General features: G+C 68.2%; 57 protein-coding genes, 1 tRNA gene and 1 pseudogene (2 of these 59 only partly in view). 25 read left to right on the top strand and 34 right to left on the bottom strand.

Going from position 1 to position 55,734, the window contains the following annotated elements:
* Window positions 1–1,987 carry the 3' portion of a HelD family protein gene (locus OG589_RS42095; protein WP_405144417.1) on the top strand. Its footprint begins 341 nt before the window's first position, so only the last 1,987 of its 2,328 coding nucleotides appear in the window; its start codon lies beyond the left edge, outside the window; it ends in the stop codon at window positions 1,985–1,987.
* 150 nt (window positions 1,988–2,137) lie between these two features.
* Window positions 2,138–3,037, top strand: a complete 900-nt coding sequence (locus tag OG589_RS42090; protein ID WP_405144415.1) for a MerR family transcriptional regulator — start codon at window positions 2,138–2,140, stop codon at window positions 3,035–3,037.
* A gap of 68 nt (window positions 3,038–3,105) precedes the next feature.
* On the opposite strand, the gene OG589_RS42085 is transcribed toward OG589_RS42090, so the two are convergent.
* The gene (locus tag OG589_RS42085) at window positions 3,106–3,798 is read right to left on the bottom strand and encodes an RraA family protein (RefSeq protein ID WP_405144413.1); all 693 of its coding nucleotides are present in this window, start codon (window positions 3,796–3,798) and stop codon (window positions 3,106–3,108) included.
* A 274-nt stretch (window positions 3,799–4,072) separates the two neighbouring features.
* Between OG589_RS42085 and OG589_RS42080 the strand changes: the two genes are divergently transcribed.
* From OG589_RS42080 to OG589_RS42065, 4 genes are all read left to right on the top strand, one after another.
* Window positions 4,073–4,774 carry a helix-turn-helix domain-containing protein gene (locus OG589_RS42080; RefSeq protein ID WP_405144411.1) on the top strand — a complete coding sequence of 234 codons (702 nt, stop codon included), beginning with the start codon at window positions 4,073–4,075 and terminating at the stop codon, window positions 4,772–4,774.
* A gap of 102 nt (window positions 4,775–4,876) precedes the next feature.
* Window positions 4,877–5,038: a hypothetical protein gene (locus tag OG589_RS42075; RefSeq protein WP_405144409.1), complete on the top strand. Its 162-nt coding sequence runs from the start codon at window positions 4,877–4,879 to the stop codon at window positions 5,036–5,038.
* Entirely contained in the window at window positions 5,035–5,598 is a 564-nt protein-coding gene (locus OG589_RS42070; protein WP_405144408.1) for a dihydrofolate reductase family protein, read from the top strand. The genes OG589_RS42075 and OG589_RS42070 overlap by 4 nt, the downstream gene beginning before the upstream one ends.
* Window positions 5,599–5,630: 32 nt before the next feature.
* Window positions 5,631–6,443, top strand: a complete 813-nt coding sequence (locus OG589_RS42065) for an alpha/beta fold hydrolase (protein ID WP_405144407.1) — start codon at window positions 5,631–5,633, stop codon at window positions 6,441–6,443.
* A 329-nt stretch (window positions 6,444–6,772) separates the two neighbouring features.
* On the opposite strand, the gene OG589_RS42060 is transcribed toward OG589_RS42065, so the two are convergent.
* The 9 genes from OG589_RS42060 to cysS form a co-directional block, all read right to left on the bottom strand.
* On the bottom strand, window positions 6,773–7,909 hold the full coding sequence (locus tag OG589_RS42060; protein ID WP_405144406.1) for an FAD-dependent oxidoreductase: 1,137 nt from the start codon (window positions 7,907–7,909) through the stop codon (window positions 6,773–6,775).
* A gap of 256 nt (window positions 7,910–8,165) precedes the next feature.
* Complete coding sequence (locus tag OG589_RS42055; protein WP_405152228.1) at window positions 8,166–8,810, bottom strand: DNA alkylation repair protein; 645 nt, start codon at window positions 8,808–8,810, stop codon at window positions 8,166–8,168.
* Between the two features lie 171 nt (window positions 8,811–8,981).
* Entirely contained in the window at window positions 8,982–9,245 is a 264-nt protein-coding gene (locus tag OG589_RS42050; RefSeq protein WP_405152262.1) for a hypothetical protein, read from the bottom strand.
* Window positions 9,134–9,484: a DUF998 domain-containing protein gene (locus tag OG589_RS42045; RefSeq protein WP_405144405.1), complete on the bottom strand. Its 351-nt coding sequence runs from the start codon at window positions 9,482–9,484 to the stop codon at window positions 9,134–9,136. The genes OG589_RS42050 and OG589_RS42045 overlap by 112 nt, the downstream gene beginning before the upstream one ends.
* Window positions 9,484–10,137: an SRPBCC family protein gene (locus OG589_RS42040; protein WP_405144404.1), complete on the bottom strand. Its 654-nt coding sequence runs from the start codon at window positions 10,135–10,137 to the stop codon at window positions 9,484–9,486. The genes OG589_RS42045 and OG589_RS42040 overlap by 1 nt, the downstream gene beginning before the upstream one ends.
* Window positions 10,134–10,541, bottom strand: a complete 408-nt coding sequence (locus tag OG589_RS42035) for an ArsR/SmtB family transcription factor (protein WP_405144403.1) — start codon at window positions 10,539–10,541, stop codon at window positions 10,134–10,136. Before OG589_RS42035 ends, OG589_RS42040 begins: the two co-directional genes overlap by 4 nt.
* A 481-nt stretch (window positions 10,542–11,022) precedes the next feature.
* A tRNA-Thr gene (locus OG589_RS42030) sits at window positions 11,023–11,095 on the bottom strand.
* Between the two features lie 82 nt (window positions 11,096–11,177).
* Window positions 11,178–12,152, bottom strand: a complete 975-nt coding sequence (gene rlmB / locus OG589_RS42025; protein WP_405144402.1) for a 23S rRNA (guanosine(2251)-2'-O)-methyltransferase RlmB — start codon at window positions 12,150–12,152, stop codon at window positions 11,178–11,180.
* A gap of 21 nt (window positions 12,153–12,173) precedes the next feature.
* The gene (gene cysS / locus OG589_RS42020; protein ID WP_405144400.1) at window positions 12,174–13,571 is read right to left on the bottom strand and encodes a cysteine--tRNA ligase; all 1,398 of its coding nucleotides are present in this window, start codon (window positions 13,569–13,571) and stop codon (window positions 12,174–12,176) included.
* Window positions 13,572–14,030: 459 nt separating this feature from the next.
* Here cysS and OG589_RS42015 point away from each other — a divergent pair, with 459 nt between their 5' ends.
* Window positions 14,031–15,677 (top strand): DUF2637 domain-containing protein, encoded by a 1,647-nt coding sequence (locus OG589_RS42015; RefSeq protein WP_405144399.1) that lies wholly within the window; start codon window positions 14,031–14,033, stop codon window positions 15,675–15,677.
* Between the two features lie 238 nt (window positions 15,678–15,915).
* Here the strand turns inward: OG589_RS42015 and OG589_RS42010 are convergent, their stop codons facing one another.
* The 3 genes from OG589_RS42010 to OG589_RS42000 all read right to left on the bottom strand — a co-directional run bounded on the left by OG589_RS42010 (window position 15,916) and on the right by OG589_RS42000 (window position 17,392).
* Window positions 15,916–16,185 carry a GlsB/YeaQ/YmgE family stress response membrane protein gene (locus OG589_RS42010; protein WP_405144398.1) on the bottom strand — a complete coding sequence of 90 codons (270 nt, stop codon included), beginning with the start codon at window positions 16,183–16,185 and terminating at the stop codon, window positions 15,916–15,918.
* A gap of 254 nt (window positions 16,186–16,439) precedes the next feature.
* Window positions 16,440–16,892 carry a 2-C-methyl-D-erythritol 2,4-cyclodiphosphate synthase gene (gene ispF, locus OG589_RS42005; protein ID WP_405144397.1) on the bottom strand — a complete coding sequence of 151 codons (453 nt, stop codon included), beginning with the start codon at window positions 16,890–16,892 and terminating at the stop codon, window positions 16,440–16,442.
* Window positions 16,893–16,909: 17 nt separating this feature from the next.
* The gene (locus OG589_RS42000; RefSeq protein ID WP_114028347.1) at window positions 16,910–17,392 is read right to left on the bottom strand and encodes a CarD family transcriptional regulator; all 483 of its coding nucleotides are present in this window, start codon (window positions 17,390–17,392) and stop codon (window positions 16,910–16,912) included.
* A 263-nt stretch (window positions 17,393–17,655) separates the two neighbouring features.
* Here OG589_RS42000 and OG589_RS41995 point away from each other — a divergent pair, with 263 nt between their 5' ends.
* On the top strand, window positions 17,656–18,282 hold the full coding sequence (locus OG589_RS41995) for a copper chaperone PCu(A)C (protein ID WP_405144396.1): 627 nt from the start codon (window positions 17,656–17,658) through the stop codon (window positions 18,280–18,282).
* Between the two features lie 147 nt (window positions 18,283–18,429).
* On the opposite strand, the gene OG589_RS41990 is transcribed toward OG589_RS41995, so the two are convergent.
* Together OG589_RS41990 and OG589_RS41985 are read right to left on the bottom strand one after the other, a co-directional pair.
* Window positions 18,430–19,119, bottom strand: a complete 690-nt coding sequence (locus tag OG589_RS41990; RefSeq protein WP_405144395.1) for a response regulator — start codon at window positions 19,117–19,119, stop codon at window positions 18,430–18,432.
* On the bottom strand, window positions 19,116–20,228 hold the full coding sequence (locus OG589_RS41985) for a sensor histidine kinase (RefSeq protein WP_405152227.1): 1,113 nt from the start codon (window positions 20,226–20,228) through the stop codon (window positions 19,116–19,118). Before OG589_RS41985 ends, OG589_RS41990 begins: the two co-directional genes overlap by 4 nt.
* A gap of 175 nt (window positions 20,229–20,403) precedes the next feature.
* On the opposite strand from OG589_RS41985, the gene phoU reads away from it, so the two are divergent.
* Window positions 20,404–21,060: a phosphate signaling complex protein PhoU gene (gene phoU, locus OG589_RS41980; protein WP_405144394.1), complete on the top strand. Its 657-nt coding sequence runs from the start codon at window positions 20,404–20,406 to the stop codon at window positions 21,058–21,060.
* Between the two features lie 78 nt (window positions 21,061–21,138).
* Here phoU and OG589_RS41975 read toward each other — a convergent pair whose 3' ends face one another.
* The 3 genes from OG589_RS41975 to mshA are packed head-to-tail and all read right to left on the bottom strand — an operon-like array spanning window position 21,139 to window position 23,751.
* Window positions 21,139–21,882 carry a phosphoglyceromutase gene (locus OG589_RS41975; RefSeq protein ID WP_405144393.1) on the bottom strand — a complete coding sequence of 248 codons (744 nt, stop codon included), beginning with the start codon at window positions 21,880–21,882 and terminating at the stop codon, window positions 21,139–21,141.
* A 31-nt stretch (window positions 21,883–21,913) separates the two neighbouring features.
* Entirely contained in the window at window positions 21,914–22,411 is a 498-nt protein-coding gene (locus tag OG589_RS41970; protein ID WP_405144392.1) for a YbjN domain-containing protein, read from the bottom strand.
* A gap of 59 nt (window positions 22,412–22,470) precedes the next feature.
* A complete protein-coding gene (gene mshA / locus OG589_RS41965; protein WP_405144390.1) occupies window positions 22,471–23,751 on the bottom strand; it encodes a D-inositol-3-phosphate glycosyltransferase in 1,281 nt (426 codons plus the stop codon).
* A gap of 198 nt (window positions 23,752–23,949) precedes the next feature.
* Between mshA and OG589_RS41960 the strand changes: the two genes are divergently transcribed.
* Both OG589_RS41960 and OG589_RS41955 read left to right on the top strand, forming a co-directional pair.
* Window positions 23,950–24,690 carry an SDR family NAD(P)-dependent oxidoreductase gene (locus tag OG589_RS41960; RefSeq protein ID WP_405144389.1) on the top strand — a complete coding sequence of 247 codons (741 nt, stop codon included), beginning with the start codon at window positions 23,950–23,952 and terminating at the stop codon, window positions 24,688–24,690.
* A 16-nt stretch (window positions 24,691–24,706) separates the two neighbouring features.
* On the top strand, window positions 24,707–25,525 hold the full coding sequence (locus OG589_RS41955; protein ID WP_405144388.1) for a class I SAM-dependent methyltransferase: 819 nt from the start codon (window positions 24,707–24,709) through the stop codon (window positions 25,523–25,525).
* A 54-nt stretch (window positions 25,526–25,579) separates the two neighbouring features.
* On the opposite strand, the gene OG589_RS41950 is transcribed toward OG589_RS41955, so the two are convergent.
* On the bottom strand, window positions 25,580–26,101 hold the full coding sequence (locus tag OG589_RS41950; RefSeq protein WP_405144387.1) for an O-acetyl-ADP-ribose deacetylase: 522 nt from the start codon (window positions 26,099–26,101) through the stop codon (window positions 25,580–25,582).
* A 163-nt stretch (window positions 26,102–26,264) separates the two neighbouring features.
* Here OG589_RS41950 and OG589_RS41945 point away from each other — a divergent pair, with 163 nt between their 5' ends.
* Entirely contained in the window at window positions 26,265–27,074 is an 810-nt protein-coding gene (locus OG589_RS41945) for a PIN domain-containing protein (protein WP_405144386.1), read from the top strand.
* Between the two features lie 216 nt (window positions 27,075–27,290).
* Here the strand turns inward: OG589_RS41945 and OG589_RS41940 are convergent, their stop codons facing one another.
* The 7 genes and pseudogenes from OG589_RS41940 to OG589_RS41910 all read right to left on the bottom strand — a co-directional run bounded on the left by OG589_RS41940 (window position 27,291) and on the right by OG589_RS41910 (window position 36,942).
* Window positions 27,291–28,628 (bottom strand): hypothetical protein, encoded by a 1,338-nt coding sequence (locus OG589_RS41940; RefSeq protein ID WP_405152261.1) that lies wholly within the window; start codon window positions 28,626–28,628, stop codon window positions 27,291–27,293.
* A 135-nt stretch (window positions 28,629–28,763) separates the two neighbouring features.
* Window positions 28,764–29,189: pseudogene (locus OG589_RS41935) on the bottom strand (TniQ family protein); the annotation flags it as partial.
* Entirely contained in the window at window positions 29,077–31,065 is a 1,989-nt protein-coding gene (locus tag OG589_RS41930) for a TniQ family protein (RefSeq protein ID WP_405144385.1), read from the bottom strand. The pseudogene OG589_RS41935 and the gene OG589_RS41930, both read right to left, overlap by 113 nt.
* Before the next feature lie 11 nt (window positions 31,066–31,076).
* Window positions 31,077–32,342, bottom strand: a complete 1,266-nt coding sequence (locus OG589_RS41925) for a TniB family NTP-binding protein (protein ID WP_405144383.1) — start codon at window positions 32,340–32,342, stop codon at window positions 31,077–31,079.
* On the bottom strand, window positions 32,339–34,489 hold the full coding sequence (locus tag OG589_RS41920) for a transposase (protein ID WP_405144381.1): 2,151 nt from the start codon (window positions 34,487–34,489) through the stop codon (window positions 32,339–32,341). Before OG589_RS41920 ends, OG589_RS41925 begins: the two co-directional genes overlap by 4 nt.
* 104 nt (window positions 34,490–34,593) lie before the next feature.
* Window positions 34,594–35,421 carry a TnsA-like heteromeric transposase endonuclease subunit gene (locus tag OG589_RS41915; protein WP_405144379.1) on the bottom strand — a complete coding sequence of 276 codons (828 nt, stop codon included), beginning with the start codon at window positions 35,419–35,421 and terminating at the stop codon, window positions 34,594–34,596.
* 456 nt (window positions 35,422–35,877) lie between these two features.
* Window positions 35,878–36,942, bottom strand: a complete 1,065-nt coding sequence (locus OG589_RS41910) for a flavin-containing monooxygenase (protein ID WP_405144377.1) — start codon at window positions 36,940–36,942, stop codon at window positions 35,878–35,880.
* A 59-nt stretch (window positions 36,943–37,001) separates the two neighbouring features.
* Between OG589_RS41910 and OG589_RS41905 the strand changes: the two genes are divergently transcribed.
* Window positions 37,002–37,343, top strand: coding sequence for an ArsR/SmtB family transcription factor (locus OG589_RS41905; RefSeq protein WP_405144375.1), 342 nt, complete (start codon window positions 37,002–37,004; stop codon window positions 37,341–37,343).
* A gap of 101 nt (window positions 37,344–37,444) precedes the next feature.
* On the opposite strand, the gene OG589_RS41900 is transcribed toward OG589_RS41905, so the two are convergent.
* Window positions 37,445–38,668, bottom strand: coding sequence for a GNAT family N-acetyltransferase (locus tag OG589_RS41900; RefSeq protein ID WP_405144374.1), 1,224 nt, complete (start codon window positions 38,666–38,668; stop codon window positions 37,445–37,447).
* Between the two features lie 10 nt (window positions 38,669–38,678).
* Window positions 38,679–39,014: an ArsR/SmtB family transcription factor gene (locus OG589_RS41895; protein ID WP_405144372.1), complete on the bottom strand. Its 336-nt coding sequence runs from the start codon at window positions 39,012–39,014 to the stop codon at window positions 38,679–38,681.
* Between the two features lie 188 nt (window positions 39,015–39,202).
* Between OG589_RS41895 and OG589_RS41890 the strand changes: the two genes are divergently transcribed.
* Genes OG589_RS41890 through OG589_RS41865 form a run of 6 tightly spaced genes read left to right on the top strand, consistent with a single transcriptional unit; the run spans window position 39,203 to window position 43,832 of the window.
* Window positions 39,203–39,343, top strand: a complete 141-nt coding sequence (locus OG589_RS41890) for a hypothetical protein (RefSeq protein ID WP_405144371.1) — start codon at window positions 39,203–39,205, stop codon at window positions 39,341–39,343.
* A 39-nt stretch (window positions 39,344–39,382) separates the two neighbouring features.
* A complete protein-coding gene (locus OG589_RS41885; RefSeq protein ID WP_405144370.1) occupies window positions 39,383–40,786 on the top strand; it encodes an FAD-dependent oxidoreductase in 1,404 nt (467 codons plus the stop codon).
* Between the two features lie 40 nt (window positions 40,787–40,826).
* Window positions 40,827–41,099, top strand: coding sequence for a hypothetical protein (locus tag OG589_RS41880; protein ID WP_405144369.1), 273 nt, complete (start codon window positions 40,827–40,829; stop codon window positions 41,097–41,099).
* A gap of 2 nt (window positions 41,100–41,101) precedes the next feature.
* Window positions 41,102–42,394 carry an MFS transporter gene (locus tag OG589_RS41875; RefSeq protein ID WP_405144368.1) on the top strand — a complete coding sequence of 431 codons (1,293 nt, stop codon included), beginning with the start codon at window positions 41,102–41,104 and terminating at the stop codon, window positions 42,392–42,394.
* Complete coding sequence (locus OG589_RS41870) at window positions 42,391–42,738, top strand: metalloregulator ArsR/SmtB family transcription factor (RefSeq protein WP_405144367.1); 348 nt, start codon at window positions 42,391–42,393, stop codon at window positions 42,736–42,738. The genes OG589_RS41875 and OG589_RS41870 overlap by 4 nt, the downstream gene beginning before the upstream one ends.
* Window positions 42,735–43,832 (top strand): ArsO family NAD(P)H-dependent flavin-containing monooxygenase, encoded by a 1,098-nt coding sequence (locus OG589_RS41865; protein WP_405144366.1) that lies wholly within the window; start codon window positions 42,735–42,737, stop codon window positions 43,830–43,832. The genes OG589_RS41870 and OG589_RS41865 overlap by 4 nt, the downstream gene beginning before the upstream one ends.
* Window positions 43,833–43,834: 2 nt before the next feature.
* Here the strand turns inward: OG589_RS41865 and OG589_RS41860 are convergent, their stop codons facing one another.
* Window positions 43,835–45,247, bottom strand: a complete 1,413-nt coding sequence (locus OG589_RS41860) for a helix-turn-helix domain-containing protein (protein WP_405144365.1) — start codon at window positions 45,245–45,247, stop codon at window positions 43,835–43,837.
* 259 nt (window positions 45,248–45,506) lie between these two features.
* On the opposite strand from OG589_RS41860, the gene OG589_RS41855 reads away from it, so the two are divergent.
* From OG589_RS41855 to OG589_RS41845, 3 genes are all read left to right on the top strand, one after another.
* Window positions 45,507–46,754: an MFS transporter gene (locus tag OG589_RS41855; protein ID WP_405144364.1), complete on the top strand. Its 1,248-nt coding sequence runs from the start codon at window positions 45,507–45,509 to the stop codon at window positions 46,752–46,754.
* Window positions 46,755–47,027: 273 nt separating this feature from the next.
* Window positions 47,028–47,375, top strand: coding sequence for an MFS transporter (locus OG589_RS41850; RefSeq protein ID WP_405144363.1), 348 nt, complete (start codon window positions 47,028–47,030; stop codon window positions 47,373–47,375).
* Between the two features lie 2 nt (window positions 47,376–47,377).
* Window positions 47,378–47,641 carry a hypothetical protein gene (locus OG589_RS41845; RefSeq protein ID WP_405144362.1) on the top strand — a complete coding sequence of 88 codons (264 nt, stop codon included), beginning with the start codon at window positions 47,378–47,380 and terminating at the stop codon, window positions 47,639–47,641.
* A gap of 96 nt (window positions 47,642–47,737) precedes the next feature.
* On the opposite strand, the gene OG589_RS41840 is transcribed toward OG589_RS41845, so the two are convergent.
* The 4 genes from OG589_RS41840 to OG589_RS41825 all read right to left on the bottom strand — a co-directional run bounded on the left by OG589_RS41840 (window position 47,738) and on the right by OG589_RS41825 (window position 51,618).
* Entirely contained in the window at window positions 47,738–48,772 is a 1,035-nt protein-coding gene (locus OG589_RS41840) for a hypothetical protein (protein ID WP_405144360.1), read from the bottom strand.
* A gap of 1,283 nt (window positions 48,773–50,055) precedes the next feature.
* Window positions 50,056–50,241, bottom strand: coding sequence for a hypothetical protein (locus OG589_RS41835; protein ID WP_405144358.1), 186 nt, complete (start codon window positions 50,239–50,241; stop codon window positions 50,056–50,058).
* Window positions 50,242–50,427: 186 nt separating this feature from the next.
* A complete protein-coding gene (locus OG589_RS41830) occupies window positions 50,428–51,108 on the bottom strand; it encodes a helix-turn-helix domain-containing protein (protein WP_405144356.1) in 681 nt (226 codons plus the stop codon).
* A gap of 81 nt (window positions 51,109–51,189) precedes the next feature.
* The gene (locus OG589_RS41825; RefSeq protein WP_405144355.1) at window positions 51,190–51,618 is read right to left on the bottom strand and encodes an arsenate reductase ArsC; all 429 of its coding nucleotides are present in this window, start codon (window positions 51,616–51,618) and stop codon (window positions 51,190–51,192) included.
* A gap of 312 nt (window positions 51,619–51,930) precedes the next feature.
* Here OG589_RS41825 and OG589_RS41820 point away from each other — a divergent pair, with 312 nt between their 5' ends.
* From OG589_RS41820 to OG589_RS41810, 3 genes are all read left to right on the top strand, one after another.
* The gene (locus tag OG589_RS41820) at window positions 51,931–52,218 is read left to right on the top strand and encodes an ArsR/SmtB family transcription factor (RefSeq protein WP_405152226.1); all 288 of its coding nucleotides are present in this window, start codon (window positions 51,931–51,933) and stop codon (window positions 52,216–52,218) included.
* A complete protein-coding gene (arsB, locus tag OG589_RS41815; protein ID WP_405144353.1) occupies window positions 52,215–53,303 on the top strand; it encodes an ACR3 family arsenite efflux transporter in 1,089 nt (362 codons plus the stop codon). The genes OG589_RS41820 and arsB overlap by 4 nt, the downstream gene beginning before the upstream one ends.
* Window positions 53,304–53,957: 654 nt before the next feature.
* Entirely contained in the window at window positions 53,958–55,169 is a 1,212-nt protein-coding gene (locus OG589_RS41810) for a M28 family peptidase (RefSeq protein WP_405144351.1), read from the top strand.
* 151 nt (window positions 55,170–55,320) lie between these two features.
* Here the strand turns inward: OG589_RS41810 and OG589_RS41805 are convergent, their stop codons facing one another.
* A protein-coding gene (locus OG589_RS41805; protein ID WP_405152225.1) for an arsenate reductase ArsC crosses the window boundary here: on the bottom strand, window positions 55,321–55,734 show its 3' portion. The gene runs 18 nt beyond the window's last position; 414 of the gene's 432 nt are visible here — the last part of the coding sequence; the start codon falls outside the window, past its right edge; the stop codon is at window positions 55,321–55,323.

Below are 55,734 nucleotides of genomic sequence, written 5' to 3'. Positions count from 1 at the left end.
CGCCGCCCGCGCGTTCTACACCGCCACGCCCAGCGACCCCGAGTCGCTGGTGCGCCGCCGCCACCTGCACACCCGCGGCCGTACGGTCGTGGACCTCGACGACGAGGTGTTCGACCTCGGGCGGATGAGCGAGCCCGACCGCCGCACGCTGGTCGGCGAGGCCGCGCTCATGTCATCGCTGCGGCGCGGCCGTACGGGCCGGATGGGCGACGTGGTGGCCACCATCCAGACCGAGCAGGACCAGGTGATCCGTTCAGGCCTGCCGGGGGCGCTCGTCGTCCAGGGAGGACCGGGCACCGGCAAGACCGTCGCCGCGCTGCACCGGGCCGCGTACCTGCTGTACGCGCACCGCGACACGCTCCAGCGGCGGGGCGTGCTGGTCGTCGGCCCGAACACCATGTTCCTGCGCTACATCGGCCACGTGCTGCCCTCCCTCGGCGAGACCGACGTGGTGCTGACCACCGTCGGCGAGCTGTTCCCCGGCGTACGCGCCACCGCGGACGACCCGCCCGAGACGGCGACGGTGAAGGGCGACCCGCGGATGGTCGAGGTGATCAAGGGCGCCGTGCGCGACCGCCAGCGGGTGCCCGACGGCGACCTGGAGGTCATGATCGACATCAGGACCTCGCGCAGGAACGGCGTCGAGGTCGTGGTCGAGCAGATGGCGCTGCGCATGGACCACGCCACCTGCGTACGGGCCCGCGACCGGGCGCGGGCGGTGCGCAACCCGCACAACGTGGCGCGCAAGCTGTTCGTCGACACGGCGCTGACCGCGCTCGCGCTCGACGAGGCGCGGCGGCTCGACCGCGAACTCGACGAGGACGACCTGCGGTACGCGCGGGCGGGGCTGTGGCGGATGCCCTCCGTGCGCAAGGCCCTGGACGACCTGTGGCCGCTGCTCACGCCGGAACGGCTGGTGTCGGAGCTGCTCGCCGACCCCGAGGCCCTTCGATCGGCCGCTTCCCCCGAGGAGGGCGCCGGCGACGAGTCGCGTATGGTGCTGCGCCCGGAGGAGCGGGAGGCGCTGCTGCGCGCGGTGGACGCGCCGTGGACGACGGAGGACGTGCCCCTGCTCGACGAGGCCGCCGAGCTGCTCGGCGAGGACAACTCCGCCGCCAAGGCGGCCGAGCGGGCCGCCCGCCGGGTCCGCCGCGCCGAGGAGGTCTACGCGCGCGGCGTCCTTGAGATCACCGGTGTCGGGGAGAAGGAGATGTTCGACGCCCGTGCCCTCGCCGAGCGGCACTACTCGGACGAGCCCGTCCAGACGACCGCCGAACGGGCCGCGCGCGACCGTAGCTGGGTGTACGGCCACGTCATCGTGGACGAGGCGCAGGAGCTGTCGGCGATGGCCTGGCGCATGGTCATGCGCCGCATCCCCACGCGCTCGCTGACCGTGGTTGGGGACGTCGCCCAGACCGGTTCGGCGGCGGGCGCCCGGTCGTGGGCCGAGATGCTCGACCCTTACGTGAAGGGCCGCTGGCGCGAGGCACGGCTCCTGGTCAACTACCGGACCCCGGCCGAGATCATGGAGGTTGCCGCCGACGTGCTCAAGGCGGTCGCCCCGGACCAGGAGCTCCCGATCTCCGTACGCGACGGTGAGGCTCCTCCCCGTGCCGTGCGCGTCGACCCTGCCGACCTCCCCACGGCGCTGCCCGAGCTGATCGCGTCCGAGCTCGCCGAGATCGGGGAGGGCCGGTTGGCGGTCATCACCCCCGACGGGAGGCACCGGGAGATCGCCGGCCTGCTGCCCGAGGCCGCGTCCGCGCTGACGGCGAACGCCCTGGACTCCCCCGCCGTGGTCCTGACGGTCACGCAGTCAAAGGGGCTGGAGTTCGACTCCGTAGTGGTCGTGGCCCCCGACGAGATCATGTCCCAGTCCCCCAAGGGCGGCCAGGACCTGTACGTGGCGATCACCCGGGCGACCCGCAGGCTCACGGTCGTCCACGAGGGCGACCTGCCACCCGTCCTCCGGCTACTGGGTCCGTGACGGCACGTTCCGCCGATGTCCATCAAGCAATTTGGTAAGTGCGGGATTGCCAACGTTCGTGGCGAGAAGCCGAGCGGACGCCAGGCTGGACGCCAGGCTGGACGCCAGGCGCCTTGACTCTCGGGTCGCTCGAAGGTGCAGATTCGTCTCGTGAGTGACAGCACGGAGCTATTCACGATCGGCGGGATCGCTCGCCGTACCGGCCTGTCGGTGCACACGATCCGCTTCTGGTCCGACAGCGGCGTGGTGCCACCCACCGGCCGTTCCACCGGGGGGTACCGCCTGTACGACGCGGCGGCCGTCGCCCGGTTCGACCTCGTCCGTACGCTGCGCGAGCTCGGCATCGGCCTGGAGGCCGTGCAGGAGATCCTGGCGCGGCGGGTCACGGTGGCCGAGGTGGCACGGACGCACGTCCTGGCGCTGGACGCGGAGATCCGGACCCTGAAACTGCGCCGCACCGTGCTCGACACGATCGCCAAGCGCGGCGGCACGACCGAGGAGACACTGATGACGCACAAACTCGCCCAGCTGTCCGCCAGGGAGCGGCAACAGGTCATCGACGACTTCGTCGACGGCCTCTTCGCCGGGATCGACCTCGACGACGACGCCATGGTCGTCGCCGGGTGGATGCGCGAGCTGCCGGACGATCCGACGCTGGGCCAGGTGGACGCCTGGATCGAGCTGGGCGAGCTGGTCGCGGACGACGACTTCCAGCGGCGGCTGCGGCGCATCGTCCTCAGCGGTTCATCCGAGCCGCGGTTCGAAGACGGCTTCGACCTGCGGCGGCAGGTGCTGGAGAAGGCCGGGCGGGCACTTGCCGACGGCATCGCGCCGGAGTCGGCCGAGGGAAGGCGCGTCCTCAGCCGCATCGTCGAGCCCCGCCTGCCGGCCGAGGAACGCGCCGAGCTGCGCGATCGGCTTCGGATACTCGCCGACGCCCAGGTGGAGCGCTACTGGCAGCTCCTGTCCACGCTCAACGGACGCGAGTCGTCCCCTTCGGTCATCCCCGCCTTCGACTGGGTGATCGCCGCCCTGCACGCCCACGGCTGACGGCGGACCTCATCCGTCGCCCGGTGGCGATACGAGTTCTCGTAACCGGCCAGGCGTACTGAGCTCGTCTACTCCTCGATGGCCCCGCCGATACGCCGGAGATGCCGCCGGAAGGTGTATGACGGATCGGCGGCGCGCCGCGCCAGGTAGTCGTCGAAGGCCGTCTGCAGGCGCAGCGTCTCACCTGCCCGGATCCTGCGGGCCTGTTCGCGCTCGGTCCGCCAGATCTGGCGCGCCGTCGACAGCACCTCCTCGGCACACTCGGCGGCGACGAACAACACGCCGTCGTCGTCGCCGAAGACGATGTCATCGTCACTCACCAGGTGCGGCCCGAACCGCGCAGTGGCCAGCGCCTCGGACTCCCGCTCATCCAGCCGCACCGGGCCGGGCGGGTAGCTGCCATAGCTGAACACCGGAAGGCCGATCTCCGCCAGCTCCGGCGTGTCGCGGTGCAGACCCCACACCACCAGGCCCGCCAACCCCGCGGCCTCGGTCTCCAGTACCGCCAGGTCGCCGACACATGCCTCGTCCAGTCGCCCGCCGTTGTCGATGACCAGCACGTCACCCTCTTCGGCCCTGCTGAACGCCTCCAGGAACACGTCCACGCTGCCGTAGTGCCGCGCCGGCAACGCGCGTCCCGCGATCCGGTGTCCGGGGACGACCGCGCGGATGCCGGGCGGCGCGGCGCGCAGCGGCACGTCGCAGCGGACGCAGGCATCGGCCACCAGCGGCGTGGACAGATCGGCGAAAGCCTTCAACATGGCGTTCTCCCTGGGTCAGCCTGGAGCGGCGGGATGTTGGGCTATGCCGCCAGGATTGTCCGGCACCGTTGCACGCTCCTCGTGAGCGACTGTGGACCCTTGTGGCGAACCGGCGGTCATGTCCCCCAACCATGGCCGTACAGCCACCGACCACGGGGCGGACGCGGCAGTAGAGCAGGGTGGCGTCAGGTTTGAGCCGCGGTAGCTAGTATCGTGCACCCTGCCTGTTCAGCGGCGCCAATAGCGCCAATGAAGCGAGAGGGAATGGGCTCGGATGGGCTTGGATGTCGAGAGTCGATCGTCCGATTCGCCGTACATCGAGCGGGTGTGGCGGAGCAGCAGCCGTGACATCAACCGGATGACGTCGATTGCGACGGCGCATTGGGATCTGGTCTTCTGGGAGCACCGCGGTCAGGTCAACGTGGCTGTTCAAGGGCCGGAGTCGAGGGCCAGTCCGGCGCCCGTTCCCGAAGACTCCACATTCTTCGGGATCAGCTTCTCACTCGGCACTTCGATGCCGCATCTTCCGATCAATCGGCTCGTCGACGGTTCCGCAGAGATTCCCGATGCGACGCGCAGATCGTTCTGGCTGAAGGGTTCCGCCTGGCGCCTTCCCGACTACGACAACACCGAGGTGTTCGTAGGGCGGATGGTGCGTGAGGGTGTTCTGGCCTGTGACCCGATCGTTGCCGCGGTGCTTGGTGGCGCGTCGCCGGACGTGTCCGAACGCACCATCCAGCGGCGCTTCGTGGCGGCGACCGGACTCACCCGCGGTGCCATCCGGCAGATCAATCGTGCCAGGCAAGCGGCGGTCCTGCTCAAGGAGGGCGCGCCGGCCCACGACGTGATCCACCGGCTCGGATACTTCGACCAACCACACCTGGCGCGGTCGCTGACCCGTTATATCGGGCGGACCACCACGCAGTTGAGCGGCCGGGATCCGTCGGAGCCGCTGTCGCTTCTGTACAAGACCTGAGCGCTCTTTCCCGCCTAACCTCCCAGTCGCAACCATCGGGCCAGGCACCGCCCTGGAACATGGCGGGGAGCGCGCCGGCCCGGCAACGGGAAGGTCGTCTTCGTGCGCAAGATCGTCATCAACGTGACGCCGTACGTGGTCGGTACCGGCCCACGCCTCTTCGACGGAGTGCCGGCTGGAGCGCTGGAGCCGGATGCCGCACGGAGCACGCCGACCGGCTCGCTGCTCCTCCGCTATCGGTACTCAACGAGGAGGTCGTCGTGAGGAAGCTGGTCGTGTCTGAGTTCGTCTCACTTGACGGAGTGATGCAGGCTCCGGGCGGTGAGCCGGGTTTCCGGCACGCCGGCTGGGTGCTGGAGCACTTCGCCCCCGAGCACGACACCTACCGGTACAAGGAACTGCTGGAGACCTCGGCCCTGCTGCTCGGCCGTGTCACCTACGAGGGGTTCTCCGCCGCCTGGCCACACGTGACGGGCGAATTCGCCGACCAGATGAACACGCTGCCCAAGTACGTGGTGTCCAGCACGCTGCACGAGCCGCTGGAGTGGAACGCCTCCCTCCTCAAGGGCGACCTGACCAGCGAGGTCGAGGCGCTCAAACGCCAGGACAACGACCGGCACATCTTCGTCCATGGCAGCCGCTCGCTCGCCCAGGAGCTTCTGAAGCGGGGCCTCGTCGACGAGCTACGGCTCATGATCTTCCCCGTCATGCTGGGGTCGGGTGCGCGCCTGTTCCCCGAATCACCCGACAAGACCGCGCTGGCGCTGGTCGAGAGCCGCGCCTTCGACTCCGGCGTGGTCGCGCTGACCTACGCCCGCAAGTAGCCCGCCTACCCGAGAGAACCTGGAGATCAGCCATGAACACCGTCACCTCCAAGGACGGCACCCCCATCGCCTTCGAACGCCACGGCGAGGGCACGCCGTTGATCCTCGTGGACGGCGCCTCTTCGTACCGGGCGTTCAACCCGCTCGGACCCCAGCTCGGCGATCTGCTCGGCGCGTCCCACACGGTCTACGCGTACGACCGCAGGGGTCGCGGAGACAGCGGCGACACCGCCCCCTACAGCGTGGAGCGCGAGATCGACGACCTGGCGGCGCTCATCGCCGAGGCGGGCGGAACGGCCCACGTCTGCGGCTTCTCTTCGGGCGCGGTGCTCGCCCTGGACGCGGCCGCCGCCGGGCTGCCCATCACCCGGCTGGCCCTGTACGAGCCCCCGTTCGTGGTCGACGACAGCCGCCCGGCCGTACCCGACGACTACCTGGAACGCCTCGACGCGTTGCTGGCGGAGGGACGTCGCGGCGAGGCCCTGGAACTGTTCTTCACCACGCCGTGCGGCTTCCCCGCGGAGCTCGTCGCCGGAATGAAGGCCGCTCCGATCTGGGCCGCGTTGGAGACCATCGCCCCGACCCTCGCCTACGACGGCCGCTTCATGGCGGGCACGATGACCGGCCGCCCTCTCCCGCGCGACCGTTGGTCCTCCGTCTCCGTCCCCACTCTCGTGATGTACGGCGGGGCGACCGAGTCCTGGATCGTGAGTGCCGCCCGCGCGGTCTCCGACCTCCTCCCGCAGGCCGGCCTGCGCGACCTGCCCGATCAGACGCACGATGTCAGCGCCGAAGTCCTGGCCCCCGCACTGGCCGCCTTCTTGGCCGACGGAGAGCGCGCCTGAGCCCGCCGGGCCCGCCGGGGCACCTGGACGCGCTGGTAGGCGTCGACGATCTCGGCGCCGCGTGACCCAGAAGGGCCCGTCCCGGATTCTCCCTGGCGACGGGCCTTTCATGTGGCGCGGCCAAGGGACTCGAACCCCTTCTGAACCGCGGGTAAGGGCTACCGGTCTGCCGGCATCTGGCGGCGCCGGGCCGACCACGAACGATCACGAAACGGATGAGGGTATGGGGTCCGCGTGGGGTCGAAGAGGGCGGCAGCCCCTTAGAAAGACACATCGGCTGATGCCAGTCGCTGGTCTGGCTGACTCCGTAGGGGACGGGGGATGTCCTGTCAGATCCGGTTGCTTAGGGTGCGCAGCAGAAGCCCGAACGCCTGAGTGGCAAGACGCGGCGGTGTGGCAGCGTTCATGCGCATGAGGTACTCGCTTTGCATCAAGGTCCTCGGGCCGGACACCGCGAGGCTGCGCGAGGCAACGGTGGAGGCCAGGGCCGCCTGCCGCCTCCGCTTGGACGAGTACACGCCTACGACTGCGGTCGGATCGGGTACGGCGCTCAGGCAATCCACGAGCGTCGCCACGTCCTCGAGCGACTGGTTCGTGCCCTGCGCCATGACGGGCGGCATCCCGTGCGCCGCGTCCCCGAGCAACACGCACCGCCCGTCACCCCAACGGGACGGCACCTTGTGCCGGGTGTGCGGGAACACCTCGGGGTCGCCGTCCCCCAGCGATGCCAGAACCTGCTCGACCGGCCAGCCCCACCCCGCGAACCGCTGGCGCAGCATCTCCAGCGGCTTGTCCTCCGGTGGCGCACCCGGCGACCACGGCACGTCGAAGAACCACTGCATGAGCCCGCCACCCGCACCCATGAACCCGAAGTCGCCCTGCCGGCCGACCATCATCGTGGTGATCGACCCGGGATCGACCGGGGCCGGCGTGAGGCCCTGCCAGGTCGCCACACCGGTCAGGGCCGCCTGGCCGCCGCCCAGGACGAGGGCACGCACCTGCGAGTGCACACCGTCGGCTCCGACCAGGAAGTCGCCGCTGTACTCCTGACCTGTTCGCGTCCGCACCCGTACGCCGTCACCGTCGGCCTGCAGTTCCGCGACCCGCGCGCCGAACTGTACGGTCCCCTCCGGCAGCCCGGCCTCCAGGAGGGTGATCAGCGATCCGCGCGGGATCACCCGCGCCGCCGACCCGAACCGTTCCGCCAGCGATTCCAGGTCGAACTCCAGCACCTGGCGGCCGCTGGCGGTCCGCAGGCACAACGTCGTCAGCCGCTGCCCCGTGCCTTCCAGCTCAACGCCCAGGTCCCCGAGGATCGCCGTGCCGTTGCACCACAGGGTGATGGACCCACCCCCGAGGCGCAGCCCCGGCGACTGCTCCAGCACCACCACCTCGTGCCCTGCGGCGATCAATCCCCGCGCCGCCGCGAGCCCGCTGATCCCCGCCCCGACCACAAGCACCCGCACCGGCGTCCTCCACATAACTCTACAAGCAGTAGTACTACTCCTTATAGAGCATTGGCGCCGTCGTCCACAAGATCCAAATACGTCGCCCCACACCGCCGCGCAAGGATGAAGGCAGGACCGGACACGATCCCCTCCGCGGCAGAAGCGCATGTTTGCATGGGTACATCTCCGTGTGCGTTGCGCTTCGCCTCGATAGCCAACGATCGTGTTGCCGCGCTCTGAGGGGGTAGCGGCACGAGCGTGGGCAGGAAGCTTCCTACTTGTCGTGCTGTCGGCGCACCATCTCGGTGATCCAGATGGGCGCGAACGGAGACGTGCAGTTCGGGGGAGTCGGGTAGTCCTTGAGCACCTCCAAGCGCTCACCGATGTCGATTGCACGGGCGCGGTGCTCGGCGTGCTCGATCCCGATCTGAGCCAGGCAGTGGTTCATCGCCCACTGCAGGCGAGCCGGGGCGCCTTTCATCTCCGCCTCGATGACGTCGAGCAGTCCTGCGAGGTCGAGGCCTTCGGGCTTCTTGGCCACGCGTTCGGTGGTCAGCGCCCAGCCAGCACTCGCGACCACTGGATCAGGATCGGCGGACCAGGCCAGGCGCAGTTCTTCGGAGTGCGGGTTCTTCTTCACCACGTAGTTCACGAGCCAGTCGTGCACCTTGGGTGTGCGCGCCTCGTGCAACATGACGTCCAACTCGTCACGCTCGAACGCCTTCGGGCGGCAGATCAGGATCGCCAGCAGTCTCGCCGCGGTGTCAGCCGTCTTCCAGAGCTGGCGCGCGAGTTCCTGCTGCGTCTTCAGCCGCTTCGCGAGCGCGCGCAGCATGCTGAGGTTCACACCGTGATCGTCACCGTGTTTCTTGTTCACCTCGCGTGTCTTCGGGTCCTCGAGCGCGGCCAGCTCGGCCATCACCACGGCTACCGTCGTCTCAGTCACCTCAGCCTCCTGTCTATCACGTGGATCGCTCGCGCAGCGGGTGCCATCCGGTGTTCGCCCGCGTCGGTCCGCCGTTCGCGGTGGGTCGGACGCGATCGCGTCGGCGCACTTACCGGGGCTGCGCGCCGGTGGTTTCGCTCGGTTTCACTCTGTCGCCGGTTGGGGCCGATGGTGCGAGGCGAGAAGCGACGCCCATGCCAGGGCGAGGGCGATCGCGAGGGCGAAGGCGACGTTGGCCGGGCGTGATCCCTGCAGGGCGAAAATCAAGCTCCAGGTGGCGAGGAAGGCCGCGCCGGTCACGCCGCTGAAGGCCGCCCAACCGGTACGGCCGGCCGCGACGAACCGCCGGGCGAAGACGAAGCACGCGGCGACGAGCGCGAGAGGACCCGGTGCAGCCCAATCGCACATGCCACGAACAGCCCACCGCTGACCACGAAGTTGGCGATCTGGATCCATCCTTGGTCGCCATTGCTCAGCATGCTGGCCGGGTGCCGGCTGATGTCGAATCCGTCCCTGGTGAGCATCTGCAGGACAACTACGACGATGTAGAGCGGTCCGGCGACAATGCCGCAGGTCAGCAGCGTTCTCGTCGATCCGGCGACTGCCCCGGGCGGCCTGCCGGCGGCGGAGGTGACGTCGTGGGTCATCAGCGGTCGCCGCTGGTCTCGGGGGCGAAGTGCTGTACCGCGAACGCGATGGCCGCGGCGATGTCGTCGTCGCTGGTTCCCCAGGCGGCCTGGATCACGGGACCCCAGGCGTGGCAGCTGCGGATGGCGAATTCCTTTTCCTCGGGGATGTCCTGCCAGGTGGCGGGGTCAAACTTCACGCCGTGCAGGAAGAGATCGAGGCCGAGCAGCGCGAGGTCCCAGCCGCCGCCGATTCCGATCGTGGCACCGGGACCGTAGGTGCGCACGAGCTCGTCGACGATCTGGGCGGGCGAGGCGTGCTCTAGCTCGAAGACGGTGTGGCCGTCGTCGCCGGGCGCGAGGCGCACCTCGACCTCGGTCGGCATGCCTTCGCCGAGGACCCAGGTCACCTTGAGCAGACGGGGTTCCTCGCAGCGCAGGATTTCGCCGCCGGCGTTGTCCTTGAGCTGGAACGTGCCGCCGAGCCGGAGGTCGCCCTCGACCAGGCCCAGCCAGCGGCTGAGCCGTTCGGGGTCGGTGCAGGCGTTCCAGACGTCCTCGATCGTGGCGTCGTAGACCCGGCGCAGCAGCAGCGATCGCCCCTCACCGGTGACGACCGCCTGGTTGCCGATCTCCCGGTGGGTGGCGTTGATCTGGTTGACGATGTCGATCACGTGTCTTCCTCACTATCGGACTCGGTCTCCTGACGACGATCCGGTGTCTCGGCAGTGTCTCCACAGTTGTCGCGTTGTTCGCGGCGTTGGCGTTTGCCGCGTGCGAGTTCGGTGGCCAATGCGTCCAGGCGCTGGCTCCAGAACTGCCGGAAGCGCTCCAGCCAGATGTCGATCTCCTGGAGTGGGGCGGCCCGCACGGCGTAGAGGCGGCGCGTGCCGTCCGGGCGGACGGTGACGAAACCCGACTCCCGTAGCACTCGCAGGTGTTGCGATACCGCAGGTGGTGAGATGCCGAACTCTGCCCGGATGACCTCGCTGACGGCGCCGGCGGCCTGTTCTCCGTCGGCGAGCAGCTCCAGTATTCGGCGTCTCACCGGGTCGCCGAGGACGTCGAATGCGTGCACTCGTGAACTATGTCAGTGTCCGCTTAATTAAGTCAAGGCTGAATCATGCTGTGATGCCGCACTGGTTCGCCCCCCACCGTGCGGACGGGCTGATGAGGCAGTCACCGTGTGGTCCCTTGCCTGCAGGGTCACAGGGCCGTTTGTTGCCCGAGCCTCGCGGCGTAAGATCATCTATCTGCGGCAGAACTACCACTTCGGCCCGGAGAAGATCGCGATGTACCTGGCGCGCCGAGAAGCTCGCGGTTGGAGAGGAATGGAAAGGCACCGATGGCTACGTGTTCACCACAGGATGGGGAGAGCCGATCTACCCCGACACGGTTACATCCCTCGTGAGCAAGCTCATCAGTGCCTACAAAGCTCCGAAAGACGGTCCCCCGCCCAAGAAACCGACGGCGGTCAAGGACGCCGCCGCATAGCGCGTGTTAGCAAACCTGTTAGCAAAAGGCCCCTGGCGATCATCGCGAGGGGCCTTTGAGCTGGGAGCCGACGAGGGGAATCGAACCCCTGACCTACGGTTTACAAGACCGTTGCTCTGCCGATTGAGCTACGTCGGCGTGTGGTGCCCTACGAGTTTAGTCGTATGGCATGGGCACCGTCACCGATCATCGATACCGGGTCGGCCGGCTTGGGGTGAGGTCAGCCGCGGCGGCGGAGGCGGGATACCTCGTACAGGGCGATGCCCGCGGCTATGCCGGCGTTGAGGGACTCGGCGGCGGCGTTCATGGGGATGCGTGCCACCACGTCGCAGGCCTCGCGGACGAGGCGGGACAGGCCCTTGCCCTCCGAGCCGACCACGACCACGAGAGGCTCGGTGGCCAGCTCGACGTCGCCGATGTCGGTGGAGCCGGCGCCGTCGAGGCCGATCACGAACAGGCCCTGCTCGCGGTACTCGCGGAGCGTGCTCGTGAGGTTGGCGGCCCGGGCCACGGGCAGGTGGGCCAGGGTGCCGGCGGAGGTCTTCCAGGCCCCGGCGGTGACCCCAGCCGAACGGCGCGAGGGGACGAGGATGCCATGGGCACCGAAGGCCGTGGCGGAGCGTGCGATGGCTCCGAGGTTGCGCGGGTCGGTGACGCTGTCGAGCGCGATGATCAGCGGCACCTCGGCGGCGTCCCGTGCCCGCTCGACGAGGTCTTCCGGATGGGCGTACTCGTACGGCGGGAGCTGGAGCGCGAGGCCCTGGTGGACCGTGCCCTCCGTCAGCCTGTCGAGCTTGTCGCGGCTGACCTCGAGCAGGGCGATGCCGCGGTTGGCGGCCATCTTGATCGCATCGCGGATGCGGTCGTCGCTTTCGACGCGCTGCGCCACGTACAGGACGTTGGCGGGCACTTCGGCGCGAAGGGCCTCGACCACGGGGTTACGGCCGCCGATGACCTCGGGAGCGTCGTCACGCTTGCCCCCGCGGCTCGGCCGTGCGGGCTGCTTCTCAGGGGTGCGCGGCCCCGCGCCCGAGGCGCTCTGGGCGCTGCGCTTCTTGTCCTTGAACCAGTGGCGCTCGTGGGCCGGCGGGGTCGCTCCTCTTCCTTGAAGAGCGGACCGGCCCTGCCCACCGGTGCCCCGTGTGGGGCCCTTCTTCTTCGCGGGCCTACCGGACCCTTTACCCACACCAGCCATGATGCCAGCCTACCGGCGCGATCAGCGGGCCAGTTCCCATCGGGCACCTTGGGGGGTGTCCTCGACCATCACACCCGCCGCGGCGAGCTGGTCGCGGATCGCGTCGGCCGCGGCGTAGTCCTTACGGGCACGGGCGGCCTGGCGCTGCTCCAGAGCCACCTTGACCAGGGAGTCCACGGTGTCGCGAAGTCCGTTGTCGGCCCTTCCCTCCCGCCACTGCGGCGACCGGGGGTCGAGACCGAGCACGTCGAGCATGTTCTGGGTCTCGGCGAGAAGTCGTGCCACCTGCTCCTTGTTGCCGTGGGCGAGGGCGACGTTGCCCTCGCGGACGACCTCGTGGACCACGGCGAGCGCCTGCGGCACCCCGAGGTCGTCGTCCAGCGCGTCCACGAACGCCTGCGGGAGCGGCGCCGCCGCGTCGACGTCGTGGATCACCTCGGCGGCCCGGGTGACGAAGCCCTCGATGCGCTGGTAACCGGCCGCGGCCTCGGCCAGCGCCTCGTCGGAGTAGTCGATCGAGGAGCGGTAGTGGGCGGCCACGAGGTAGTAGCGGAGCTCGACGGCACGCACCTTGCCGAGCATCGCCGGGACCAGCAGGGAGTTGCCGAGGGACTTGCTCATCTTCTCGGCGCCGATCTTGAGCATGCCGTTGTGCAGCCAGTAGCGCGCGAAGCCGTCACCCGCCGCCTGCGACTGGGCGACCTCGTTCTCATGGTGCGGGAAGATCAGGTCGACACCGCCGCCATGGATGTCGAAGGTCTCGCCGAGGTACTTGGTGGCCATGGCGGAGCACTCGAGGTGCCAGCCGGGACGGCCCGGGCCCCACGGGGTGGCCCAGGTGGGCTCGCCGGGCTTGGCCCCCTTCCAGAGCGCGAAGTCACGGGCGTCGCGCTTGGCCGAGTCGGTGTCGGTGTCGGCCGCCGCACGCATGTTCTCGGGACGCTGGTTGGAGAGCCTGCCGTAACGCTCGGCATAGGACATGACGTCGAAGTAGACGTCGCCGCCCGTGGCGTACGCGTGGCCCTTGTCGATCAGCCGGTGGATCAGCTCGATCATCTCGGGGATGTGGCCCATCGCCCTCGGCTCGACCGTGGGCGGGAGGCAGCCGAGCATGTCGTACGCCCACGTGAACGCCCGCTGGTTGCGCTCGGCGACGACGAACCACGGCACGCCCTCTTCGGCCGCGACTCGGATGATCTTGTCGTCGAGGTCGGTGACGTTGCGGCAGAACGACACGTCGTAGTCGGACCGCATCAGCCATCGGCGCAGGACGTCGAAGTTGACGCCCGAGCGGATGTGCCCGATGTGCGGCGGAGCCTGGACAGTGGCGCCGCACAGGTAAATCGAGACCCGGCCCGGCTGGATGGGGACGAAGTCGCGGACCGCACGGGTGCTGGTGTCATATAGGCGCAGACTCACGAACGCAAGGCTAATGCCTCGCACGCCGTGGCAGGACGGGTTGCCCGACCTCACAGGCCCGCAATACGAATGTGAATCCGCGGGGCTTTCCGCAGGGCCGGAAGTACCGACCGCCTTCTCGCTAATAGAGCGCCTTGTCCGAGATCATTTGGGCAGGTACGTCCAATCTTGTCGGTAGCCTCAACGGTAGATTCCTGGAACGTCACCGAATCCGGGAATCCGCGCCCCCGACGCGTACAGCCAGACGCACACTGGTCGCTCCCGTCTCATCGCTCCCGGCCGTACCCGCGCGGTCGCATCGGCCGGCGCACGGCCGCGGCTCGGGGTTTCGGTCCTCGGAGCGGGCAGGTCCGACGGCGAGTACAGGGTGGTGGTTCGGGGGCCAATCTGGTTGGCTGCCGCGTGGCGTCGCGGTCCGCGCCGGTTACGGCAGCGCCGATTCTGTAGGCTCGAAGCGCCATGGACGTCACTCCCCCCTTGGCGGCAGGCCAGTCCTCCCGCCGGACCGCGCCTCTGCCCGTTCCCGCCCAGCCGACCGGAGCGGCCTTGGTGCTGCGCCGCCTCGGGACCGCCGTCGCGGGCCTCGCCGTGGCCGCGCTGGCCGGCGCCGCCTGCGTGCTGTCCTTCGACGCGCTGCGGGCCCTCGCCGTGAGGGGAGGAGCACGGTCCGACCTCGCCTACCTCTATCCGGCCGGCTTCGACGCCTTGCTCGGGATAGCGCTGATCAGCGTCCTCCTGGTACGGCCTGCCCGGCTGCTCCTGAGGCTCCAGGCCGCTCTGCTCCTCGCCCTGCTGATCGTGGCGGCCGCCGCGGCCAACGTCGTGATCGCCACGGGCGTCTCCGTCGACGTCCGGCAGGCCGCTGTGGGCGTCGCCGTCGCCCCTTGGGTGATGCTGGTGCTCGGGCTGTGGCTCTTCCTGCTCCCGGCCAGGCGCCTTCAGTCCCACCCCTTGTCGGCGGACGGTCCCGACCACGAGGCGGCGGGCGTCCATCAGAGCCACACCGGCGTCCATGCACGGACGGACATCGTTCCCTTCGGGGCCGAGGAACGTGACCCCGACCTGGCCCCACCGCTCGAAACGGGCCACGCGTCCGCCCTGGAGCGGGACTTCGCCCCGCATCTGGAGGCGCTGTACACGCCCGAGCCCGAGCCGGTGGTGCCGCCGACGCCCGCTCCCGAAACCCCTCCCGTGGACGAGCTGCCGCCACTGCCGCGTCAGGGCAGGGACGGCGAGGCCGACGAGCGGGTGCCCCCGCGCACGGTTCCGGCTCCCAGGGAAGCCACGAGCCCCCGAGAGGCCCGCGAGGAGAGCAGCGCCTCCGGCTCCGAAGCGGCCGTGCCCGAGCGCGATCACATGAGTGCGGAACAGGACCACGCCGGTTCGGAACCTGGACGGGCGAGTTCGGAGCCTGGAGAGGCCCCTCAGGGGCGCGAAGAGCCCCTGCCTGAACACGAACACCCCACCCCGCAGCCGTACGAAACTCCGCAAGAGCACAAGGATTCCCACCCCGCGCACGCTCTTCCGGAGCAGGAGCGCCCGGTCGCCGAGCAGGCGTACGACACCCCGCGGGAGCATGTGGCCTCCGACGAGGGGCACGTGGTTCCGGAGCAGGAGCATGTGGTGCCGGAGCCGGAGCCGGAGCAGCGGCTGGTGCCGAAGCCCAGGGCGCGGACCACGCCGTCCCCGCGACCGGAGCGCGCCCCCGACATGCCGCTCCGGTGGGGAGACCTCGTCCGCCCCTCCACCGGCGACGTTCTGGTCCACCCGCTTCCCAAGCCGGCGCGCAATCGCGAGCCCGGCGACACGCAGCCGTACCCGCAGATCACCGACGAGCCGGCCGAGCGGCCGGCCGCGGAGGTCTCAGAGGGCCCTGACGAGGCTCCGGCCGCGGACACGCAGCCTTACCCCCATCTGCGCGAGGACGCCGCTCCGCTGCCCTCTGGGGCGCAGCAGGAGACCGACGCCGGTCCCGACCCTGCCCACGACGCCGACAGCGCCGACGAGGAGGAGTCCCCGCGCGCGAGGCGGCAGCCCTACGCGAGCGAGCCCGCGGCACCCCCGTCCGGACGGATGCGCAGCACCCCTCTGCCTCCCGAGGAGTAGACCCCGGTACGTCCCGGACGCGCAGCACGCCGCTGAATGCCGATGAACAGGCCCGTACGGGGGGTGGGGAATGCCGAAGATCCGCCCGCTCCCGGGGGGAGCGGGCGGATCTTTGAAGGTGCCGGCGGAGTCGGGCACCGTGCGGGTGACCGCCGTGTTCAGGGCCTGACGGCCCAGAGATCACACTCGGCGGCTCGAACGTCGGCGAAGGTCACCGTGCGGTGCACTCCGCCTAGGGTCAGACCCTTGTGCGGCCGCGGAGACCGGCCACCAGGCCGACACCGATGACGGCCAGAACCACCTGCATGACGAGCTCGATCCAGTCGATGCCGCTCGTGGTCGCGACACCGAGCACCTGGGCGATCGCGGTACCGATCAGAGCGGCGACGATGCCGACGACGACGGTGAGGATCCAGCCGATGGGCTGACGGCCCGGAAGAATGAGCCGTCCCAGAGCGCCGATGATGGCACCGATGACGATCGCGCCGAGGATGGTTTGAATGGACATATTGAGCCTCCCCTTGAGGGTCGCACCTTCACGCTGAAGAGGTGGCTACCCGCATTTGGGGCTCTAATCCTAGAAAGTAAAAAATGCCTGGTCAGCAGGGCAAAACTGAGGACGGCGTCCCGCACCGCGCCGGTTGACGGGGCGCCGCCCTCGGATTCGCGAGTAGTTCGACCCACCCGCCCTTCGGGATCCCGCTGTTATGACGTGCCGGACGGCCCGCCGGTTGGCGGCATTCCGGGGCTTGTCGCGGATTCTCAGAAGACGATCGCCGTGGCGATCGCGGCGACGCCCTCTCCGCGGCCTGTGAGCCCGAGCCCGTCGGTCGTGGTGGCGCTGACGCTGACCGGCGCGCCGACGGCCGCGCCCAGAACCTTCTCGGCCTCGGCCCGGCGCGGCGACAGCTTGGGACGGTTTCCGATGACCTGCACGGCGATGTTGCCGATCTCGAAGCCGGCCGCGCGCACGTGACGCGCGGCCTCCTCCAGCAGGGTTACGCCGGACGCTCCCGCCCAGCGCGGGTCGGAGGTTCCGAAGAGGCCGCCGAGGTCGCCCAGCCCCGCGGCCGAGAGGAGGGCGTCGCAGCACGCGTGGGCGGCGGCGTCGCCGTCGGAGTGGCCCGCGAGCCCCGTCTCGCCCGGCCAGTGGAGGCCGGCGAGGTGGAGGTCACGGCCGGATGCGAAAGGGTGGACGTCGACTCCGACGCCCACCCTTGGATGTTTGGTGTTCAGGAGTTGAGAACCTCGTCGAGAAGTGCCTCGGCCTTGTCCTCGTTGGTCTTCTCCGCGAGCGCGAGCTCACTGACCAGTATCTGCCTGGCCTTCGCGAGCATGCGCTTCTCGCCCGCGGACAAGCCCCGCTCCTTGTCGCGCCGCCAGAGGTCGCGCACCACTTCGGCCACCTTGTTGACGTCGCCGGACGCCAGCTTCTCGAGGTTGGCCTTGTAGCGGCGGGACCAGTTGGTGGGCTCTTCGGTGTGTGGCATGCGCAAGACATCGAAGACACGCTCTAGGCCTTCCTGGCCTACAACGTCACGCACGCCGACGAGCTCGGCGTTCTCCGCCGGCACCTGAACGGTAAGGTCGCCCTTGTCGACCTTCAGCACCAGATAGGTTCTGTCCTCGCCCTTTATCGTGCGGGTCGTGATGGCTTCGATCCGAGCAGCCCCGTGGTGGGGGTAGACGACAGTGTCGCCGACCTGGAAAGTCATGTGACAAGTACCCCTTCCGCTGTACTCCAGGATACCACGCGCCAGTCCCCTCCCGGAACAGTGAAATCAACATAACTGCAGGTCAAAGCCTCGATTTGGGACTTGACAACCGCCAGACCGTATGAAACTCAAGTCCTGACATGCCCGGTGACCTGCGATGCTGGCCGCGTCCGCGCTCGCACCCGCCCGGCTCTGAGAGGGGTGCGGCGCACGGATAAGGTTGCTTCTGGCCATGCCCATGTGTATCAAGGAGACCTCGAACTGTGACCAGCACCAGCCGTCGCAGGGTGATTGCCGTCACCGCGCTGCTCGCAGCCGCCCCGGCGCTCGCGGCGTGTGGCGCGGGAACCGATGCGAACACCAGCAATGCGTACGCCCCAACTGAGGCCCACGTGCTCATTGACAGCAACGGCACCGGCAAGACCTACGGCAGGAACGGCATCAAGATCCCTCAGGCCTTCCTCCTCGGCCCGGACTCCGGCGCCAAGATCGAGGCGGGCGGTTCCGTCCCGCTCTACCTGTCCATGATGAACTACGGCACCGTGCCCGACTCCCTTGAGGGGGTGGCGGTGGCCGACCAGAGCGCAGCCTCGGTCAAGACGGCGGGCGCGATCGCTCTGCCCCCCGGCAAGCTGGTCAACACCGGCAGGCCCACCTCCACGGTCATCCTGGAGGGCACCCAGAAGCCCCTCCTGGGCGGCGAGAGCATCGCCGTGACCCTGAAGTTCGCCAACGCCGGCGACATCAACATGACGATCCCCGTCATCACGCGCAGCCGCGAGTTCAGCAGCCTGTCGCCCGCCCCCAGCGCCGTCCCGTCCGCCACCCCGGCTCCGACGACGTCCGCGAGCGTCCCCGCTCCGAGCGCGGCTCCTACGGCGAGCGGCTGAGACTTCCCCAAAGGTTCCCAAAAGGGCCCTCAAAGGGCCAAGAGCCCATAGAAGGCCAAAGGCCCGGTTCATCTACGGACGTACATGAACCGGGCCTTCTCGCTGCCGCTCAGCCCCTCGGAGAGGCGATCCCCGGCAGGGCCGAGGTCACCCCTCGGCGGGGTCGAACTTGTAGCCGAGCCCGCGCACGGTGAGGATGCAGCGCGGGTTGGACGGATCGGCCTCGACCTTGGCCCTCAGACGCTTGACGTGCACGTCCAGGGTCTTGGTGTCGCCGACGTAGTCGGCCCCCCACACCCGGTCGATCAGCTGGCCGCGCGTGAGCACCCGGCCCGCGTTGCGGAGCAGCACTTCGAGCAGCTCGAACTCCTTGAGCGGGAGCTGCACCTGACGCCCCCGTACGGCGACGATGTGGCGGTCGACGTCCATGCGGACGGGGCCGGCGGCGAGGACCGCCTGCTCGATCTCCTCGGCGTCGCCCTGCCTGCGCAGCACCGCGCGGATGCGCGCGACCAGCTCACGCGAGGAGAACGGCTTGGTGACGTAGTCGTCGGCGCCGAGCTCCAGGCCGACCACCTTGTCGATCTCGCTGTCCTTGGCGGTCAGCATGATCACCGGGACCTTCGAGCGCTGCCGCAGCGAGCGGCAGACCTCCGTACCCGGGAGGCCGGGGAGCATCAGGTCGAGAAGCACCAGGTCGGCGCCGCTGCGGTCGAAGGTGTCGAGCGCCTCGGGGCCGGTGGCCGCGACCGCGACCTCGAACCCCTCTTTGCGAAGCATGTAGGACAGGGCGTCAGAGAACGACTCCTCGTCCTCGACGACGAGCACGCGGGTCACTGCGCGGCCTCCAGAGAGTTCGATGTGCTTGGTACGGCTATCGCCGTGCCGCCGAAGGCCGGCAGACGAAGGGTGAAGGTGGAGCCCGAGCCTTCCTTGCTCCAGACCGTCACCTCGCCGCCGTGCGCCACGGCGACGTGCTTGACGATGGCCAGGCCGAGACCCGTGCCGCCGGTGGCCCGCGATCGGGCGGCGTCGACGCGGAAGAAGCGTTCGAAGATGCGTTCCTGCGAGCTCTCGGGGATGCCGATGCCCTGGTCGCTGACGCTCACCTCGACCACCTCGCCGGCGGGCCTCGCGCTCACCACGACGCGGGTGCTCTCGGGGCTGTAGGCGACGGCGTTGTCGATGAGGTTGCGCAGCGCGGTCACGAGGAGCTCGTCGTCGCCCCACACGCGCAGGCCCTCGGTGCCCCCCGCGACCAGGGCGATGTCCTTGGCCGACGCCTTGGTGTTGCACCGGTCGATGGCCTCGTGGAGCACCTCGTCGACCGGCACGCAGCCGGGCGTGGGGATCGGCTCGCCGCCCTGGATGCGGGACAGCGTGATCAGATCTTGGACGAGGTAGGTCAGGCGGGCCGCCTCGTGCTGCATGCGCCCCGCGAAACGGGTGACGGCCACGGGGTCCTCCGCGGCGTCCTGGATCGTCTCGGCCAGCAGGCTCAGCGCCCCGACGGGGGTCTTGAGCTCGTGGCTGACGTTGGCGACGAAGTCACGGCGCACGGCCTCGACGCGGCGGCGCTCGGTCTGGTCCTCGGCGAGGACGAGCACCTGCCCGTGGGTGCCGAGAGGCGCGACCCGGACGGCGAACGTGGTGGTCTCCAGGCCGAACTTGTGGCCCGCCACCTCGAACTCGCTCTCACGGATCTCACCGTCCCTGCGGACCTGACGGGCGAGCGCGAGAAGCTCGGCGGCCATAAGGTGATCGCCCTTGACCAGGCCGAAGGCGCGGGCGGCCGAACTGGCCCGCAGCACCTTGTCGTCGCGGCCGAGGACGACGGCGGAGGAGGGCAGCACGGCCAGCACCGACGCCACCCCCTGAGGCAGGACGGCGTCGGAGTTCTCGACGATGTCGGTGCGGCGTTTGTCCCTCGGGCGCACCGCCACCATCGCGATCGCCCCGACGACAAACCCCGCCAGAGCGGCCAGGCTCGCCACGATCTCACTCACGCCTTCGATGGTAGGCGGCCTTCTTCGCTGGCCAGGACCTCACGAAGGCCCCTTTCCTGGAGAGTTCATCTCCTGGACGAAGTTCGTTCACGAACGCGCGCGTAGCGTGAGCCGCATGCGCGACGCCTTCCACGATGAACTCAACGCTCTCACCGACCGGCTGGTGGAGATGACCAGCCTGGTCCGCTCGGCCATCTCGAGGGCCACCACCGCACTGCTGGACGCCGACCTCCAGCTCGCCGAGAGTGTGATCTCCCAGGACGAGGAGGTCAACCGGCTCTACGCGGAGATCGAGGCCTCCATCTTCGAACTGCTGGCCACGCAGCAGCCCGTCGCCGTGGACCTGCGCATCGCCATCACCGCCCTGCGGATGGGCGGCGACCTGGAGCGCATGGGCGACCTGGCGGAACACGTCGCGAAGATCGCACGGATGCGTCACCCCGACTCCGCGATCCCGGCGGAGGTGCGCGACACGATCCTGGAGATGGGCCAGATCGCCGAGCGCCTGATCACCAAGACCGGCAGCTGCATCGCCACGCACGACGTCGAGCTGGCGAAGGAACTGGACGACGACGACGACGCGATGGACAGGCTGCACCGCAGGCTGTTCCGCGTGCTGCTGTCGAAGGACTGGGCGTACGGCATCGAGCCCGCGATCGACATCACCCTCACCGGCCGCTACTACGAGCGGTACGCCGACCACGCCGTCCGCGTCGCCCGTGACGTGGTCTACCTCGTCACCGGCAGCCGCGACAGCGACGCCTCCTCCTGACACCAAAGGCGCCCAGGCGCATGAGAGAGCCCCGGACCTTCGTGGTCCGGGGCTCTCTTGCCGTGTGTGGGGGTGTGGCTACTTGCCCTGGTTCGCGACGGCCTCGATGGCGGCCTTGGCGGCCTCGGGGTCGAGGTACTCGCCGCCGGCCTTGAGGGGCCTGAAATCGGCGTCCAGCTCGTACCGCAGGGGGATGCCGGTCGGGATGTTCAGCTTGGCGATCTCCTCGTCACCGATGCCGTCCAGGTGCTTGACCAGGGCGCGCAGGGAGTTGCCGTGGGCCACCACCAGCGTGGTGCGCCCGGCCGCGAGGTCGGGGACGATGCTGTCGTACCAGTAGGGCAGCATGCGGTGGACGACATCCTTCAGGCACTCGGTGCGGGGCATCAGCTCGGACGGCAGTGTGCCGTACCTGGCGTCTCCCACCTGCGAGAACTCATCGTCGTCCGCGAGGGGCGGGGGCGGGGTGTCGTACGAGCGGCGCCACAGGGCGAACTGCTCGTCGCCGAACTCCTCGCGGGTCTGCGCCTTGTTCTTGCCCTGGAGGGCGCCATAGTGGCGCTCGTTGAGCCTCCAGGACCGGGTGACCGGCAGCCACAGCAGATCGGCGGCGCCGAGCGCGAGGTTCGCGGTCTGGATCGCCCGGGTCAGCACCGAGGTGTGCACCACATCGGGCCGCACCCCCGCGTCGAGCAGCAGGGCGCCGCCGCGCCGGGCCTCGTCCTCACCAGTGGACGAGAGCGTGACGTCGACCCATCCGGTGAACAGGCCCTTCGCGTTCCACTCACTCTCGCCATGCCGCAATAGCACCAAAGTAGCCATGCGCCCAAGCTTAAGGGTGCGCCCGGCGCGGTCACTCGGCCTTCGGCCTGCTGCGTTCCACGATGCCCTCGAACGCGCGGAGGTTGGCCAGCGACTCTCCCCGCTTGACCCGCCAGTCCCACTCGCGGCGGATGGACGTGGAGAATCCCAGCTCCAGGGCCCGGTCGAACCACTCGTCCGCGTAGGTCAGCACGCAGCCGAGCAGGCGGTCGATCTCCTCGTCGGAGAGCGCGGCCAGCGGCAGGTGGCCGACGAGGTGGACGTCTCCGACGGAGTCCAGGGCGAAGTGGACGCCGTACATCGAGCCGTTCTTGGACAGCAGCCAGCGGTAGAACGCCACGTGGTTCTCGTCGGGCTGCCGGCAGAAGAACGCCTCGACGTGCAGCGCCTGGTCGGAGATGGTGAGCCAGGTCATGGTGGCCAGTTTGTGCTGGCCGGGCAGCTTGACCAGGAAGGAGCCCGGGCGCGGTCGCTCGTAGGTGATCTCCGCCGCCTTGAGCGCGGACTCGACAACTGCCTCGTGATCCATACCAGTGCACACTCCCGCATTCCTGTCCGGCTAAACCCCTGTGTATCAGGAACCCGGCACTACAGGTTGGCGGCCATCGGCACGCGGTGGAGCCGGGTCATGGCTCCGGCGTAGACCTCCATGAGGCGAGCGGCCGTGGCCGACCAGCCGAAGCCCGCGGCGTGGTCCCGCGCCCCGGCGGCCATCGAGTCCCGCCAGAGCGGGCGGTCGACGAACTCGCGGAGCGCCTTGGCCCATACGTGCGGCTCGTGCCCGTCGACGAGAAGCCCCGAGACGCCGTCCTTCACGGCCGTGCGCAGCCCGCCCACCGAGGCCGCCGCGACGGGGGTGCCGCACGCCTGCGACTCCAGTGCCACAAGGCCGAAGGACTCGTTGTAGGACGGGACGACCGTGACGTCGGCCGCGCGGTACCAGTCGGCGAGCTCGTTCTGGGGAGCGGGTGGCGCGAGCCGCAGGATCTCGGGGATGCCGAGGGCGGTCGCCAGGTCGGTGAGGTAGGAGGGACGGGCGAGCCCGTTGCCGCTGGGCCCTCCCACGCAGGCGACGACCAGCCTGGACCGCAGCGAGGGATCGTCGGCGACCATGCGCGCCGCCGCCCTGAGCAGGACGTCGGGGGCCTTGAGCGGCTGGATGCGGCCGACGAAGAGCATGATGTGGGCGTCCTGCGGCAGGTCGAGCCTGTGCCGGGCCCCGCCCTTGGAGGCCGGCTGGAACACCTGGAGGTTAACCCCCGGGTTCACCACCGCCACACGCTCGGAGGGGGCGTGGTAGAGGTCGATCAGCTCCCGCGCCTCGGCGGCGGTGTTGGCCACGAGCCGGTCGGACATTCCGACGACCTGCTCCTCGCCCAGCACGCGCGCCACCGGCTCCGGCTTGTCGCCGTCGGCGAGCAGGAGGTTCTTGACCTTGGCCATGGTGTGCATGGTGTGCACGAGCGGCACGCCCCAGCGTTCCTTGGCGAGCCAGCCGACCTGGCCGGACAGCCAGTAGTGCGAGTGGATCACGTCGTAGTGCCCGGCCTCGTACATCGCCTCGGTGCGCAGCACGCCGGACAGGAACGCGCAGAGCTGCCCCGGGAGGTCACCCTTGTCGAGTTCCTCGTACGGCCCGGCGGTGACGTGCCGCACGGTGACGCCCGGCTCGATCTCGACGGTCGGAGGGAGGTCGCGGGCCGTCTGCCTGGTGAAGATCTCCACTTCGACGCCGAGCCCGGCGAGGCGCTTGGCCACCTCGACGATGTAGACGTTCATGCCGCCCGCGTCGCCGGTACCCGGCTGGTCCAGCGGGGATGTGTGCATGCTGATAGTCGCCACCCGGTTGATCCGGCGTGCGACAGGCACTCGCGGCACCTGACACCACCTCCAGACGGGTTATAACTGTCGGATACTTCCTGAGATTCCCGGATAAGGGTTGCGTGGCCCGGCGCAACCCCTACCCAGCCACGCTGGGAGGATGACCACCGGGCGACCCACCGGCGTGACCAGGGGCGCCAGGGCACCGAGGCACCGAGGCACCAGAGGCGACCGTAAGGACGAGACATGAGCAAGACAGCTGTGGTGACGGGCGCGAGCAGCGGCATCGGCGAGGCCACGGCGCGACGGCTCGCGGCGGAGGGCTTCGACGTCGTGGCGGCGGCCAGGCGCCGTGACCGGCTCGACAACCTGGCGGCCGAGGTCCCCGCGATCCGGCCCGTCACGCTCGACGTGACCTCCGACGAGTCGGTGGCCGAGCTGGCCGCCTCGCTCGACCGGTGCGACGTGCTGGTCAACAACGCGGGCGGGGCCGTCGGCCTCGAGCCGGTCGCCGAGGGCCTGGTCGACGACTGGCAGCGCATGTACGAGGTCAACGTGCTCGGCTCGCTGCGGATGACGCGGGCGCTGCTGCCCAAGCTGATCGAGTCGGGGGACGGCGTCCTGCTCATGCTGACGTCGGTGGCCGGGCTGGTCTCCTACGAGGGCGGCGGGGGCTACTGCGCGGCCAAGCACGCCCAGACCTCCATGACCGAGACCCTGCGCCTTGAGCTGTGCGGGGAGCCGGTGCGCATCGTCGAGGTGGCTCCCGGCATGGTCTACACCGAGGAGTTCTCGCTCACCCGCTTCCGCGGCGACGCCGAGCGCGCCGAGAAGGTGTACGAGGGCGTCCCGAACCCGCTGACGGCCGACGACGTCGCCGACGCGATCGCCTGGTGCGTCACCCGCCCCGCGCACGTGAACGTCGACCGGCTCGTCATCCGCCCGCGCGCCCAGGCCGCGCAGCACAAGGTCCACCGGATCTCCTGACCATGAGGATCCGACGGTGAGGGCGGGTGGGGGCAGGCCGGTCGGCGAGATCACCCGGGGGACCACGGGGCACAACCGCCTGCGCCGCTCCGACCGGTGGACGGCCGCGGTGTACGGCCCGCTGCTGGTCTCCGCCGACAGGCCCCTGGTGGCCGACCTCGGGTACGGGGCCTCGCACGTCACGACCTCAGAGCTCTTCGTACGGCTGCGCAGGGTCCGGCCCGATGTGGAGGTGGTCGGCGTGGAGATCGACCCGATCCGCGTCGCGGCGGCGAAGCCGTACGAGCGGCCAGGCCTGTCCTTCGTGCGCGGCGGCTTCGAGCTGCCCGTGGGCAGGCGGCCGCTGATCGTCCGCGCGTTCAACGTGCTCAGGCAGTACGGCGAGGCGCAGGCGTGGGAGGCGTGGGACCTGCTGAGATCTCGCGTGGCGGACAACGGGGTGATCGTCGAGGGCACCTGCTCGGAGATCGGCCACCGGGCCGCGTGGGTGACCTTGGACGCGAGAGGGCCGCGCACCCTCACCCTCTCGGCCCGGCTCGCCGGATTCGAGCGTCCCTCGGACCTCGCCGAGCGGCTGCCGAAGGCGCTGATCCACCGCAACGTGCCGGGCGAGCGCGTCCACGACTTCCTGCGGGACTTCGACCACGCGTGGGCCCTGTCCGCGCCGTACGGCGCCTACGGCGTGCGGCCCCGCTGGATGGCCGCGGTGGAGCGGCTGGCCGGCGCCTGGCCGGTCGCCACCGCTCCCCCGCTCGGCGGCAGGCGCCGCTGGCGCCTCGGCGAGGTCACCCTCCCCTGGTCTTCCCTGGCCCCGGACGAGCGCCCGTCCTCCTGAGCTCCGGGGTGAGCCGCGGTTCAGGCGGACGGGCGCCCGCCTGAGGCTTCGGGCTCAGTCGCGGTTCAGGCGGGCCAGCGCGTCCTCGAAGGCCGCGTACGCGTCCGCGCCGAACAGCACGAAACGGGCCTCGGTCACCTTGGTGGACGCCTGGCTCACCGTGGTGAGGGCGATGCGGGCGGCGTCGTCCATCGGCCACCCGTAGATGCCCGCCGACACCGCGGGAAAGGCGACGACCTCGGCCCCGAGCGAGTCGGCGACCTTCAGGGACTCGGCGTAGCACGAGGCGAGCAGGTGGGAGCGGTCCTGCGACTTGGCGTACACGGGGCCGACGGTGTGGATCACCCACCGCGCCGGCAGCCGTCCCGCCGTGGTCGCGACGGCCTGCCCGGTGGGGAGACCCTTCTCATACTGGGACGCCCTCAGGGCCCGGCACTCCTCGAGGATCTCGGGGCCGCCGCGCCGGTGGATCGCGCCGTCCACCCCGCCGCCGCCCATCAGGGAGGAGTTCGCCGCGTTCACGAGCGCGTCCACCCGCTGCTCGGTGATGTCACCCTGCACCAGCGTTATGTCCATAGAGCTGTGACCTTTCACGATAGTTGGCCCCTTTGCATCGAGTTTGGCCCGTCATGTGCAACCCGAGGCAACGCTACGTTCCCTCACCGTCGCGGTGATTCGGCTGCTTGATCGACAGGGAGCTGGAAGGGTTGAAGGCATGCTTATACGCCCTCTGCCTGGGATGAGCCGCCGGCCGATCCGTGACGCGCTCCACGATGCCTACCAGGCCGCCCACAACCTGTACCTCAGCCACCAGCCGAGCGTCGATCTCTACAACGCCTACTTCGAGTGGGCGAACGACACCGTCCGTAAACTCCAAACCCTGATCAGTGGTGCGGACATTGATCGGCTCATCCTGACCCCCCGCCACTGGGCGCTGTACTCAGTTCCCGTCGCATCCGCCGCGCCCGTGCGCGACCTCGTCAAGCTCGAGCTCGAACGGCAGGCCACTGCGATGCAGGACGCCTATAAAGCGTTGGACTTCCTTGCCACACGCTGGGCCGACCTGGGCGTGTTCGTTGTCGTCGATACGAGCGTTTACTGTCATCACCCCCAGCGGCTAGACGAAGCCGACCTCGCCGCCGATCTGGGCATTGGCGAGGAGCCACTCCACATCGTCATTCCTATGGTCGTCATCGATGAGCTCGACCGTCTGAAAGACCGTGGCAACGGCGACGCGAAGGTCAACGCCCGCAAAACGCTCAAGGTCCTCGACCAGGTGCTGTCCGACCCCGGCGACATTGGCAGGATCCGCGAGGCAGGCCCGTCTGTGCTGGACCCAGGGATCAAGCGTGGCGTCATAACCGTGGAATTGCTCCCCGACCCGCCCAGCCACATCCGGCTTCCCCGATCTGACGATGAGATCGTGGACCAAGCGCTCGCCCTGGAGGGCTTGGCCGACCGTCGCGTAAGGGTTGTCACCTACGACACAGGCCAGTCCACCCGAGCGCGTCTCGCCGGCCTCGAAGCGGTCAAGCTGCTCGGCAAGTAACTCGCCAAGGAGTTAGAGCGGACCGTTCAGCTTGGGCACGGGCGAGGATATGACTGGGCCCGGCGCCGGCCAATCGGCGATTGTGGGAAACGCCAGGTCCGTTGAGACACCTACCGAAGCGTTTTTAACCGAACTTGGAGACTTGTAGATCGCGGCAAGATCTACTGGCGGATTGCGCTGAGGCGGACACTTCCGGCTGCGGGGGCGACCACCTGGTCACCCCTGCCTGTCGACACGACTGACGAGTAAGTCGGCATAGTGCCTGAGATGGTGGCGTAGAGCCACATGATGAGTCGGTAGTCGGGGTACGACGAGATGGCGGAGGTAGCCGAATACGCGCCTAGTGGGACCGCCGTTCTCCCGGATTCTACGAAGCTGTGGTGCAAGCCGGTAATCGCCTTGGGTGGCGTGAGTCCATATGAAGATGGTTGCAGCCATCTGTTTTACCGGTCCCCAGTCGGGCTCCACAGGTGACGTGTCCTGTCGGGCTTCGGCGACGATAGCCGTCCAGTCGCTATCGCTGAGGACCCAATCTCTCAGTACTCGCCGCCGTTCGGCGTAATCAACGCGGACAGGGGCATGGTCGATCTCGGTGGCGATCTCCTCGACGGCGGCCTGGAACCGTTGCAAGTTTGCGGGGTCTCGGGCCCAGGTACGCATTACCTGCAGAGCATTGCCAGCGACTGAGCGGGGAGTATCCAGCAGTTCTGCTGCTTGAATCCAGGTAATGCCAGCCGCCCGCTCGATCAGCTTAAAGGCAGCGGCTCTACGTAGATGAATCCCCCTCACTCCGATGAGGTCGGCCATGAAACGGTCTCGTTGCTCCTTCGGTAGCAGTTGCGGCACGTGCTGAACGCCGAAGGTGTGACCGGCTGCGACTCTCATCGCGGGCGGGGTTTTGGCGCCCCCCGCTCCGAATCCATGGAACTGGGGCATCAGTGCCCTCCCCATCCTGGCCGATAAGGAAACGCTGTCACGCAGTGCCCGGTATCGGCGAGGCTGCTGCCTAAACGCGCTTTGTGTCAGCGCGTTCATAATCTGGCTCAGGTCTGCATCCTCGACCTCGGTGATCTGGTCAGCGAGGTACATCAGTCCTGCCGTGACCGCGGTGTCTGATGGGAGTCCCCGTAGGGACATGGTGATGGTGCGGTGCAGTCGGCCGTTGTTGCGACGAGCATCTTCCAGTTCCTGGCGGGATCGCTCAACGTGATCATCGATGAGTTCGGCGAGAAGGCTGTCTTGGAGTAGATGCCTCGGCTCGGGCCAGGATTGTTGCAGTACTGACGTGATGAAGATCATGTCCTTTAGATAGTCGTACTTTTCCCGCTGGTGCTCGGAATTCTGGTTGAGATCGAGTGCGGTGCTGATCCGCTGTTGAACCTGTAGAAGTGGGTCAAGGGCTAATTGGGGTAGCGGGGACAGGCCAACATCAGGGGCAATTTCGACGAGGTCGAGGCGGGCTTCGCAGAGTGCTGCGAACCTTTTGCCTCCTGTTCCGTTGCCGGCGTGGAGCTGATGGCGGCACTTGGCGGGGTGTAGCAGATCTTGGCTCATCTGGGGGATCAGCTTCCCTCCTGTACGAGGGTTTCCCTGGAAGGCGGGGGCCCCACAGGACGGGCATAGATGCCGTAGCAGACACCGGTGAAGTGGGCAGGCGAAAACGATTGCGAACCGCCATTGCTGTCGCCACGCTCCGCCGTGTTGCTGCTGAATGGCGCTACCGTCGCCAGCGAGGCAGTGCGGACAATAACGGCTGTTCCTGATGAGAATCCAAGGGTTTTGGACGGTGATGTCCATCGCCTGCTGGTACGAGCCGTTCACGGAGTTGAATGGCGGATATCGGGTGGCGTAGCGAGCAAGACTAAGTCCGGTCACTTCAGGCTTGCTCAGCCGGGTTGTTGAAGCGAATATTTCTGCGGTGCGCACATCCAGGCTCATCATCCTGTGAGCAGGAATGTGTAAGGACGCCGTTCGTTTACTATTCGTGGCCAGGCCTGAGAGTTCAGCGATGCGGGCCGGTGAGCGTTCGAGCCTGTGGGCAAGTCTTAGAACGTAACCGGGAAGCGACTCGTCCGGCAGCGGGTCGAGAGTGCGAGGTAAAACACGTAATTGCATCTGAAGCCACCAGGATTGGGGAGCCGAGCTCATCGATATGCTGGATAAGCCGTTCGGCGTAGGCAGTGAGGGCGATTCTTAGATCGGCGTTTCTTGGTGCGCTACGACGCAGAGTCGTGTTGACGGCGCTACGTAGGCCACTGCCGCCGTGCTCGTACTTTTCGGCCATCACGAGCGGGGCGAATAGATGTTCGCCTTGCGTGATTTGCGTCCATACCAGAACCGAGGCGACCCGGCGTTTTCGGTCACCAAGCTCGGTCGGCCTGCCAAGCTTGATGGTGACGGTGAGTTCAGTCAGCAGCCTCTGCCAGTCCTCTGCCGGGATCGACCAGTCCCGGAGTATGCGGCGGCGCGCCTGGTAGTCGATCGCTCCGCTGCCCACGCTGGAGTCGAGTTCTTCAGCGATGGAGTCGATCGCGTCAGCAAAGGTGGCGAGGTTTTGTGTGCTCCAGCGGCGTACGTGCGCGAGGGTGGAGCGTGCTGTGGTGATCGGGATTTGGAAGGTCTCGGCAGCATCTATCCAGGTGCCTCCGCCAGCCAGTTCGATCAGTTTGAAGGAGGCCGCGCGGCGTAGCAGCTTGTGGCTGATCCCCTCCACCCCCGCCAGGTACCGGTCAGATAGGTGCTGTGGGAGGAACTGGGGGACGTGACGGGCCTCGAATCGGTGATGGCCTGAGGCTGCGGGACGGGCACGGGTCCGGGTCACAGCGTGGAATCCGCCACGCTGGGTGGTGAGCGCGGCCCGCAGACGAGGCGAACAGGCGGCGCGGCTCTGCATCAGGTATAGGGCGCGGGGTTCACGGGAACTGAGGCGGTCGAGCATCGGGGCGATGGCCTCGCGGAGACCGCGCGGGGCTTGGCCTATGAGTTGGTCGGCGGCAAGTAGGAAGCCAGCGCAAGTGATCGGGTCACTGGGCGGTTGCCGCAGTGGCTGGAACAGTTCGTTGCGGGTCTGGTTGAGACGCCGCTCGTGGACGGCCGTACGCGCCTTTTCGACGTGCTCGTTGACGTAGGTGTGAAGGCGCGCGGGAACCAGGCCGTCGCCTATGGTCGGCCAGGACATTTTGATAAGCGTGGTCAGCGTGATCAGGTCACCGAGCAGATCACGGGCATGGGCCGTAGGCACCGCCCCGCCGGGCAAGAGCGCGTCGAGCATTCGTTGTTGCTGGTCGAGGATCTGTACGAGGGTGACATCGTCGATCCCTCGGTCCGGCTCAAGCTGGGTGTCGAGCCGAGCGCCGCAAGCAGGGGGCTGAAGTGCCCACCGGCCTGCGGGTCGCACGGTGTTACGGCACTGAGCGGGGTGGAGACCGACATCGCCCATGCGGGGCAGTAGGGCGCGCAGGACCGTGCTATGGGCTGGTTGCTCGCACTGAGGGCAGACATGCAGCAGGATCCGGCGGTGAAGGGGGCAGGCGATCACGAGCGGAAACCGCCACGCCTGTTTCCACCCTCCACCGTGGGCGCGCTGGAGGGGCGTGCCGTCATCGGCAAGGCACTGCGGGCAGTAGCGGGTTGATGCTGTGGAGATCCACAGTGACTTGCGTGCCAGGTCGCCGGCCCTGCGGCGGAGGTCGGCGCTGGCGAAGTCCAGTGGGGGATATCGGTGGCGGTAGCGGTCTATGCACAGGTCAGCGACCTCCACTGAGGTGAGCCTGGCCGCCCTGGCGAACTTGGCGGCTGTGCCCGGGTCCAGGTGCAGCATGGCGCTGGCTGGTACGTGACCGTCACCACCCCTGGTCGGGGCGGTGAGCCCGGTCAACAGCGCGATCCTGCTGGGGGTTCGTTCCAGCCTGTGCGCCAGCCGCAGTAGGTAGCCGGGCAGGGATTCGTCCGGGAGCGGTTCCAGGCTGCGTGGCAGTATCGAGATCGCCATCGTCGTCTCCGTCAGCTCGTGGCTGCGGACGCGCCGCCGCGGTCGTCAAAGACGGTGTTGCGGCCTCGTTTCTTCCTGGGGCTCTTCGACTTGGCCGGCTGCTCTGGTACGGCGGGTACCTCTCCGGCTTCGGCGTTGAGGCCGGGAATCTTGCCTGGATGAATGCCGACGTCCTCCAGCAGTTCAAAGTCGAGGCGTTCTTGGCCTGAGTCAATCGCAGCCATACACGCTTCTTCGATAAGACATCCGAGCAGGCCGACGACTCCCCCGGTGCGGCGGTACAGGTATTCGGGCATGGTCCCGTTGGTGAGCGGTTGGTCGTGGGCGTTGAACAACCGCAGTTGCGATTCGATCCCACCGAGGTGGCTCACCCACGCGGCGATGTTCTGTGGGGTGTCGTAGCTGAATGGGTCGAGGTTGACGAGCTTGAAGCGGCGCTCGGTCTGCGTGACCGCCTCGTCATTGGGACTTTTGCTCTTGTCCTTCACTGGGGGGAACACCCACTCGCCGGTGCGGGTGTCCTGACGTCCCTCGCGTAGCAGCCCAGACTTGGAGATACCCACTCCGACCAGGACGACCACGGTGATGTTCATCAGGTCACGGATGAAGTCCAGGACATCCTGGTCGGCTTCTCGGTGCATTTTGAGCCGGGTGATGTCATCCAGAATCAACACGCGGGTTGCGTGTTCTTTCAGGGCGCGCCGGACCGTGCGGGTAAGCGTGGGCAGGTTCATGTTCTTGTAGTCCTCGCCAAAGAAGTCGAGGATCGCCTGGCAGGTGCTGACGGGCTTGGCGGTCACCGGGGTCTGTACGTATGCCACCGGCGCGATGAGGTCGCGCGTGCCGGGGACGGCGTCCGGGTTCAGGTAGTTGTTGAGCTCCAACCAGTGGTCCTCGAACTCGGCTGCGGTCTCGCAAACGGTTTCGGTCTTGCCCTGGAAACCGCCACCGTTGACCATTAGGCCTGGCCGGGTCCGCTCGGTCCTTTTAACGGCATTGCTTTGGATGAGCCGGCGCATGGCGTCGTCGACCGCAGCGCTCATGGGGGTTTCCTGGATGGGAAGGTTGGAGTGGGTGGCGATCCGGTGCAGGTCATGCAGATACCGCTGGCGCGGGCTCATCTTCTTGTACTCGCCCAGGCTGATGACAGGGGCAGGTTTGAAATCCCGACGTGTGAGGCGCCACCTGGCCCATCCTTCGATGGTCGCCCGGTCGATCACCGGCCCGGCTGGGAACGGCACAAGGGAGGCTTCCTGCCCCGGGTCGTGCAGGGTCACTCGCCCTCCTGGGTGGTTGTGTCGTCATCGTGTGGGAACGCGAATATGCTGCGCCGCCGGCGGCTGGAGCTCATCGAGCCCGGTATGCCAGGCTGCGCGGGGACGGCTTCCTGACGACGGCGCCGTCGCTCGTCATCGACCGCCGACGCCACATCGCCCGCTCGTTGCCTCCACACCTGCGGCTGGCGGAGCGGTACGACCATGCCCTCACCCGGCTCAGGTGGGGATACCGCCGCCGCTGCGGGCCGGTCAGCTGTGGCGGCTTGGCCTTGGAGGACCTCGCGGGCATGGTCTTTACGCTTTCTCTTGGGCATCTGGGTCGGCCAGGAAGTGACCGGGATGTGCCCGCCGATGAGGTCTAGTAGAAGCGGCAGCAGCTCGGCGTCAGACTTTGGCTTCAGACCGGCGGCCTTGGCGGCGCGCAGTAGCTCATGAGCCCGTGTGTCACCGAACGCGGGGATCTCCTCAGCAGGCGGCAGGCCGGTCCACCGCAGGGTGTGCCAGTGGTGAGTACGCGGGTCCTGAAAGTAGGTGAACCGCCGGTCGCGTGGATCGCTGCGGACCACCCATTTTCCTTTGTTTTTCCCGCCTCTAGATGAGGGGCCGTCCCGGTAGGGGTTCAACGCGTCCCCGTCGTACCAGAGCCCTTTGATTTTCACTCCGCGGCGGCCGTGGATAGCGACCGCGTGAGTACGCAGCAGTTCGTAGTACAGCTCCGGAGTGGGGATGTTCAGCGAGAAGCCGCCTTGGCTCATCGCAGCCGCGAACAATGTGTTCGGGCTGTGTTTCCCCCCGGGATCCCAGTCCGGTGCGTACTCGCCCAGCTCGCGGTTCTGCCAGATCTTCACGATCCATGTGGCGATCAGGTGCTCCATCTCGGCGATCGTCAACACAGCATCGGCCTCGGGGTCTTGCCCCCGGTCGGCGACATCCACGCCCCGGTAACCGAGCAGGTATTCGAACAGCAGGCTTTGGACGGCTCCGAAGGCCCTTTCGACCGCATGCTTGTCGGTCGGCCGGAGCACCCTGGCGGGCAGGATGTTGGCGCCGATCACGCGCTGCACGTCCACCAGGTGATGGTTCTTGTACACCGACCCGTGGTCGGTGGTGATCGTCTCGGGCGCGAAGAACGGCAGAGCGGCAACCTTGTGACCGGCGAATTCGGCCACCAGTGCGGCTGGGACACCTGGGTAGGGCCACTCCATGTCCTCGCCCCAGCCGTCACGCAAAGGCAGCGGCATCATGACGTCGCGCAGCAGCATCGCCACGTCCGTCGAGGTGTCGGAAACCAGGGTGAGGCGGAACGCCACGATGGAATGGGTGTAGATGTCCAACGCCAGCGTCAGGTGTACCGGGGTGGGCTCACCGAAGAGGGTGTCGCGGACCATCACCGCCATCTCGGTGGTATCCAGCGCGACAACCTGGCCAGGCCGGTGCACGACGACATGCCCGCCGGTTCCTTCCAACCGGGCGGCGCTGCGAGCGTACTTTTGCCGGGTCCCACCCGGCCCGAACCACTCCCGCCAAACCCGCCACAGCGTCACGTAGGTAGGCACAGGGGTATCAGGCCCGAACTTCTCTTCAACGTACTGGTGGATCAGCCCTTCTTTTGCCTTCATGCTGATCCGTGACCGGTGCAGCGTCTCCTGCCGGACGGCGAAGATCGCCTCACGGATCTCCTGGGTGATGGTGGGCCGGCCACCGCTGCGGCGCAGCCAGTTTCCGCTGATGCAGCCGGAGACCCCGTACCGACGAGTGTTTGCGGCCCATCGCTTGAGAGAGCGAACGCTGACACGCTCGAGCCCGAGCATCCGCGCCTCTTCGGCCGGCAGCGCCCGCAGTTCGGTGACCTTGGCCTCCCGGCGCTGGGTGAGCGTGGTGGTTTCGGGATCGTAGGCAGGTCGAGGCTCGCCCGATAGTCGGCGCAGTCGCTCACCGCTGCGATATCCGGTCTCGGCTTCCATCAGGTGCGCGTACCGCATGGCCACGAGTTCGCGCTGGCGGTCGGTGAGGTCCTGCAGCCCGCTGGGCTGACGTCCCCGGTTAATCGCGGGCAGCGCGGCGGCGTTGGTCGATGGGCTGCAGTCGGGGTGGTTGATCAGCGCCCGCACGGTGGTGACCAGTTCCTGTCCGTCGCGGCGTCGCATCTGCACTCGTCCTAGATGCGGCTGAAAGGAGACCACCTCCCATTCCTGACCGGCGAGTACCAGTCGGGAGCCCTCAGAAAGGTCCAGGGGCCCACTTGTTCGGCTCATCGGTTTCCCTCCTCACCGCAGGACCAGACGATCGTCTGGTCATTGAGCGGCCGGGTCAGGTCCAGGCCGAGCCTTCGGTGCCAAAGCAGATGCAGCGCATGGGCACGGCCGATGGTCGGGTACGGCGTTGCCGCTACCAGCTGGCCATAAGACTGCGGGCCTCGCGCGGCTGCCTCCAGCAGTTCGTCTTGGATGCCCAGCGGGTCTTTGAGCGGGCGACGCTGTGCCGATATGCCATCCAGGACGGTGAGCACCTGTGGCCGCCAACCGGTGACCACCACGTACTGCCAGCCGCAGGCGAGCGCCGCCTCCGCCGAGGCCGCGAACTTGATGCGGTCGTCGTGTTCGATGAGGTTTCCCGGGCGCACGTCAATCAACCAGGTCCCGTTGCGGGTGACCGCGAGGAAATCGGGGGTGTGCTCGACGGGCCTGTCTTGTGTGGTGAACCGCAGTCGCATCGGCTGCGAGATGACCTCGGTAACGTCCCCGGTGAAGTCCAGGGCTAGCAGCAGCTTCTGTTCGGCGATGCTCTCGAACCCATGCAGGCGGCCCGTGCTGACCATGGTGGCCAAGCCCGGCCGGTGGTGCTGGGTGGTGCGCCAGGAGAACGGACGCACCGGTTCGCACCCGCCGGTGGGGAAGGAGGCCATGTTCTTGACCGAGCAGATCACCTCGGTTCCGGCGACCTTCCACGTCGCGGTCCATCGGCGAGTCCAGCCGTCGGCCAGATCCAGAACCCGCCGCTCCGACTCAGCTCCTACGCGGAAGGGGATGAGCAGCTCAGCGAAGTGACATGAATCTGAGGGAATCGGGTGCGGGGTCATCCAACCCGTAGAACGGAGCACATCACCATCAATACAACTTCGACTGATCGTTCGTATTGGATGTGCTATTTGACCAGTTTTGACGGCGTGTCGCGATTCACGGGCATGAATCCATCTCGGCGATACGCATCCCAGGGTGTAGGAGCGGTTCCTCGACGGCTGAAAATCAGCAGGAGCTCCAACAGCCGTTATGCATTCGCTGGTCAGGCTTGTCGCCGGGCCGCGTTCCATGCGGCCAGGATCAGCCCGTAGGCGCCCGGTCCGTCCAGCTCCAGCCATCGCACCAGCAGCACCGCGATGGCCGGTACCAGTACGACGTTCACGCCACAGCGACCGTGAGCGCGAGCGGGCGGCGTAGCAGGTCGGCGAACCCCGCGATCGTCAGACCGGTGCCGACGGTCAGCATGGTCGCCACCAGCAGCAGGAGTGCTGCTGGTGATCAGCGGGGAGCCCATCTCATCCCCCGAAGGCGGCGAAGGCCTTGCGTACGTGGGCGGCCAGCGGTGCTGTGACGTAGGTGGCGTCGCGGCTCACCCCGCGCAGGGTGTTGGAGGAGAACGAGCGCTGGAACTCCAGCCCCACGTAGACCAGTCCCGGCGTGGTGACCGAGATGCCCCCCACGTGCTTGGGCAGGCCGGCATCCAGCGCGCCCAAGGGCTCCAGGTAGTCCAGTTGGGGCCGGTATCCGGTAGCGAAGATCACCGCGTCGACACTCTCCGACGTGCCGTCGGACCAGATGACCCGGTCGCCGTCGAAGGCGGTGAACATGGGGCGCCGGTTGATCAGCCCGGACTCCAGGGCTCCCTGGTAGCGGCCGGTGTCCATGACCAGCGTGCCATCGGCGATCTGGGCCAGCCATTCGGGTGGCAGGTCGTCGAACCCGGTGGTCGTCAGCCAGTGATGGATGTCCTGGCCGCCGATGCGCTGGGGCAGGAACTGCACCGGCTGGTGGGTGGCGAGGGTGACCGTGGCGACCTCGGCCAGCTCGTACCCAACCTGCACGGCGGAGTTGCCGGCGCCGACGACGACGACCCGCTGGCCCGCGTACTGCTTAGGGGTGCGATAGTCCGCGACGTGCAGCAGGTGGCCGGTGAACCCTTCCTGGCCGGGCAGGACGGGCACATAGGGGTTGGCGAAGGATCCGCTCGCGGCGACGACGCCTGCGGTGGGCAGCTGGTCGCCGTTGGCGGTGTGCACGATGAAGCCCCCGGCGTCGTCGACTTCGACGGAGGTGACCCGGGTGCGGGTGCGGATCTCCACCTGCAGGTCGTCGGCGTAGCGCTGGAGGTAGTCGACGGCCTCGTCGCGGTGGGGGTAGTGGTCGGGGTCGCCGGGGAACGGCATACCGGGCAGGGAGCTGAAGCGAGCGGGCGAGAACAGGGTGAGGCTGTCGTAGTAGTGCGGCCAGGAGCCGGTGGCGTGGTCGCCGGCTTCCAGGATCACGGGGACCAGGCCGGCGTCCAGGAGGGTGCGGGCGGCGGCCAGGCCGGACTGGCCGCCGCCGATGATGATGGTGTCCATGACGTCGCATCATATCGTCAAATCTTGAAATGACAATATGATGGTGGCGGGGTGATGCTATGACCATGAGCGTGAACGGGATCGAGTTGACGGATGCGGCGCGCGGGCTGTTGAAGGCGCTGGCCAGCGACACCCGCCAGCAGATCCTGATGCTGTTCACCGGTGGGGTGGAGCTGACCGTCAACGAGGTGGCCGAGCGGCTCTCGCTCGCGCAGTCGGCCGCCTCCACCCATCTGGCGACGCTTCGCGACGGTGGGGTGCTGACCTCTCGCCGCGAGTGGAAGGCCGTGTACTACCGCGCCGATCCCGATCGGATCGGCCGCGCGCTGGCCGATCTGCAGATCAGCCTGCGCGCGTGCTGCCCACCGGACGACTGCGCGCCGGCAACCGGGTGCGGCTGAGCCTCAGCCGGTAGGCGTGGGCATGAACACGGTCGTGCCGCAAAGGTCGGTACGGTTCGGTCACCGTTCGGGCGCTCCCCACCCAGCTTTGCCCGCTGACTTCACACTCGTGCGCTTCGCCGTTCCATGAACAGCACGTCGCGCCATCTGCCGTGGTGCTGGCCGATGTGCTGCCGGGTGCCGACGACCCGGAAGCCGCAGGCCTGGTGCAGGAGCAGGCTGGGGCCGTTCTCGGGGAAGATGCCGGTCTGGATGGTCCAGATCCCGGCTGCCTCGCTGGCGCTTACCAGGGTGTTGAGCAGGTCGCGGCCGATGCCGCGCCCCTGGCAGGCGGGGTCGACGTAGACGCTGTGCTCGACCACTCCGGCGTAGACGGGCCTGCTGGATACCGGTGAGGCGGCGACCCAGCCCACGACGTGGCCGGTGTCGAAGTCCACGGCGACGTAGCGGAGCCGCTGCAGCTTGCCCTGGTCGAAGTTCTCCCATGTGGGGGCGGTGGTCTCGAAGCTGGCGTTCCCGGTGTCGAGCCCGGCCTGGTAGATGGCCAGCACCTGGGTGGCGTCCGTCGCCCGCATCGGGCGGATGGTGATGCCGGGCGAGGAGGCCGGTTTGGTGGCCTGGACGATGGCCGAGTGCACACCGCCCCCGTGGTCGGCGGCCAGGGTGAGAGCGCCGCCGACGAACCCGCAGTCCAGCAGCAGATCGCGGTACTCGCCGACGGCCAGGACGCCGGCCGTACACCCCACGCGTTGCTCGGCGGCGGTGCGCTGCGCGGGATCGGCGTCGTCTTCAGCGACCACGTCGCTGATCCCCAGACGCCCGCCGGGCTTCAGAACCCGGAACGCCTCGGCGAACACCGCGGGTTTGTCGCTGGACAGGTTGACCACGCAGTTGGAGACGATCACGTCGGCGGACGCGTCCGGTAGCGGGAGTTCCTCGATGGTTCCGTGGAGGAACTCGACGTTGGTCACACCGGCTCGCGCGGCGTTGGCCTGGGCGAGCCGCAGCATGTCGGGGCTGGCGTCGACACCGTAGGCCTTGCCGTAGGGGCCGACCCTGCGTGCTGAAAGCAGCACGTCGAGGCCTCCGCCCGAGCCGAGGTCGACGACCGTCTCACCGGCACGCAACTCGGCGACCGCAACCGGGTTGCCACACCCCAGACTGGCCCGCACCGCCCCGTCGGGCAGTTCGCTGGTGTGGTCGTAGCCGGCGGCACCAAAGCGTCCCTGGCTGAAGGCGTCCGCTTGGCAGTCGATGATCGTCTGACCGGACAGCGCGGCCCTTGCCAGGCTGGAGTATCTCTGGACGATTGCTTCGTGGGCCATGGCGGGCTCCTCAGTCGCAGGTGGGTGCCACCGGAACGGGGTTGCCCATGACCACGTCGGCGGCGCTAGGGAAGCAGCTGACGCAGGCCTGGTTGATCCGGTACAGGCTGGAGGTGCCGCGATGCTCCACCAGCACGAACCGGACCTCGGACAAGATCTTCAGGTGGTGGGACACGGTCGACTGGCCGATCTGGACGGCCGAGACGATCTGCCCGACGGTCATCGGTTCGCGGTGCCTGGCAAGCAGCGACACGATCTGGATGCGAGTGGCGTCGGCCAGGGCCTTGAACCAGCTCGCGTACTCCTCGGCTGAGTCCCGTTCGAGCGGGACGGCATCACGCTTCATTGACAATCGACGATAGTCGATGAACCATGAGTTGGGGAAGTCTCCGGCTGTGCGCCTCCCTGAGAGGTCACCGCCGAAGCAGGCAGGCCCGTGGTGGCTGATTAGATGGCGACCTAACTTGACACTCATCTAATCAATAAGGCAAGCTGCAGCGACTTGCTTAGACAGATTTCGAACCGAGGTGTGAGATGCGCGCACTGTTCCGCCGTGTTCGCCCGATGCTTCCCGCCGTCACGTTCGACGAGGCCCGCTCGCAGGTGTGCGACGCGGCTTGCCTCAGGCACGGCCTGGTGGACCGCGCCCGCACCGACAGCCTGATGTCCCGCTAGCCCTTGACGATCGACACACGACTTCCAGGAGAGGCAATCATGAGTGATGGATGCTGTGGCCCGGCCGCCCTTGAGATCGAACCCTTCACCGCACAGCAGGACCCCAGTGCGCTGCCCATAGTGGTGATCGGTGCCGGTCCGGTGGGGCTGGCCGCGGCCGCGCACTTGGCCGAGCGCGGCCTGGACTTCCTCATCTTGGAGGCGGGCGAGCGGGCCGGCGCGTCGGTCGCGCAATGGGGGCACGTGCGGGTGTTCAGCCCCTGGCGCTACAACATCGACGCCGCTGCCCGCCGCCTGCTGGAGGGCCAGGGCTGGACGGCCCCCGACCCCGAATGGCTTCCCACCGGTGCGGAACTGATCGAGGACTACCTCGCTCCGCTGGCAACACTGTTCGGTGAGCGGATCCGCCTGGGCGCCAAGGTCACCGCGATCAGCCGCCTCGGCTACGACCGGGTCCGCACCAACGGCCGCGACGACGTGCCCTTCCTCATCCGTCTCGAAGGCGGTGAGGAGCTCCGGGCCAAGGCGATCATCGATGCGTCCGGCACCTACGCCACCCCGAACGTCCTGGGCGCCAGCGGCCTGCCCGCCTACGGTGAAGCGGAGGCGGCACAGCTGGTCGACCACGCACTGCCGGACGTGCTTGGCACCGACCGCGCGGCCTACGAGGGCAGGCACGTCCTGGTCGTCGGCGCGGGCCACTCGGCCGCCACCACCCTGCTGGCGCTGGCCCAGCTGGAGAACACCCCGATCACCTGGGCGATCCGTGCGGGCAACGCCAGCCGTACCTACGGCGGCGGCGACGCCGACGCACTGCCGGCCCGCGGCGCTCTCGGCACCCGCCTGCACGACCTGGTCACCTCCGGCCGCATCCAGCTGGTGACCGGGTTCTTCACCCACGCTGTGGAGCGGGATGGCGACCAGGTGCGCGTGATCAGCCGCGACCCCTCCGGCGCAGAGCACAGTGTGCTGGCGGACCGGATCGTCGCCGCGACCGGCTACCGGCCCGACCACTCCATCGCCACCGAGCTGCGCCTGGACCTTGACGCGATCCTCGGCTCCACCCGGGCGCTGGCCCCGCTGATCGACCCCAACGCGCACTCCTGCGGCACCGTCCCCGCGCACGGCGTCGACGAGCTGGCCCACCCTGAGCCCGGCTACTACGCGATCGGCGTCAAGAGCTACGGTCGTGCGCCGACCTTCCTGATGGCCACCGGATATGAGCAGGCCCGGTCGGTGGTGGCGGCGCTTGCCGGTGACTGGCAGGCGGCCCGCGAGGTGCATCTGGAGCTGCCGGAGACCGGCGTGTGTTCCTCGAACCTGGCCGAGGCGCAGGAGCAGCGGGTCGGCCTGGCCACCGGTATCAGCGGCGGCCTGCTGTCCACGCCGCTGCCGCTGGCAGGCGTCTCCGCCTCCGATGGCGGCGGGAGCTGCTGCGGCTGACCACCGGACGCATGGGACGTACGCATCGAGAGAGGCCGACATGTCTGAGGGACACCCCACCGCGGCGCAGCGGGAGGCCCTGCGCCTGATCTGCGCCCACGAGCCGATGCCCGCCGGCCGGTTGGCCGCCGAACTTCTCGCCGCCCGGCGGCCCAGCACCAACCCCGGCTACGGGCCTGCCGTTGCCCGCCAAGCCAGCATGCTGGCCTGGCGGCTACAGGCTCAAGGGTTCATCGCCGAGGCCGCCGATGGGGTGTGGCGGACGACGGCGGGCGGCCGCGAGCTGATCGCCTGCCCAGGCGCGACCGGGTGAGCGTGACCGCCCGGAATGGACTCCCCGCCGCTCCCACCGACGGGAGCGGCGGCCGACGGCGTTTCAGCCGCAGCTGGCGGATCGTCGCCGCGCTGGCCGTCACCCAGACCATCGGGTATGGCGTGCTCTACTACGCCTTCTCGGTGTTCCTCACTCCGATGACCCGCGACCTTCAGGCGAGCGGAGCGCAGGTCGCCGCCGCCCTGACCCTGGCCGTGCTGACCACGGCGCTGTGCGCGCCGCTGGTCGGCCGGTGGCTGGACGCCCGCGGCGGTCGTGGCCTGATGACGGCAGGTTCGGTGCTCGGCACGCTGGCGGTGCTGGTCTGGTCCCGCGTCCAGGATCTGCCGCAGCTGTACGGGGTGTTCGTGGCAATCGGGGTCGCCTCGGCGATGGTGCTGTACGAGCCGGCCTTCGCCGTCATCGTCAGCTGGTTCGACGGCCCCGTGCACGGCCGGGGCCGCGCCAACGCCTTGATCGCGCTCACCATCGTCGCCGGATTCGCCTCCTCCATCTTCCTGCCGCTGACCGGCCTGCTGGTCGAGCACTACGGCTGGCGTCAGGCCTTGATCTTCCTCGCCGTGCTCTACGGCGTCGCCGCGATTCCGCTGCACGCCCTGGTGCTGCGCCGCCGCCCGCACCACTCCTCCCTGGCGGCGGCCGACCCCGGCGGGCGGGCCGACCTTGTCAAGGCGGCGGTCCGTGCGCGGCCGTTCTGGCTGCTGGCGGCGGCGTTCACCGCGCACGGCGGCGCGGTGGCCACCATCGCGGTCCTGCTGGTGTCCTACCTGGTGTACCTTGGCCACTCGCCGGTGTTCGCCGCCACCGTCGCCGGGCTGCTCGGCGTGCTATCGGTCACCGGCCGCCTCGTCACCACCGGGCTGCGCAGTCGCTGGTCGGCCGCACCCGTCGCGGCGGCGGTGTTCGCTCTGCAGGGCGTCGGCGCGCTGCTGCTCCCGCTGCTGGGCCGGGCGGTGCCCGGTGCGATCGGCTGTGTCCTGCTGTTCGGGATCGGGTTCGGGGTGGGCACCATCACCCTGCCGCACCTGCTGGCCGAACGGTACGGCACCGCCGCCTACGCCACCCTGTCCGGTCGCATCGCGATGTTCTCGGTCGCCGACAAGGCAGCCGCTCCGCTCGGCGCGGTGGCCCTGGCCCAAGCCGCCGGCTACGGCTGGGTGATGACAGCGGTCGCGACCGCCTGCGCGGTCGCCGCGTGCGCGCTGCTCGCCTATCACCGCCTATCATTTAGAGCAATGTCGAAACAAGGATCGGATCAGGAGGTGCCGTCGTGACCATCGCCACCGGCCAGTGCTGTGCACCGATCGCTCGCCAGCCGCTGTCGGAGTCCGACGCCGCCGATCTGGCGGTGCTGCTCAAGGCGGTCGCCGACCCGGTCCGGCTGCGCCTGCTGTCGATGATCGGCTCTCACGCGGGCGGGGAGGCCTGCGTGTGTGATCTGACCGACGCCTTCGAGCTGACCGCTCCGACCATCTCCCACCACCTGAAGGTGCTGCGCACCGCCGGGCTGATCGACTGCGAGCGGCGCGGCACCTGGGTCTACTACTGGATCATCCCCAGCGCCGTGGCCCGGCTCGGTGAGCTGTTCACCCCGCTGGCCGAGCCCGCCGGCGTGTGACCGGCTCCGAGACGGCGGCCACTGGGCCGCGGTTGGTCGACGTCCTGGTCGTCGGCGGCGGGCAGGCCGGGCTGGCGGCCGGGTACTACTTGCGCCGGGTAAGAGCCGACTTCGTCATCCTGGACGCCCAAGAGCGACCCGGCGGTGCCTGGCAGCACGCCTGGCCCTCCCTTCGGCTGTTCTCCCCGGCGCAGTACAGCTCGCTGCCGGGCCGCATGATGCCCTCACCTACCGCAGGCGGCTATCCCAGCGCGGCCGACACCGTGAACTACCTGACCGACTACGAACAGCGCTACGACCTGCCGGTCCTCCGGCCGGCCAACGTGCGCGCCGTGCGGCGGAACGAACAACGGCTCGTCGTGGAGACCGGCACCGGCGTCTGGCACGCCCGGGTCGTGATCAGCGCGACCGGCACCTGGTGGCGCCCCTACATCCCGTACTACCCGGGCATCGGTGACTTCCAGGGCCGCCAGCTTCACACCGCCGACTACCACGGCCCGGAACCCTTTCACGGCAAGGACGTGCTCATCGTGGGCGGCGCGAACTCGGCCGCGCAGATCCTCGCCGAGGTCTCCACGGTCGCGCGAACCACCTGGGTCACCCTGCGACCGCCCCGCCTGCTGCCTGATGAGGTAGACGGCAGGGCGCTGTTCGAGCTGGCCACCCGCCGCCATCGAGCCACCCTCACCGGGCAGAACGTGTCCGGCGTCGGCGACCTGGGTGACATCGTGGCCGTGCCCCCGGTTCGTCAGGCACGCGATCGAGGCGTGCTCAAGGCCGAGCCGATGTTCACCCGCATCACCCACCAAGGGGTCGCGTGGAGCGACGGCACCACCCGGGCCTGCGATGTCATCCTGTGGTGCACCGGCTTCCGGCCATCCCTCGGCCACCTGGCCCCGCTACGGCTACGCGGACCCGACGGTCTGATCCCCACCGAAGGGACCCGTGCCCTCGGCGAGCCCCGCCTTCACCTGCTCGGCTACGGCGACTGGACCGGACCCGCCTCCGCCACCCTGATCGGCGCCAGCCGTACCGCGAGAGATGCTGTCACCGAGATCACTCAGCAGGTCCGAGCCTTCGGGCGAGAACGGTAGCGCTACTCCTCCACCGCCTGGGGGATACCGGCTGCCTGTACCCACGTCTTGATCGTGTCCCAGTGGTCGCCCCACGCATCCGCATTGATGCTTCCGTCGCGGCGGATCTGCTGGTTTTCCGGAACGCCGTAGGTCTGGAAGAGATCACCGGCCAGTTGAGCCGTGGCGCGGGCCAGCGGCTGACCGTCATCGGCCAGATCGTTCAACCATGCCGCCGATTCACCGTAGGCAAGGCGGCTGATGCGCAGACCGAGCGGCCGGTTGCCTCCAACGAACTTGGTGGGCGTGTGCAGGTTGACGCGGTAACGGCCGAAGTCGGGATTTTCGTACGGCCAGCTGTCGGTGGGCTGGGCCGGAAGGACAACCGGGTGCAGGCGGGGGTCGGAGATCAGCATGACCCGCAGCAGTGCGGACCCGTTGGCCCCGGCCCGGTCCCGTGCGTGCCGGGCCAGATAGCGCAGCGCGCTGGCGGTCCGCGCGACGATCTCTGCGTCCAGCACTCCTACTTTGAAGTTATCGCCGGAGGAGGGGGACATACCCGTGGGATGCACCGCGAAGGTGCCGGCTCCGTCGGTGTGCAGTTCGGCGCGGATGGCGTACGGCGTGCCCGCGCCGGCCTCGGCGATCAGTCGCCGGTGAGCCACGGTGACGTCGTCGAAGGTAGGGGTGAAGGCGCCGACCATCACGACCTCTTGGCGGGTGGCCTCCTGAATCGCCCGCACTCTGTCGCTGTCCAGGATCAGATCGCCGGGCAGGTCGGGCACCAAGGAGACCACCAGCAGCGGAAGCGGGTAGCTGCGGGCACCTGTCAGCACCGCCGTGGTCACAGCCCCGTTTTCGAGTTTCAAGATCCGGTCGGCCTGGTCGGCCGCGGCCATGACCCTGCGCCGGTAGGACGCTGCGATCTCCGATTCCGACAGCCATATCTTGTCCGCGCCGTGCCGGCGCGGCCAGCGCAACCCGCTCTCTTTCTTGGAGGGGATGGACACGGCATGAGGCGCCTGCGAACTCGGCGGAACAGAGATCAGCAACAAGCCCATGTCGGGGTTGGCCGGGTTTGCAACGGGGCGCACCTCGAATCGCGGCATCGGATGGATCCGAGAGGCAGCGGCCTTACGGATCCGCGCTTCCAGTCCGGCGAGCCTCACACCGAGCGCTGCGGAGGGGATGTCGTTGACCTCGGCCATCCCCACGACGATCAGCCCGCCGATGTGGTTGGCGAACGTCGCGATGTCCAGGGCGCTGTCGTCGTTGCCCTTCTCGCTCTTATCTCCGGAGGGGTACTCCTGCTTGTAGTCCAGGTCCTCGGCTTCTCGTGCGTCTGCGTTGCCGACGAGGTCGGCGATCTGCTGGTAGGTGACCACGTGGAGCGGGGCGCCCAGAAGGGCCTCCAAGCGGCGGGGGCTGTAGAGCATCGGGTGGCAGGTCTCCTTTGACCACATTGGGAGTCGATGTGGCTCCCGTGATGGACGATAGAAGAGCCCTGCCACTCTTTATGAGCAAATGTGGCTGTGAACGAGAATGCTCGCCCTAAGGGGACGAGATCTCTGGGCCCCACCTGATCAATCAGGAGGGTTGGTGTCCTCCACAAGTGGCCCCAGCAGATGTCTTGTGGGTCGGAGCGTCGGTGCGCGGTGGAAAGCTAGGTATCCCCTCTCCGGAAGACTGTTGCCCATGACGAGCCAGTTCCCCGAGCAGGCTGCCGAACCCGCCACGCCCACGCCCGCCACCCCTGATGGCAGGTGGATGAGCCGCGGCGTCGCCGGGATCGGCTCGGCCAGCTTCCTGGCCGATGTCGGCCACGAGATCCCCACCGCGCTGCTGCCCTTCTTGCTGACCTCCACCCTCGGCGCACCCGCCGCTGCTCTCGGTGTCGTAGAGGGCCTGTCAGACGCGCTGGCAGGCGCGGCTCGCTTGGCCGGCGGAGCGCTGGCCGACGACCCCAACCGGCGGCGCAACGTCGCGGTCGGCGGCTACACCACCACCGCGGTGCTCGGCGCGGCCACCGCGGTCGCCACCTCGGTCTGGCAGGTCGGCGTGCTACGCGCGGCCGCCTGGACCGCCCGGGGCCTGCGTGTTCCGGCCCGCAACGCGCTGCTGGCCGACATCGTCCCCGCCAACGCCTACGGCCGCGCTTACGGGTTCGAGCGGATGATGGACAACCTCGGGGCCATCGTCGGGCCGCTGCTGGCCATCGCCCTGGTCGCGACCGTCGGCGTCCAAGGAGCGATCGGCCTGTCGCTCATCCCCGGCCTGCTAGCCGCCGCCGCGATCATCTACGCCATCCATCACACTGCCAAGCCCGAGCGCCGCGACAAGGTGCCGCTGCGCGTCAAGGTCCGCCCCGTGCTACGCGGCGACCTCGGCAAGCTGCTGGCCGCGATCGCTGCCTTCGAGGTCGGCAACGTCGCCGCCACCCTGCTCATCCTGCGCGCCACCGAACTCCTAAGCCCAGCGCATGGCGCCACCACGGCGACCACGATCGCGCTGGGCCTTTACGTCGCCTACAACGCCGCCGCCACGCTCGCCTCGGTTCCAGCGGGACACCTGGCCGACCGGCTCGGCGCCCACGGTCCGGTCCGTGTCCTGGCCGGGGGAGTGGCCGTCTTCGCGGTGGCCTACGCTCTGTTCGCGGCGAACGAGTCGGCCATCGCCCTGCTCGCGGTTCCGTTCGTGCTGGCCGGGATCGGCATCGGCGCGGTCGAGACCGCCCAGCACGCCGCCGTCGCAGCCCTTGCCCCCACCGAGTTGCGCGGCTCAGCCTTCGGCCTGCTCGCCACCGTCCAATCACTGGGCAACCTGGCTGCCAGCAGCATCGCCGGCATCCTCTGGACCCTTATCTCCCCGAGCACGGCATTCGCCTACCTCACCATCTGGATGATCCTGGCCTTCATCGGCTTGCTGATCACCGCACGGCGGTGACCCACCCCGCGAGCACCGCCCGGGGCGGGGCCAATCGACTCGCTCCCCATGGCAGTCACCGATGATCGCTAACTGCAGCCAGAAGGCTCGTTCCCTCGGGGCCCCGGCCGCTGCGCTGGGGCTCATCGAGGACGTCGCTGATGGGCTGGCCGGGGTCGGGAGGTTGGCGGGCGGCGCGGTCGCCGATGACCCACAGCGCCGCCATACGGTGGCGGTTGGCGGTTACACCACCACGGCGGTGCTCTCGTCGCTGATCGGCTTGTCGACGAACGTGTGGCAGGCCGGGGGGCCCTGCGGGCTGGGGCGTGGTTCGCTCGCGGGCTTCGGGTTCCGGCGCGTAACACGCTGCTGGCCGACCTGGTCCCCGCGCGGGCCTACGGTTGGGCTTACGGGTTTGAGCGGGCGATGGACAACTTGGGCGCGATCGGCGGGCCGTTGCTCGCGCTCGCCTTGGTGGCGGCCTTCAGCGTCAGGACCGCGATCCTGGTGTCGGTGATCCCCGGGCTGCTGGCCGCGGCCGCGATCGTGTTCGCCATCCGCCGCACGGCCCGCGCCACCGCGCGGGAGCGGGTGCCGATCCGGTTGCGGGTACGGGCGGTGCTGCCGGAGAGGACGGCGTAGCCGTGCCCGCCGAGTTGGCGTCGACCCTGCGGGTTCTCCAGAAATGCACGCTCCCGCTTGCCGCCATGGCAGACCCGATCGTGGCGCGCGGCGTGAGTGATGCCCTTGGCCTGACCCTGGATCAGCGAGCCGCCGCCGCCGACACCAGCGCCCGCCGCCGCCGAGGGCTGAACACGGCGCTGGAATACGGGGTGGATCTCGGCGAACTCAAGCAGATCCGCTCAAACGGATCAAACAGAAAAAGGTCGCCAAAGATGATGCCGTAGACAGGCGCGCCGTCGTCAATCCTGAGCAGGCACGGGAACTGCTCACTGCCGTCTCCTACGTCGGAAGCTCGCACCGCACTTGGAAGCGACGACCACTTATCGCTCCCTCATGCTTCGCGGGAGTTCCAGCTCAATAGCCAGCACCCCTCGTACATCCTCGGCGGGATGACGAAGCTTGTACGAAACATACTGCTGATGACATTGGTCTTGTATCTGCCTTGAAGACCTGTCCGGATCGAGCGAAGTCGAAGGCTCAGCACCCATCAGGCTATCCACTGAATGGTAAGTCTCCACCCGCCGCACCTTCGCATAGTGAATATCTCGCTGGAACGACAGGCCGACATACTGCCCCTTCTTGAGTCGCCTAGCTTCACGATAACCAGGAAGCGTGACGATCGTGATGATTCCTTGGATGATCAACTGATATCGCCTTGCTTCGACCTCGAAAGTCAGTATCATCTCCGGCTTTCGGCCGAGGGGAAGCGGATCGCCATTTGCCGGCTTACTCTCCTCGCTCCGCCCTTCCTGCTGCCGAACGTGCTGACGAGCCCATTCGAGACTTTCCCTCGTAAGCTCGCTGGGAGATGGATCAGAACTTGGAGACTTTTCATGGGCCGACAGGTCCAAGTCGTAGCCATCTTTGCGCTGCGTGAAGAGTTTGTCGCGCACCTCTTCTCTATTGCGCAAGGCATATCCCCATCGCTTGAGCGAAATTCCCCACTCTTCCCAGGCTCCGGATAGCTTCTCCGGGTCACCACCACTGCCGGCTTTGATGTATGCAGCAAATAGCAGGTCTACAACCTCTCGGCATTCGGCAAGCCAAGCCTTGGCGCGATCCAGTTGACGCGACTCCGGTAGTTCGCCGAGCGTGTCGGCTTCACGCAAGAAGGAGGCCAGATCGACCGTTGTTTCGACTTCGGCGAGATAGATGATCGAACGAATGAACTCCTGGAGATCGAAATACCATTGGTCTCTGCATAGTCGAACTTCAAAGAACTGCTTGCCGTGGGTGACATGGTTATTGCGGGCCTGCCGATACTGGGCAGAGGAAAGACGGGTTGCGTAAAGTGCCGTCTTGAATTCTTTTCGGGCAGTGTCACGCTCGCGTGGGTCCCACAGCGCTTGCTCCATAACTGTCGATCGTAGCGTTACCAAGTGGCCCTGCGCAGTGCCCTAGTACGGCAAGCGCCATTCGTTAGCTGAGCTGGATATATGCCGCGGGCGCGACGATGGAACCAGCGGGCGCGTGCTTGGTGGCGGCGGCGCCAGGCTGACCAGTGAGCGGTGTGTTCCAGCGACGCTGTGCGGGCGGTGGTGGCGTTGAACAGGCGCTTAATCTCGGCGACCGTCAGCGGAATCATGCCGGGCTCGGCAGGCGGTTGCTGGTCGGGACTGGTGGGTGGCGGGGCTTGGGTGTCGGTGCGGCACCGGGCCGCCGCGGCGGTTGCCGAAGGCCGGCTGACTTCAGCTCGTCTTGCGTGCGATGCGCCAGATCACGCCAATCCGGCACTCCCGAGACGTGGTAAGGGATGCCGCAGATGGAGTAGTTGGGGTAGCGATCAGCGACCATAAGGGTTACCTCGGCGCTGGGGTCCAGAGCCCGAGCGGTCAATCCTGCCTCGATCCCGGCGTCACTGCCGCCGATGATGACCAGCCGCATTTCCTTATCTTCTTGCTGCTGTACATGGTCTGCTCCTCACCACCCCGACGGTGCAAGAGCACGGTGCTGGTATGAGGCGGAATCTGACGGGATTGCTGCGAATATCGCTGCATGAGCTAGCGAGCGATCGGTTGCGGGGAGAGCGGATCGACCCTAATGATCTTCTGGCTACGGCGGTTCGTACAGCGCCCATCCCTGCAGGGACGGCGAGTGCTCCAAAGCCCGTTGACACAGACGCACAGCCGCAGCCTGTGCTTCCGTGGGGTTGGTCGTTCGATGGAACAACGTAAGGTCGATCCGATTGGAAATGGACTTTGAGTGAAGGTGTTCCAGACGATCGGCTGGGGTGGCCATGGCCCAGAGAATGTCGACCACAATCTGGGGTTGGAGCCAATGCCGAGTGGCCGCTTCGGTAGCGATGAGCGTCAGTGCGGCCATATGCATCAGATCAATTTCAAGGTTCCCGTGTAACCCCGTTGCCAATGAACACGAGGCAAGAATTTCGTTATCATGCCGTCGTACAGAAGATAGCGGCAGCGGCGTAAATATCAATCAGTCAGGGCCAAAGACGGATATCCCCGCTTCCTGCGCTGGGCTGGGTGTGCCGCCGACACCGATCCCAAGGCATGCCGGAGCCGGTGGAGTCGTATTTCAGAATGCCGTGGTCAGGTCAAGCTCATCATGGCTGCGAGCCTGTGCCCAAGCCACAGACAGCAGCCTTGCCGTGCCGGTAGTGGGCTCGGCGAAGACCGGGTCACTTAGGTGGCCGGGGCAGTGTCACGGCTGAGACCACGCCGAAAGCCGCTCCGCATAGGGCCGCGATGAGCAGTCCGTCGACGAACTGGTACATGACGGCGGCCCAGATGACCGCTGCGATGGCTCCCCAGATCAGACGGTGGTTCGCGCACCACTGCCACACGGCGAGCAGGCGACCGATCATGGCAGTCTCCGTTCGGCCGCTCGGGCGGTGAGTCTCGGGCGCGGCTGGAATGCTCAAGGAGATCATCCTTTCGGTACGGCCTCGAGATGTGTCGTTGACCGGAGGGCAGGCCGCCGTGCCTGCGGTCTGTCCTGGGGCAGTTGGTCCACGCCAAGGTCCTGGAGTCCGCGAGGCACAGGCATGGCGTTATTCCTGCGGGGGGTGGATGGCCGAGGCCAGGCGGTCGACCCGGCTGTCGAGGTCGGCGAAGGCGCGTTCGAAGGCGTCGGGGGTGCCGGCGAGAACGGGGTCGGGCACCGACCAGTGCAGGTGATCGTCGTGCCCGAGTTGCTCGTGGGCGTTGTCGCAGACGGCGATCACGAGATCTCCGGGACGCGCGACCTGTTCGAGATGGACGGGCCGGGCCTTGTGCAGCCTCAGCCCGTGGCGGCGGGTGACGGCGATCGCGTCCGGGTGCACCGCGTCGGCGGGCTGGGTGCCGGCGGATGCGGCGGGCACCGTGCTCTTGCGGGCCCATAGCGCGGCGGCGATCTGTGAGCGTGCCGAGTTGTGCGTGCACAGGAACACCACCCGGGGTGCCTGCCGCTCGCTGACCGGCAGCAGGCCGTCGAGCGTGCCGGGGACCAGGCGCAGGTAGGTGCGCCGCCGGTCGCCTTCCGAGCGGCACCGCTCCACCAGGCCGGCCTCCTGCAGGATGTTCAGGTGGTGGGCGAGCAGGTTGGTGGGCAGACCGAAGTCTCGCCCGATCTCCCCGGGAGAGGCGTCGGCGAGGGTCAGCCGCTCGACGATCGACAACCGGGCCGGGTCGCCGAGTGCCGCGTGCACGCGGGCTCGCGCCCGCACCGAGGAAGACCAATCAGCGTTCATTGACTCAATACTCTTTGACACAGTTTGCCGCGTCAAGTGGCCGGCGTGCATGGGCATCTGCGGCAGGTGCACGCCCGCAGGTCAACGGCGCGACCCGGAATGCGCCACCGGCACGAGCTGAGCGATGAGCTCCTCGACCCGGGTGTGGATCTCGTCGCGGATGGGGCGCACGGCGTCGATGCCTTGGCCAGCCGGGTCGTCCAGCTTCCAGTCCTCATACCGCTTGCCGGGGAAGATGGGGCAGGCGTCGCCGCACCCCATGGTGATGACCACATCCGACGCTTGAACAGCCTCAGGGGTGAGGACCTTGGGCTGCTCACCGGTGATGTCGACCCCGATCTCGGCCATCGCCTCGACGGCGATCGGGTTGATCGTCTCAGCAGGTGCGGAGCCGGCGGACCGCACCTCGATCCGGTCACCGGCAAGGTGGGTGAGCCACCCGGCGGCCATCTGGGAGCGCCCGGCGTTGTGAACGCAGACGAACAGAACGCTGGGCTTGGTGGTGCTCAATCGAAATCCCTTCCGCGGGCGTAGGCATGTGGCCCTCCCGGGCCTCGCACCCTCACCCAGAAATCCACTCATCATTCATTGACTCAAAATCTATTGAGTCGTCCAGCTACTGTCAACTTATGGCCGAGTCCTAGGGGTGGCCCCAGGTGCCCAGCCGCCCAGATGCGGCTCGTGTCTTACGGTCTCGGAGTAACTCAAACGGCCAGTCTGCGGACCGGTCGCATGGCGGGCGGCACCTAAGGCAGGGAGCCGGCGACTGGCAGCGGTCGGGCAACGTATCATTGTGGCGTGATATCAGTTGTGAGTGATACGTTGCGGGTCCTGGCCGATCCCTTGCGTCTGCAGATCATCACTCTGCTGGCCACGGAGTCGCTGTGCGTCTGCCACCTCGCCGAAGAGACCGGCGCCAAGCAGACCAACCTCTCCAACCACCTGAAGGTGCTGCGTCGGGCCGGGTTGGTGGAGACCGAGCCGTGCGGGCGCTTCACCTACTACAAGCTCCGCCCCGCCACTGTGGAAGCCCTCGCCGCCGCACTGGGCGAACTGGCCGCGGCTGCCTACGAGACCGCTACCGCCGAGAAGAAGAGGCCCTGTACGTGATCGTCGAACCGACCATCGCCTCCGAAGCGGGCTTGGTGGGCAAGTTGTCCACCCTGGACCGCTTCCTGCCGGTGTGGATCATCGCCGCCATGGCCATCGGCCTCGGGCTTGGACGAGCCATTCCCGGCCTCAACGACGTGCTGAGCAAGGTCGAGATCGGCGGGGTCTCCCTGCCCATCGGCCTCGGCCTGCTGGTGATGATGTATCCGGTGCTGGCCAAGGTTCGGTATGACCGCCTGGACACCGTCACCGGGGACCGGCGCCTCATGGTCTCCTCGCTGGTGCTCAACTGGATCGTCGGCCCGGCGCTGATGTTCGCGCTCGCCTGGATCTTCCTCCCCGATCTGCCCGAGTACCGCACCGGACTGATCATCGTCGGCCTGGCTCGCTGCATCGCGATGGTCATCATCTGGAACGATCTGGCCTGCGGCGACCGCGAGGCGGCCGCCGTCCTGGTCGCGCTGAACTCGGTGTTCCAGGTTCTCGCCTTCGGCGTGCTCGGTTGGTTCTACCTTGACGTCCTGCCGGGATGGCTGGGTCTGCAGACCGACGACCTGCACTTCTCGGTCACCAAGATCGTGATCAATGTGCTGGTCTTCCTCGGCATCCCGCTCCTGGCGGGCTACCTCACCCGCCGTACCGGTGAGAAGGCCAAGGGCCGCGACTGGTACGAGTCCAGATTCCTGCCGAAGATCGGCCCCGCGGCGCTGTACGGGCTGCTGTTCACCATCGTCATCCTGTTCGCCCTGCAGGGGAAGACGATCACGAACCAGCCCGCAGACGTGGTACGCATCGCCCTGCCGCTGCTGGTGTACTTCGCCGTGATGTGGGGTGGCTCCTTCGCCCTCGGCCGAGTCATCGGTCTGCCCTACGATCGCACCGCCACCCTGGCCTTCACCGCGGCCGGCAACAACTTCGAACTCGCCATCGCGGTCGCCATCGCCACCTTCGGCGTCACCTCCGGGCAGGCGCTCTCAGGTGTTGTCGGACCTCTGATCGAGGTCCCCGTCCTTGTGGCCCTGGTCTACGTCTCCCTGGCCTGGCGCAAGAAGTTCACCTCGTCAGTGGTGGAGGCCGCCCGCTGACGTCGTGGCCCGAGTATCGGCCGTAGGCCCGAGGCTTCGGTGGGGCTCGAAGTTCACATGGTGGCGGAGTCAAGAGCTCCGCCACCATGCTGTCGTCAGGTAGCGGATCGGTCCCGGCGTGAGCCCGCTGACCTGGCTCAACGGGGTCACGTATACCTCGGGCAGGCTTCCTTAACGACAGCCACGTGCGGCGATGCGACCATCGCCGCCCTAAACTGATTAGATTTCCATCTATCTTGACGTCGCTCTAATCAACGTGGAACGCTGTCCTTGGTTAGACATCAATCAAATCCGCGTTGTACGGGATCGGCGCCATGACCGCGCCCGTCGTCCCGAAGGGAGCCCCACGATGGCAAGCGACGTCACTGGTGGATTCATCGGAAATCTGGACGAGGCCTTCACCCCACCGGCAACCGGAGGGTGTTGCGGAAGCCCCACCACCGCGTCCCCGGAGACCACCCCGGCTACGGCCGCTGCGGCGTGTTGCGGGGGCGAGGCCGAGGCCGCGCAGGCGGCTCAGACCGGATGCTGCGGGCGGTCCCCCGCGGCCGCGTCGACCCCTGCCTCTGCCGAGGCCTCCACCGGGTGCTGTGGGTGAGCTCCCCGCTGCCCAGCTCGCTCCCCGTGGCGCCGGAGGTATTCCAGGTCCCCGGCATGGGAGCAGCTCTGGAACACCTGGACGCGCGACGCATGGCGGCCACCGTCAACGCGCTGGCAGCCGACCGCTACGCGGGCCGTCGGGTGGGCACCCCCGGCGGCCAGGCGGCCGCCGGCTGGCTCGCCGACCGGCTCGGCGACCTGGGTGCCAGCGTCGATCTCGACCGCTTCCCGGTCGCCGGCGTGCGCGAGCTGTATGCCACGCCGGTGCTGGAGTGGAGCATTTCTGGCAGCACGCGGCGCCTGGAGCATCGGCGCGAGTTCGTCGAGCACCTTGCCTCGGCCGACCTGCCCGACCCGCGGTCGGCGCCGCTGGCCGAACCCCGTGCCGCCGATGTCAGAGGCTGCTGGATCCTGGCCCCCGCGGGGGAATGGGCACAGGCCTGCCAGCGCGCCGAGGCTGAAGGCGCGGTCGGTGTACTGATGGCCCGCGGCACCGACGCTGAGGGGTGGATGCCCAAGATGATCGCAGGGCCCGCGCTTCGCGCGGTGCCGGTCATCGGTGTGCGCACCGACCTGCACCAGCAGCTGGCCGATGCCGTCATTGCAGGTGGCGTGAGAGTGACCGCGTCGATGCCACTGCGGCCGATCGCCACCACCGGGGTCAACGTCCATGGGCACCTACCGATCAGGCTGGCGGAGACCCGCGAGGTGGAGAAGCCGCCGCGGGTGCTGTTGACCGCGCACTTCGACGGGGTAGGCGATGACCCAGACCGCCGGTTGCCCGCCGCCGCCGACAACGCCTCCGGCGTGGCCGCTGTGTTGGAAGCTGCCCGGGTCCTGCATGGCGCCCATACCCCGCCGGTGGACCTGGCGGTGTCCTTCCTGGACGCCGAGGAGGCCGGCGCGTGGGGATCGGCCCATCATGCCCCAAGCGTGCCGCCGGGCACCTTGGTGATCAACCTGGACGGTGCGGCCCAACTCCACCAAGCCGCCGCCGTAGAGGCAGGCGGGCCGGCGCATGCGCTGCTGGCCCCCCTTGACCAGGCCGCGCGGTTGACGGGCGTGCCGCTGCGGGCGGGCGCGATGGCCTCCGACAACCGCCGCTACGCCGCGGCCGGGCTGGCCGCCATCGGCATCGGGATGGGCATGCCCGGCTACCAGACCCCAGCCGAGACGCCCGACCGCGTTGAACCGGCCACCCTACTGGCCGCCGCGCGATTGCTGGTGGCCACCGTGTGGCTGCTCGCCCAGCCGCCGCGAGCCTAAAGGTCAGGTGCTGACGGCACTTCAACGGCCCGGCCCCCCGGCTGGCCTGTCACGCCGGGCGGGCGGTGAGGACCTTGGGGTGCTCGCCGGTGACGTCCACGCCGACCTCGGTCATCGCCTCGCCAGCGACCGGATTGATGTCGGCGTGTAGTTAGACGGCCTGCTCGCCGAGCTCGGCGAGCAGGTCACGCACGCGGCGTTCGATCTCATCGCGGATCGGCCGGACCTCTTCCACGCTCTTGCCGTCCGGGTCGTCCAGTTCCCAGTCCAGGTAGCGTCTGCCGGGGAAGACCGGGCAGGCGTCCCCGCAGCCCATCGTGACGACCACGTCGGCGGCTCGGATGATCTCCTCGGTCCAGGGCTTGGGGAACTCGCCGGAGATGTCGATGCCGCGCTCAGCCATCGAGGCCACAGCGGCCGGGTTGATCTCGGTGGCGAACTCAGCGCCTCCCGACCAGGCCAGGGCACGGTCTGCGGCCAGGTGCTGGAAGAAGCCCATGGCCATCTGGCTGCGCCCGGCGTTGTGCACGCACAAGAACAGCACGATCGGCCGGCCGTCGCTCTT

This window comes from Sphaerisporangium sp. NBC_01403, from assembly GCF_045040145.1.
GTDB lineage: Bacteria > Actinomycetota > Actinomycetes > Streptosporangiales > Streptosporangiaceae > Sphaerisporangium > Sphaerisporangium viridialbum.
The sequence above is the reverse complement of the archived record's forward strand: the minus strand, read 5'-3'. Positions and strand labels throughout refer to the sequence as shown.

Bases quoted from the DNA above. Each gene is read 5' to 3' on its own strand.
- OG589_RS42080 (WP_405144411.1), top strand. From the start codon at position 4,073: ATGGGCTTGGATGTCGAGAGTCGATCGTCCGATTCGCCGTACATCGAG.
- rlmB (WP_405144402.1), bottom strand. From the start codon at position 12,152: ATGGCTGGTGTGGGTAAAGGGTCCGGTAGGCCCGCGAAGAAGAAGGGC.
- OG589_RS41880 (WP_405144369.1), top strand. From the start codon at position 40,827: ATGTCTGAGGGACACCCCACCGCGGCGCAGCGGGAGGCCCTGCGCCTG.
- OG589_RS41840 (WP_405144360.1), bottom strand. From the start codon at position 48,772: ATGGAGCAAGCGCTGTGGGACCCACGCGAGCGTGACACTGCCCGAAAA.
- OG589_RS42085 (WP_405144413.1), bottom strand. From the start codon at position 3,798: ATGTTGAAGGCTTTCGCCGATCTGTCCACGCCGCTGGTGGCCGATGCC.
- OG589_RS41975 (WP_405144393.1), bottom strand. From the start codon at position 21,882: ATGGCTACTTTGGTGCTATTGCGGCATGGCGAGAGTGAGTGGAACGCG.
- OG589_RS41915 (WP_405144379.1), bottom strand. From the start codon at position 35,421: ATGACCCCGCACCCGATTCCCTCAGATTCATGTCACTTCGCTGAGCTG.
- OG589_RS42000 (WP_114028347.1), bottom strand. From the start codon at position 17,392: ATGACTTTCCAGGTCGGCGACACTGTCGTCTACCCCCACCACGGGGCT.
- OG589_RS41970 (WP_405144392.1), bottom strand. From the start codon at position 22,411: ATGGATCACGAGGCAGTTGTCGAGTCCGCGCTCAAGGCGGCGGAGATC.
- OG589_RS41960 (WP_405144389.1), top strand. From the start codon at position 23,950: ATGAGCAAGACAGCTGTGGTGACGGGCGCGAGCAGCGGCATCGGCGAG.
- OG589_RS41895 (WP_405144372.1), bottom strand. From the start codon at position 39,014: ATGAAGCGTGATGCCGTCCCGCTCGAACGGGACTCAGCCGAGGAGTAC.
- OG589_RS41930 (WP_405144385.1), bottom strand. From the start codon at position 31,065: ATGGCGATCTCGATACTGCCACGCAGCCTGGAACCGCTCCCGGACGAA.
- OG589_RS41810 (WP_405144351.1), top strand. From the start codon at position 53,958: ATGGGAGCAGCTCTGGAACACCTGGACGCGCGACGCATGGCGGCCACC.
- OG589_RS42050 (WP_405152262.1), bottom strand. From the start codon at position 9,245: ATGTGCGATTGGGCTGCACCGGGTCCTCTCGCGCTCGTCGCCGCGTGC.
- OG589_RS41890 (WP_405144371.1), top strand. From the start codon at position 39,203: ATGCGCGCACTGTTCCGCCGTGTTCGCCCGATGCTTCCCGCCGTCACG.
- OG589_RS41830 (WP_405144356.1), bottom strand. From the start codon at position 51,108: ATGAACGCTGATTGGTCTTCCTCGGTGCGGGCGCGAGCCCGCGTGCAC.
- OG589_RS42010 (WP_405144398.1), bottom strand. From the start codon at position 16,185: ATGTCCATTCAAACCATCCTCGGCGCGATCGTCATCGGTGCCATCATC.
- OG589_RS42065 (WP_405144407.1), top strand. From the start codon at position 5,631: ATGAACACCGTCACCTCCAAGGACGGCACCCCCATCGCCTTCGAACGC.
- phoU (WP_405144394.1), top strand. From the start codon at position 20,404: ATGCGCGACGCCTTCCACGATGAACTCAACGCTCTCACCGACCGGCTG.
- OG589_RS41855 (WP_405144364.1), top strand. From the start codon at position 45,507: ATGACGAGCCAGTTCCCCGAGCAGGCTGCCGAACCCGCCACGCCCACG.
- OG589_RS42055 (WP_405152228.1), bottom strand. From the start codon at position 8,810: ATGGCCGAGCTGGCCGCGCTCGAGGACCCGAAGACACGCGAGGTGAAC.
- OG589_RS41910 (WP_405144377.1), bottom strand. From the start codon at position 36,942: ATGGACACCATCATCATCGGCGGCGGCCAGTCCGGCCTGGCCGCCGCC.
- OG589_RS42045 (WP_405144405.1), bottom strand. From the start codon at position 9,484: ATGACCCACGACGTCACCTCCGCCGCCGGCAGGCCGCCCGGGGCAGTC.
- OG589_RS41905 (WP_405144375.1), top strand. From the start codon at position 37,002: ATGACCATGAGCGTGAACGGGATCGAGTTGACGGATGCGGCGCGCGGG.
- OG589_RS41945 (WP_405144386.1), top strand. From the start codon at position 26,265: ATGAGCCGCCGGCCGATCCGTGACGCGCTCCACGATGCCTACCAGGCC.
- OG589_RS41860 (WP_405144365.1), bottom strand. From the start codon at position 45,247: ATGCTCTACAGCCCCCGCCGCTTGGAGGCCCTTCTGGGCGCCCCGCTC.
- OG589_RS41950 (WP_405144387.1), bottom strand. From the start codon at position 26,101: ATGGACATAACGCTGGTGCAGGGTGACATCACCGAGCAGCGGGTGGAC.
- OG589_RS42015 (WP_405144399.1), top strand. From the start codon at position 14,031: ATGGACGTCACTCCCCCCTTGGCGGCAGGCCAGTCCTCCCGCCGGACC.
- OG589_RS41835 (WP_405144358.1), bottom strand. From the start codon at position 50,241: ATGATCGGTCGCCTGCTCGCCGTGTGGCAGTGGTGCGCGAACCACCGT.
- OG589_RS41885 (WP_405144370.1), top strand. From the start codon at position 39,383: ATGAGTGATGGATGCTGTGGCCCGGCCGCCCTTGAGATCGAACCCTTC.
- OG589_RS41940 (WP_405152261.1), bottom strand. From the start codon at position 28,628: ATGAGCCAAGATCTGCTACACCCCGCCAAGTGCCGCCATCAGCTCCAC.
- OG589_RS41900 (WP_405144374.1), bottom strand. From the start codon at position 38,668: ATGGCCCACGAAGCAATCGTCCAGAGATACTCCAGCCTGGCAAGGGCC.
- OG589_RS41920 (WP_405144381.1), bottom strand. From the start codon at position 34,489: ATGCGACGCCGCGACGGACAGGAACTGGTCACCACCGTGCGGGCGCTG.
- OG589_RS41985 (WP_405152227.1), bottom strand. From the start codon at position 20,228: ATGGTGGCGGTGCGCCCGAGGGACAAACGCCGCACCGACATCGTCGAG.